The 57,671-nt window shown below is 37.2% G+C and carries 57 protein-coding genes, 11 tRNA genes and 3 rRNA genes (2 of these 71 running past the window's edge); 10 read left to right on the top strand and 61 right to left on the bottom strand.

Annotated elements, in window-relative coordinates; translation table 11 throughout:
- Positions 1-258: the 3' end of an amino acid permease gene (locus MKY81_RS06600; protein ID WP_108072258.1), read on the top strand. Its footprint begins 1,185 nt before the window's first position; only the last 258 of its 1,443 coding nucleotides appear in the window; the start codon falls outside the window, past its left edge; its stop codon occupies positions 256-258.
- A gap of 409 nt (positions 259-667) precedes the next feature.
- Here the strand turns inward: MKY81_RS06600 and MKY81_RS06595 are convergent, their stop codons facing one another.
- The 10 genes from MKY81_RS06595 to MKY81_RS06550 all read right to left on the bottom strand — a co-directional run bounded on the left by MKY81_RS06595 (position 668) and on the right by MKY81_RS06550 (position 6,388).
- Entirely contained in the window at positions 668-1,000 is a 333-nt protein-coding gene (locus tag MKY81_RS06595) for a helix-turn-helix domain-containing protein (RefSeq protein ID WP_066235703.1), read from the bottom strand.
- Between the two features lie 47 nt (positions 1,001-1,047).
- Positions 1,048-1,773 (bottom strand): IS21-like element helper ATPase IstB, encoded by a 726-nt coding sequence (gene istB, locus MKY81_RS06590; RefSeq protein ID WP_107958189.1) that lies wholly within the window; start codon positions 1,771-1,773, stop codon positions 1,048-1,050.
- Entirely contained in the window at positions 1,770-3,218 is a 1,449-nt protein-coding gene (gene istA, locus MKY81_RS06585; RefSeq protein ID WP_108073412.1) for an IS21 family transposase, read from the bottom strand. Before istA (MKY81_RS06585) ends, istB (MKY81_RS06590) begins: the two co-directional genes overlap by 4 nt.
- Before the next feature lie 181 nt (positions 3,219-3,399).
- Positions 3,400-3,627 (bottom strand): hypothetical protein, encoded by a 228-nt coding sequence (locus MKY81_RS06580; RefSeq protein WP_341117188.1) that lies wholly within the window; start codon positions 3,625-3,627, stop codon positions 3,400-3,402.
- Positions 3,628-3,667: 40 nt separating this feature from the next.
- Positions 3,668-4,006: a hypothetical protein gene (locus MKY81_RS06575; protein ID WP_341117186.1), complete on the bottom strand. Its 339-nt coding sequence runs from the start codon at positions 4,004-4,006 to the stop codon at positions 3,668-3,670.
- A 77-nt stretch (positions 4,007-4,083) separates the two neighbouring features.
- Positions 4,084-4,731, bottom strand: coding sequence for a hypothetical protein (locus MKY81_RS06570; protein ID WP_341117184.1), 648 nt, complete (start codon positions 4,729-4,731; stop codon positions 4,084-4,086).
- A gap of 62 nt (positions 4,732-4,793) precedes the next feature.
- Complete coding sequence (locus MKY81_RS06565) at positions 4,794-5,045, bottom strand: hypothetical protein (RefSeq protein WP_341117182.1); 252 nt, start codon at positions 5,043-5,045, stop codon at positions 4,794-4,796.
- 65 nt (positions 5,046-5,110) lie between these two features.
- Positions 5,111-5,353 (bottom strand): Imm59 family immunity protein, encoded by a 243-nt coding sequence (locus tag MKY81_RS06560; protein WP_341117179.1) that lies wholly within the window; start codon positions 5,351-5,353, stop codon positions 5,111-5,113.
- 199 nt (positions 5,354-5,552) lie between these two features.
- Entirely contained in the window at positions 5,553-6,044 is a 492-nt protein-coding gene (locus tag MKY81_RS06555; protein WP_341117177.1) for an SMI1/KNR4 family protein, read from the bottom strand.
- Between the two features lie 131 nt (positions 6,045-6,175).
- Positions 6,176-6,388 (bottom strand): HNH endonuclease, encoded by a 213-nt coding sequence (locus MKY81_RS06550; RefSeq protein WP_235598408.1) that lies wholly within the window; start codon positions 6,386-6,388, stop codon positions 6,176-6,178.
- Between the two features lie 374 nt (positions 6,389-6,762).
- Between MKY81_RS06550 and istA (MKY81_RS06545) the strand changes: the two genes are divergently transcribed.
- Both istA (MKY81_RS06545) and istB (MKY81_RS06540) read left to right on the top strand, forming a co-directional pair.
- The gene (gene istA, locus MKY81_RS06545; protein ID WP_235993179.1) at positions 6,763-8,283 is read left to right on the top strand and encodes an IS21 family transposase; all 1,521 of its coding nucleotides are present in this window, start codon (positions 6,763-6,765) and stop codon (positions 8,281-8,283) included.
- The gene (gene istB / locus MKY81_RS06540; protein WP_341117174.1) at positions 8,280-9,035 is read left to right on the top strand and encodes an IS21-like element helper ATPase IstB; all 756 of its coding nucleotides are present in this window, start codon (positions 8,280-8,282) and stop codon (positions 9,033-9,035) included. Before istA (MKY81_RS06545) ends, istB (MKY81_RS06540) begins: the two co-directional genes overlap by 4 nt.
- A 256-nt stretch (positions 9,036-9,291) precedes the next feature.
- Here istB (MKY81_RS06540) and MKY81_RS06535 read toward each other — a convergent pair whose 3' ends face one another.
- The 4 genes from MKY81_RS06535 to MKY81_RS06520 form a co-directional block, all read right to left on the bottom strand.
- Complete coding sequence (locus tag MKY81_RS06535) at positions 9,292-9,654, bottom strand: hypothetical protein (RefSeq protein WP_107958739.1); 363 nt, start codon at positions 9,652-9,654, stop codon at positions 9,292-9,294.
- A 226-nt stretch (positions 9,655-9,880) separates the two neighbouring features.
- The gene (locus tag MKY81_RS06530; RefSeq protein ID WP_107958488.1) at positions 9,881-10,576 is read right to left on the bottom strand and encodes an endonuclease V; all 696 of its coding nucleotides are present in this window, start codon (positions 10,574-10,576) and stop codon (positions 9,881-9,883) included.
- A gap of 13 nt (positions 10,577-10,589) precedes the next feature.
- Positions 10,590-11,033 carry a toxin-antitoxin system YwqK family antitoxin gene (locus MKY81_RS06525; protein ID WP_107958490.1) on the bottom strand — a complete coding sequence of 148 codons (444 nt, stop codon included), beginning with the start codon at positions 11,031-11,033 and terminating at the stop codon, positions 10,590-10,592.
- Positions 11,034-11,713: 680 nt separating this feature from the next.
- Positions 11,714-12,169, bottom strand: coding sequence for an immunity protein YezG family protein (locus MKY81_RS06520; RefSeq protein ID WP_107958492.1), 456 nt, complete (start codon positions 12,167-12,169; stop codon positions 11,714-11,716).
- 156 nt (positions 12,170-12,325) lie between these two features.
- On the opposite strand from MKY81_RS06520, the gene tnpA reads away from it, so the two are divergent.
- The 3 genes from tnpA to tnpC are packed head-to-tail and all read left to right on the top strand — an operon-like array spanning position 12,326 to position 14,669.
- The gene (gene tnpA / locus MKY81_RS06515) at positions 12,326-12,649 is read left to right on the top strand and encodes an IS66 family insertion sequence element accessory protein TnpA (protein ID WP_107920685.1); all 324 of its coding nucleotides are present in this window, start codon (positions 12,326-12,328) and stop codon (positions 12,647-12,649) included.
- Positions 12,643-12,999, top strand: a complete 357-nt coding sequence (tnpB, locus tag MKY81_RS06510; RefSeq protein WP_107920684.1) for an IS66 family insertion sequence element accessory protein TnpB — start codon at positions 12,643-12,645, stop codon at positions 12,997-12,999. Before tnpA ends, tnpB begins: the two co-directional genes overlap by 7 nt.
- Positions 13,000-13,046: 47 nt before the next feature.
- Entirely contained in the window at positions 13,047-14,669 is a 1,623-nt protein-coding gene (gene tnpC / locus MKY81_RS06505; RefSeq protein ID WP_373454639.1) for an IS66 family transposase, read from the top strand.
- A 47-nt stretch (positions 14,670-14,716) separates the two neighbouring features.
- Here tnpC and MKY81_RS06500 read toward each other — a convergent pair whose 3' ends face one another.
- The 17 genes from MKY81_RS06500 to groES form a co-directional block, all read right to left on the bottom strand.
- Positions 14,717-15,553, bottom strand: a complete 837-nt coding sequence (locus MKY81_RS06500; RefSeq protein WP_341117170.1) for a DNA/RNA non-specific endonuclease — start codon at positions 15,551-15,553, stop codon at positions 14,717-14,719.
- A gap of 307 nt (positions 15,554-15,860) precedes the next feature.
- Complete coding sequence (locus MKY81_RS06495) at positions 15,861-16,109, bottom strand: hypothetical protein (protein WP_108072864.1); 249 nt, start codon at positions 16,107-16,109, stop codon at positions 15,861-15,863.
- A gap of 4 nt (positions 16,110-16,113) precedes the next feature.
- On the bottom strand, positions 16,114-18,207 hold the full coding sequence (locus tag MKY81_RS06490; protein ID WP_341117168.1) for a hypothetical protein: 2,094 nt from the start codon (positions 18,205-18,207) through the stop codon (positions 16,114-16,116).
- A 359-nt stretch (positions 18,208-18,566) separates the two neighbouring features.
- On the bottom strand, positions 18,567-18,818 hold the full coding sequence (locus MKY81_RS06485; protein ID WP_107920819.1) for a hypothetical protein: 252 nt from the start codon (positions 18,816-18,818) through the stop codon (positions 18,567-18,569).
- 10 nt (positions 18,819-18,828) lie between these two features.
- On the bottom strand, positions 18,829-20,811 hold the full coding sequence (locus tag MKY81_RS06480; RefSeq protein ID WP_341117166.1) for a hypothetical protein: 1,983 nt from the start codon (positions 20,809-20,811) through the stop codon (positions 18,829-18,831).
- Positions 20,812-20,815: 4 nt separating this feature from the next.
- Positions 20,816-21,148 carry a hypothetical protein gene (locus MKY81_RS06475; protein WP_108072776.1) on the bottom strand — a complete coding sequence of 111 codons (333 nt, stop codon included), beginning with the start codon at positions 21,146-21,148 and terminating at the stop codon, positions 20,816-20,818.
- Positions 21,141-21,851 carry a DUF5081 family protein gene (locus MKY81_RS06470; RefSeq protein WP_108072777.1) on the bottom strand — a complete coding sequence of 237 codons (711 nt, stop codon included), beginning with the start codon at positions 21,849-21,851 and terminating at the stop codon, positions 21,141-21,143. Before MKY81_RS06470 ends, MKY81_RS06475 begins: the two co-directional genes overlap by 8 nt.
- Positions 21,848-22,147 carry a WXG100 family type VII secretion target gene (locus MKY81_RS06465; RefSeq protein WP_108072779.1) on the bottom strand — a complete coding sequence of 100 codons (300 nt, stop codon included), beginning with the start codon at positions 22,145-22,147 and terminating at the stop codon, positions 21,848-21,850. Before MKY81_RS06465 ends, MKY81_RS06470 begins: the two co-directional genes overlap by 4 nt.
- Positions 22,134-22,538 carry a chorismate synthase gene (locus MKY81_RS06460; RefSeq protein ID WP_108072781.1) on the bottom strand — a complete coding sequence of 135 codons (405 nt, stop codon included), beginning with the start codon at positions 22,536-22,538 and terminating at the stop codon, positions 22,134-22,136. Before MKY81_RS06460 ends, MKY81_RS06465 begins: the two co-directional genes overlap by 14 nt.
- Positions 22,531-27,072, bottom strand: coding sequence for a type VII secretion protein EssC (gene essC / locus MKY81_RS06455; protein ID WP_341117160.1), 4,542 nt, complete (start codon positions 27,070-27,072; stop codon positions 22,531-22,533). Before essC ends, MKY81_RS06460 begins: the two co-directional genes overlap by 8 nt.
- A 62-nt stretch (positions 27,073-27,134) precedes the next feature.
- The gene (essB, locus tag MKY81_RS06450; protein ID WP_108072785.1) at positions 27,135-28,529 is read right to left on the bottom strand and encodes a type VII secretion protein EssB; all 1,395 of its coding nucleotides are present in this window, start codon (positions 28,527-28,529) and stop codon (positions 27,135-27,137) included.
- 37 nt (positions 28,530-28,566) lie between these two features.
- Positions 28,567-28,818: an EsaB/YukD family protein gene (locus MKY81_RS06445; protein WP_108072787.1), complete on the bottom strand. Its 252-nt coding sequence runs from the start codon at positions 28,816-28,818 to the stop codon at positions 28,567-28,569.
- A 13-nt stretch (positions 28,819-28,831) separates the two neighbouring features.
- Positions 28,832-29,350, bottom strand: coding sequence for a type VII secretion protein EssA (essA, locus tag MKY81_RS06440; RefSeq protein ID WP_108072788.1), 519 nt, complete (start codon positions 29,348-29,350; stop codon positions 28,832-28,834).
- Positions 29,325-32,777 (bottom strand): type VII secretion protein EsaA, encoded by a 3,453-nt coding sequence (esaA, locus tag MKY81_RS06435; protein ID WP_181294690.1) that lies wholly within the window; start codon positions 32,775-32,777, stop codon positions 29,325-29,327. Before esaA ends, essA begins: the two co-directional genes overlap by 26 nt.
- Positions 32,778-32,985: 208 nt before the next feature.
- Positions 32,986-33,282: a WXG100 family type VII secretion target gene (locus MKY81_RS06430; RefSeq protein WP_107921215.1), complete on the bottom strand. Its 297-nt coding sequence runs from the start codon at positions 33,280-33,282 to the stop codon at positions 32,986-32,988.
- A 467-nt stretch (positions 33,283-33,749) separates the two neighbouring features.
- Positions 33,750-35,378 carry a chaperonin GroEL gene (groL, locus tag MKY81_RS06425; protein WP_066236206.1) on the bottom strand — a complete coding sequence of 543 codons (1,629 nt, stop codon included), beginning with the start codon at positions 35,376-35,378 and terminating at the stop codon, positions 33,750-33,752.
- 59 nt (positions 35,379-35,437) lie between these two features.
- Positions 35,438-35,722 carry a co-chaperone GroES gene (groES, locus tag MKY81_RS06420; RefSeq protein WP_066236210.1) on the bottom strand — a complete coding sequence of 95 codons (285 nt, stop codon included), beginning with the start codon at positions 35,720-35,722 and terminating at the stop codon, positions 35,438-35,440.
- A 340-nt stretch (positions 35,723-36,062) separates the two neighbouring features.
- On the opposite strand from groES, the gene MKY81_RS06415 reads away from it, so the two are divergent.
- Both MKY81_RS06415 and MKY81_RS06410 read left to right on the top strand, forming a co-directional pair.
- The gene (locus MKY81_RS06415; protein WP_066236213.1) at positions 36,063-36,794 is read left to right on the top strand and encodes a CPBP family intramembrane glutamic endopeptidase; all 732 of its coding nucleotides are present in this window, start codon (positions 36,063-36,065) and stop codon (positions 36,792-36,794) included.
- Complete coding sequence (locus MKY81_RS06410) at positions 36,791-36,985, top strand: YdiK family protein (RefSeq protein WP_107921209.1); 195 nt, start codon at positions 36,791-36,793, stop codon at positions 36,983-36,985. The genes MKY81_RS06415 and MKY81_RS06410 overlap by 4 nt, the downstream gene beginning before the upstream one ends.
- Before the next feature lie 20 nt (positions 36,986-37,005).
- Here the strand turns inward: MKY81_RS06410 and tatC are convergent, their stop codons facing one another.
- The 4 genes from tatC to moaC all read right to left on the bottom strand — a co-directional run bounded on the left by tatC (position 37,006) and on the right by moaC (position 39,241).
- A complete protein-coding gene (gene tatC, locus MKY81_RS06405) occupies positions 37,006-37,767 on the bottom strand; it encodes a twin-arginine translocase subunit TatC (protein WP_341117157.1) in 762 nt (253 codons plus the stop codon).
- A 19-nt stretch (positions 37,768-37,786) separates the two neighbouring features.
- Positions 37,787-37,972 (bottom strand): twin-arginine translocase TatA/TatE family subunit, encoded by a 186-nt coding sequence (locus tag MKY81_RS06400; protein ID WP_107921211.1) that lies wholly within the window; start codon positions 37,970-37,972, stop codon positions 37,787-37,789.
- A gap of 64 nt (positions 37,973-38,036) precedes the next feature.
- Positions 38,037-38,696: a redox-sensing transcriptional repressor Rex gene (locus MKY81_RS06395; RefSeq protein ID WP_066236221.1), complete on the bottom strand. Its 660-nt coding sequence runs from the start codon at positions 38,694-38,696 to the stop codon at positions 38,037-38,039.
- Positions 38,697-38,752: 56 nt separating this feature from the next.
- On the bottom strand, positions 38,753-39,241 hold the full coding sequence (gene moaC / locus MKY81_RS06390) for a cyclic pyranopterin monophosphate synthase MoaC (RefSeq protein ID WP_066236223.1): 489 nt from the start codon (positions 39,239-39,241) through the stop codon (positions 38,753-38,755).
- 123 nt (positions 39,242-39,364) lie between these two features.
- On the opposite strand from moaC, the gene MKY81_RS06385 reads away from it, so the two are divergent.
- Positions 39,365-41,290: an ABC-F family ATP-binding cassette domain-containing protein gene (locus tag MKY81_RS06385; RefSeq protein ID WP_066236225.1), complete on the top strand. Its 1,926-nt coding sequence runs from the start codon at positions 39,365-39,367 to the stop codon at positions 41,288-41,290.
- A gap of 309 nt (positions 41,291-41,599) precedes the next feature.
- On the opposite strand, the gene tsaD is transcribed toward MKY81_RS06385, so the two are convergent.
- The 19 genes from tsaD to MKY81_RS06290 form a co-directional block, all read right to left on the bottom strand.
- Positions 41,600-42,619, bottom strand: a complete 1,020-nt coding sequence (gene tsaD / locus MKY81_RS06380; RefSeq protein ID WP_066236233.1) for a tRNA (adenosine(37)-N6)-threonylcarbamoyltransferase complex transferase subunit TsaD — start codon at positions 42,617-42,619, stop codon at positions 41,600-41,602.
- On the bottom strand, positions 42,619-43,062 hold the full coding sequence (gene rimI / locus MKY81_RS06375) for a ribosomal protein S18-alanine N-acetyltransferase (protein WP_066236226.1): 444 nt from the start codon (positions 43,060-43,062) through the stop codon (positions 42,619-42,621). The genes tsaD and rimI overlap by 1 nt, the downstream gene beginning before the upstream one ends.
- Positions 43,062-43,766, bottom strand: a complete 705-nt coding sequence (tsaB, locus tag MKY81_RS06370; RefSeq protein ID WP_066236228.1) for a tRNA (adenosine(37)-N6)-threonylcarbamoyltransferase complex dimerization subunit type 1 TsaB — start codon at positions 43,764-43,766, stop codon at positions 43,062-43,064. Before tsaB ends, rimI begins: the two co-directional genes overlap by 1 nt.
- Positions 43,763-44,218, bottom strand: a complete 456-nt coding sequence (gene tsaE, locus MKY81_RS06365; protein WP_066236230.1) for a tRNA (adenosine(37)-N6)-threonylcarbamoyltransferase complex ATPase subunit type 1 TsaE — start codon at positions 44,216-44,218, stop codon at positions 43,763-43,765. Before tsaE ends, tsaB begins: the two co-directional genes overlap by 4 nt.
- Positions 44,219-44,397: 179 nt before the next feature.
- Positions 44,398-44,471: transfer RNA gene (locus MKY81_RS06360), tRNA-Met, on the bottom strand.
- 159 nt (positions 44,472-44,630) lie between these two features.
- Positions 44,631-44,747 (bottom strand): 5S ribosomal RNA (gene rrf, locus MKY81_RS06355).
- Between the two features lie 73 nt (positions 44,748-44,820).
- Positions 44,821-47,777: ribosomal RNA gene (locus MKY81_RS06350) — 23S ribosomal RNA — on the bottom strand.
- Positions 47,778-48,137: 360 nt separating this feature from the next.
- A 16S ribosomal RNA gene (locus MKY81_RS06345) occupies positions 48,138-49,690 on the bottom strand.
- The 16S, 23S and 5S rRNA genes sit together here with 11 tRNA genes alongside, the layout of an rRNA operon.
- Positions 49,691-49,898: 208 nt before the next feature.
- Positions 49,899-49,972, bottom strand: a tRNA-Gly gene (locus MKY81_RS06340).
- Between the two features lie 18 nt (positions 49,973-49,990).
- Positions 49,991-50,067 (bottom strand) — tRNA-Arg (locus MKY81_RS06335).
- 38 nt (positions 50,068-50,105) lie between these two features.
- Positions 50,106-50,191: transfer RNA gene (locus tag MKY81_RS06330), tRNA-Leu, on the bottom strand.
- Positions 50,192-50,251: 60 nt separating this feature from the next.
- Positions 50,252-50,336 (bottom strand) — tRNA-Leu (locus tag MKY81_RS06325).
- A gap of 10 nt (positions 50,337-50,346) precedes the next feature.
- Positions 50,347-50,422, bottom strand: a tRNA-Lys gene (locus tag MKY81_RS06320).
- 179 nt (positions 50,423-50,601) lie between these two features.
- Positions 50,602-50,676: transfer RNA gene (locus MKY81_RS06315), tRNA-Gln, on the bottom strand.
- A 16-nt stretch (positions 50,677-50,692) separates the two neighbouring features.
- Positions 50,693-50,769: transfer RNA gene (locus MKY81_RS06310), tRNA-Asp, on the bottom strand.
- 20 nt (positions 50,770-50,789) lie between these two features.
- A tRNA-Glu gene (locus MKY81_RS06305) sits at positions 50,790-50,861 on the bottom strand.
- 15 nt (positions 50,862-50,876) lie between these two features.
- Positions 50,877-50,967, bottom strand: a tRNA-Ser gene (locus tag MKY81_RS06300).
- Between the two features lie 4 nt (positions 50,968-50,971).
- Positions 50,972-51,046: transfer RNA gene (locus MKY81_RS06295), tRNA-Asn, on the bottom strand.
- 95 nt (positions 51,047-51,141) lie between these two features.
- Positions 51,142-51,594, bottom strand: coding sequence for a SprT family protein (locus tag MKY81_RS06290; protein WP_066236203.1), 453 nt, complete (start codon positions 51,592-51,594; stop codon positions 51,142-51,144).
- A gap of 85 nt (positions 51,595-51,679) precedes the next feature.
- Between MKY81_RS06290 and cmpA the strand changes: the two genes are divergently transcribed.
- Positions 51,680-51,790: a cortex morphogenetic protein CmpA gene (gene cmpA / locus MKY81_RS06285; RefSeq protein ID WP_107920420.1), complete on the top strand. Its 111-nt coding sequence runs from the start codon at positions 51,680-51,682 to the stop codon at positions 51,788-51,790.
- Between the two features lie 66 nt (positions 51,791-51,856).
- Here cmpA and MKY81_RS06280 read toward each other — a convergent pair whose 3' ends face one another.
- From MKY81_RS06280 to MKY81_RS06250, 7 genes are all read right to left on the bottom strand, one after another.
- Positions 51,857-54,028: a Tex family protein gene (locus MKY81_RS06280; RefSeq protein ID WP_108072228.1), complete on the bottom strand. Its 2,172-nt coding sequence runs from the start codon at positions 54,026-54,028 to the stop codon at positions 51,857-51,859.
- An 85-nt stretch (positions 54,029-54,113) separates the two neighbouring features.
- Positions 54,114-54,710, bottom strand: coding sequence for a PP2C family serine/threonine-protein phosphatase (locus MKY81_RS06275; protein WP_341117148.1), 597 nt, complete (start codon positions 54,708-54,710; stop codon positions 54,114-54,116).
- A complete protein-coding gene (gene sigB / locus MKY81_RS06270; RefSeq protein ID WP_066236198.1) occupies positions 54,707-55,504 on the bottom strand; it encodes an RNA polymerase sigma factor SigB in 798 nt (265 codons plus the stop codon). Before sigB ends, MKY81_RS06275 begins: the two co-directional genes overlap by 4 nt.
- Positions 55,482-55,955 carry an anti-sigma B factor RsbW gene (gene rsbW, locus MKY81_RS06265; RefSeq protein WP_108072226.1) on the bottom strand — a complete coding sequence of 158 codons (474 nt, stop codon included), beginning with the start codon at positions 55,953-55,955 and terminating at the stop codon, positions 55,482-55,484. The genes sigB and rsbW overlap by 23 nt, the downstream gene beginning before the upstream one ends.
- Entirely contained in the window at positions 55,955-56,284 is a 330-nt protein-coding gene (locus tag MKY81_RS06260) for an anti-sigma factor antagonist (protein ID WP_066236193.1), read from the bottom strand. Before MKY81_RS06260 ends, rsbW begins: the two co-directional genes overlap by 1 nt.
- A 67-nt stretch (positions 56,285-56,351) precedes the next feature.
- Positions 56,352-57,359, bottom strand: a complete 1,008-nt coding sequence (locus tag MKY81_RS06255) for a PP2C family protein-serine/threonine phosphatase (RefSeq protein WP_341117143.1) — start codon at positions 57,357-57,359, stop codon at positions 56,352-56,354.
- Positions 57,360-57,372: 13 nt separating this feature from the next.
- Positions 57,373-57,671: the 3' portion of an anti-sigma regulatory factor gene (locus MKY81_RS06250; RefSeq protein ID WP_327990227.1), read on the bottom strand. Its footprint extends 103 nt past the window's final position; the window shows 299 of its 402 coding nt (coding positions 104-402); the start codon falls outside the window, past its right edge — the gene reads right to left on this strand; it ends in the stop codon at positions 57,373-57,375.

The raw sequence follows: 57,671 nt of genomic DNA, 5'->3' as shown, positions 1-57,671 counted from the left end.
CATGCACTTGAAAAGCTTCCATACCGTGCAAAACTATATCCGTTCGGTCCAATTCTCGCTTTTGTCGTTGGATTAGTTGTCATACTAGCCCAAGACTATCAAGCATTTCTTGGTGATAAAATAAATTGGATGGATCTGATCGCCGCTTATCTCGGTATCCCATTATTTATCGTTATGTGGTTAGGATTTAAATTTATTAAGAAAACAAAAGTGGTTCCTTTGAAGGAATGTAAGATTGATATGGATGAGTTTAAGTGAACTACTGTATAGGCATTTTTGTATAAAAATGCCGTGGTAAACATAACCTTTGTAAAAAACAGGTTATTCAATGTTGGTAATTAGCCTGTCCTAACGCCCTAGACTTTGAGAGGCAAGAAGCCGATCAAGGTCTAGGGCGTTTTGAATAAAGTTTATTGTTGTTATGCATTGCATCGACTATATGATAATTCTTTTATTAGTTGTTCGGCTCTGTTATCTTAACAATCGATATGATAGGATTTCGGTATCGAATAATAAACCATCCATATCAAATATAATAAGCTGGATTTGCTTCATATAGGCTATCTCCTTTTCTATCCATTTTCAATAAATTTTGTCCATAATACTATATCTTCAAGAATTATGTTGTTAAATTATGAACTTCATTTTCCGACTAAATATTTTCGTATCATTTTTTACTTTTTCTATATTGATTCGGTGTTATCCCCACTTGTTTTTTAAAAAGTCTACAATAATAGGAAAGTTGCGAAATTCCACATTGTTCCGCAATTCGTTCTATTGACCAATCAGTATAGATTAAAAAGGCTTTTGATTGTTCAATACGGATGCGATTTAAATACTCAATTGGTCCATATCCAAACACTTGAACCATGCAACGTGCAATAAATTTTAAAACTTCAATTTCATCCTGATTTACGGTTTTCTCATAGTAGTATTTATCGGTTCGTTCAAATCCATTTTGCTTTGCAAGTTCCGTGTGTTTTGCAAGTAAAAAGTACATAAAAGTGCAATAAAAAATACATAAGCTTGCCAGCCTAATTTTAGTAATTATTTTTGTCGTGAAAGTGCGTGTGTAACTCTGTAACTATCTCCTGTAAAACTTAAAATATGTGCGTGATGAATAACTCGATCGACTAATGCTGCCGTTAGCCTGGAATCGACAAAAATACGATTCCATTGGCTAAATTCAAGGTTCGATGTGATGATTAAACTTTTTTGTTCATACCAGTCGGATATTAATTGAAATAATAACTCAGCCCCATCTTTGCTGAACGGGATATATCCCATTTCATCGAGTATTATGAGATCTACTTTTTTGAACTTATTTCGAAATTGCTGTAACTTTCCTTCTTTCCATACTCTTTCTAGTGTATCGACTAAATCAGACACACGATAGAAACGAACTTCGTAGCCATTTTGACAGGCCTTACGCCCTAACCCTGTAGCTAATAAGGTTTTCCCAGTGCCAGGAGAACCAGTTAAAATGACATTCTCATGTTGATTTATAAAATGTAGTTCACATAGCTCTTTCGCATCTATGTGGGGAGGGAAACGAACCTGTTCACTCCATTGAAATGCCTCTAAAGTTTTCTTGCTAAGAAACCGTGCTTTTTTAATTAAACGTTCAGCCTTTGCTTCCTCACGTAGTTGTAGCTCTCTATGTAATAGACTTTCTAGATACTGCTCGGGGTTCTCAAATGGGATAGTATCAACTATGTCTGCTACATAGGCGAGGCGAAGAGTTTTACAAATCCTTTTTAGTTCAGAATTCAAACCTTATCACTCCCTTCGCGAGAAGGGGATTGAAGTTCGTCATACATTGCCCAATTGACATCATAGGGATGAGAATCGGGTTCATACATTTCTTCCGTTTGATCATTCAATAACTCGTAAAATCGATCATTGATTTCTCCCATTTCATGATTAGCTAGTAGGCTAATTAACCATTTCAGTCTTTTTTTTCTTATCGACAAATTACTGATATTAATATATTCATAGATTCGACCTGGTAGATAAGGTGAATAACGTGAATAGGTTACAACCCGCGGCTTATGTAACCAAGATTTAAGAATAGACGACCAAGGAATTTTGCGACTTTTATTCATGTAAGGTCGATATTCTGCATGCAGGATTTCTCCATAAGGTGAAATAACTTTAAATTTGTCCCAATACTTTATAACGTGCAATTGACCATAGTTATATCCCTTGGGGATATGTACTTTAGTTTTATCAATTACTATTTCCCCATACTTATTTGCTTGCATCAGTTCCTCTTTAAATACAGGATAATCTTCATCGGGTAAGGCTAAAAGATATTGATGTTCCTCCTCTAGTAATTTTCGAATGGGGACATGCTTTTCATAATGAACACGCTCACGGTCCTTGGTTAAATGTTCTTCTAGGATTTGAGACAAATGCTCAAGGTTATTTATTACAGGTGATGGTGTTACAAAGTTGTACCGAATATAACCTACTTTATTTTCCACATTTCCTTTCTCATGCCCACTTCTTGGATTACAAACCTGCGGTTCAAAACCGTAGTGACTTGCAAATTGGAGGAATTCGTCTGTGAACGTTGCCTCTTGATTTCTTCCCCTCGGCTGAATAACTGCTGCCTTTAAATTATCAATCCGAACTTTCTTAGGTACTCCACCAAGTTGATTAAACATCGCTTTGAGCCCATGTAAAAAGCATTCTTGATTTTCGCCTGGCAATGGTATACAGTAAGCTGCATTACTATAAGGAAGTGTCATCAGAAGACAATGAACATCAATATACTTCCCATCCTTCACGGCCTCAGTTATTCCAAAATCAACTTGTGCCTCAGCTGGCGGATGATCCAAACGTTCCGAATTCTTATCCCTTTCTTCTATGCGATCTTTACCTTCACGCCAGTCAGCGATGAAATAACAGAGGGTTCGATAGGACCCCGTGAACCCCATTTTTACAAGATCATTAAAAATCTTTTTATTAGTCCTTCTTAATTTTTTCTTTAACTTTTCATCTTCTCCTAGCCAGTCGGAAACTATCTCCCCCCAATTTTCCTCATACATCATTCCACTTTTCTTTTTAACCATTTCTTTGGGGACTTGATCGTCATCTGCATATTTCTTTGCAGTTCTCCAATTAATCCCCAACGTTTTTGAAATTTCATTTATAGATAGTGATTTTCGATTTCGTAATAATTTGATACAATTAACTTCAGACATTGCTAGCATTCCTTTCAACCTCCACTGTATTGCTTCGACACAATTACAGTAGAGAAATATTGGATGGCTGGCAAGTCTTTTTTTGTATAAAAAATAAAGTGCAACGTTATGTACTTTTACTTTTCATAACTCTGCACTTTTATTTTGCCATACACAAGTATTTTAACCGAACGATTAAATTACTATTCTATTAATTTAGTAGGTCTTGAATTTCTTTATAAAAATATTCACAAGCATTATCTTCTGATCCAAATTTTTTTATTTGTGATTTTATACCACGTTCACAATAGTATACTTCCCACTGACCATTTTCTTCGTTTAAGCACAATGCTTCATTAGGTAATCCACCTTTTAAGCTATATAAATCTTGTGGTACATTAGAATTAATTAGTAATTGTAATAATTCATTTTTATTCATAATTTACAATCCTTCTGAGTACTATATGTACAATCAATTTTTAATTTTTTTCTTGCTGTAGTATTTTCCATAACTCATCACTAATTTCTTCAAAGAGTTCATTGGCCTTCACACGTTCATCAAAATCACTTCTCCATATAAAGAAATCAGACAAACCGCCTCTTGGAGGATAAAGTTTTTTATGAATAGATTTAATTTCATTTATTACATTATCGGAATCAATATAGCCATCTTTAATGGTTTTATTCAAAAGTTGAATGATGTATTTAACATTTGATATTTGATAATCAATCTCACCAGTGTTATTTGATTCTAATATTTCTATGAGTTTACAAAATAATCTTTTTAAATTATCAATTTTAAACTGCACTGGCAACATTATAATGCCTCCTTATCTAATACATCTCCACATGATTTTTATTTCCACCTTAAACTTGATTTTTAATATTATTTTTATTAATCTACTTGTTCTTTATGAAAAAAAACATTGTAATCCTGATCAGTAAACTCACAATTAATCCCTTTTTCTTTTTGTAATAGATTGGATTTTTTATCAAGCAGATATAAATAATAGACAAATTTATACATTGAATAGAAGGTTAACCAATTGTCCATAACGGGTGTTTCAAATATTTCTTTATTATTCTCTCCTATAAATTTCACATTACTTTCTTTGTTATTTATTATATTCAAAAAAATACTATGTTCCTTTTTAACACCATCGAAACTAAAATAATTATCATCAATGTTTAATCTATTAAAAGCTTCTTTTAGATTCCCTATTTCACAATCGATTTCTCCAATATTAATATCTTTATTTTTCGATTCAAAAGGAAAAATATATTTATTAAAATAGTGCTTTGAAAGTTCAAATAAGTAATAATATTTGCTTGCACTTGCTTCATAACTAAAGACTTTTAATACTTTTTTATTTCCATCACTATTTTTTTCACAAGCAACAAACATAAATTCCCATAGATGTCCATTAAACTCTAATTTGTAGTAATTTTCATCCTGATTCCTAAATTCCTCAAGTGAATTTTTAGTATTAATAGTAACGATACCATCTTCATTTAATAAATTTGATACTTGCTCTATATTCATAATTTATCATCCTTGTGTATTCTCTCAAATTCTAGGAGTACATCTTTTATGCTTGGCATTTTTTATCTTTTAAGGTACTTTCTTATTGCTTTGTCACCTCGTAACCTTTCAATAAAATCCATTAAAGCCTCACATTCTTCTTTGTAACTTTTCTTCCCTGTTTTTGCTACTCTCTCATCATTAGTATATACTCTCCATTCACGATCTCCTTTTTCTATAACTACCACTCCAACATTAGAAGTCTCATTACAAAAAAGACAATAATTTTCTAATTCTTCATTTTGAATTATTTTCTTAGCATCTTCTATGTTCATACTAAACCTCCTAGCTTAGAATAAAACTTCTATCATGCCCAAATAGAAACCAAAACCACTTTAAACTAAAATAGTATTTTATCTGTTTGTAATCTTTTTATGAAATTGTCTAAAGCATCACTTTCATTGCTAAATTTTGTAATAGATCCCCTAACGATACTAGCTCTTTCATCAGTTACATATACTACCCAATAATCATCATCAACTCTAATGCCTACTTCATTTTCTCTTAATGGATGTTCATCAAACCAATTGTAACGTTTTAACATCTCTTTCCTGATTATTTCCTTTGCTTCCTGTTTTGTCATTTGTTTTTTCTCCTTACTGAAAGGATATCGACCTTTAAATATTCGAAGGTCAAACAAAGTTCTCAAGACCCAAAATCAGATCAATGTCAGATTTTCATAGTAATTCTTGGACTTCTTTAATTAATTCATTTAAGCCTTGCCATTTCCTTTTAAAGATGTAATTTCGCATCTGCTTACTCTCTTTTCATCAGGAGATTTATTAGTCATGTAACTTATCAAGAAATTCCGTAAATGTTGCCGCAACGTAAAATACATTTTCTCTAGCACGTTCTTCAGCCTGGTCTTCTGTTAATCCCTCTTCACGCATCAACATTTCTTTTTCTACTGCATTTTCATGCTCCCAAAAAACTACTATTGGGTTTTCTTTATTATTTTTATAATCGAAGCAAATTAAATTTCCAGCTGGATCGTTTGCAATAGGGAAGACCTTTTGCGGAAGGGTAGGTTTGTATATTTCATACTTTTTAACAATATACTCACTACTTTCCTCATCAAAGCTAAATAAACTACCAAAGCATCGCTCTGCATTGCCTACATTAAATTCCTCAGGAAAAACACTCGCACCTCCATTCTTTTTTACACAATTAATATAATCTTGAGGTAAATTGAAGCCTAATTGTAATCCAACTTCTTTAATCTTATTTTCTGATACTTCTAAATCAGCATATTCCCACTCTAAATCTTTTCTCATCTAATACCCTCTCCCCATAATTTATTTCCACCTAGCTGATTTGCTTCATGGACTTTTGAAATAAGAAACTTGATTTTTTTAACCGCCTTCAAAAACTTCATCATTTATTGCCATTTTCAATTCTCCTCGTACTATTTATTTGCAAATCCCCCAGGTTCAAAGGCGCCTGCGTTTATCTTTTCAACACCACCAAGATGTCCAAATTTGGCGTTTATTTCTGTTGGCACAAGTTGCATAGTTACTCCATCATTTAACTCATGCCATGTTAAATTGTTTTTTACTCGGTATTTTTCTATGTCTTTTGCTCTAATTCCACCAGACTCCATTCCAAATTGATGTGCCAATTCTGGGGAATTATTAAGTTGATCTGCTAATTTTTCATTTGCTTAGCCAAAATTATAACTTCTAGCAGCATTTCCTTTAGAACCTTTTCCTCCAAGCATATAGTTTTAATTGGTCCGGTGGGGGCTTAAGTATGACTTAGATTCACCACTTTATTCCCCCAAATTCAACTTTTGGATTCTCTAATGCGGAATGCAGGTGTCTGATTAAGTCTAGCTTTAAAGAATTAGTGTATTTGATAAATTAAAATTGAGCCACATTTCAATGGTTCGATCACAAAAAAAATAAGCCACTTGATTTCCAATTAACAAATCCTCTCTTAAGATTGAAAGTGACCAAACTTTTAATATAGAGAGAGGAAAAAAGGATGATCAACATGGCTCAATTTTATAATATCAAATTCTTACATGAGGTAGAAGGGCTGTCACAGCGACAGATTGCCCAAAAATTGGGGATTTCGAGAAATACCGTTAGTAAATATCTTAAACAGAATGAAGCTCCCACAACTATAAATCGGCAAAATAGCTATATCGGAAGAGAATACTCTGATGAAACAAGGAGAGTCTTGCCAATAATAGATCAGTGGCTTGAAGATGATCTCAAACGTTGGGGAAAACAAAAACATACTGCAGCTCGAATATTTCGTAGATTGCAAGATGAATATAATTTTAAAGGCTCCGAATCAAATATCCGTAAGGTTGTTGCCAAACGCAGGAAAAAACTACAGGATGTCTTTATCCCTCTTGATTTTCAACTCGGCCACCAATTCCAATTCGACTGGGGAGAGGCGGATATTATTCTACAGGGTCGAACACAACGAATTTACCTCTTTTGTATGCAGCTTTCGGCAAGTCGAGTACGATTTGCACGCGCATACCTTCATGAGAAACAAGAGGCTTTCTTAGATGGCTTTGTCCATGCGTTTGAGTTCTTTGGTGGTGTACCAACAGAAGGGCTTTTTGATAACTTAAAAACAGCTGTAGTAAAAATACTCCAAGGTAGAGATCGCTTGGAACAGGAGGCATTCCTAGCTTTACAAGCTCACTACTTGTTCAAGGCAGAATTTTGTAATGTCCGGTCTGGAAATGAAAAAGGCCGCATAGAAGGAACAGTTGGGTATGTAAGAAGAAATGCCCTTGTCCCGTTACCCGAAGTCCAATCATTGGATGAATTAAATGACCACCTTTTGAAATGGTGCTTAAAGGATGCCGAACAGAAAACGGTCCCCCACACCAATGAAAAAGTGGCGCAAATGTGGGAAAAGGAAAAAGAATATCTGCACCCACTTCCGGAAAAGAAATTTGAAGCTTGCAGGCTGGTTTCCTGCCAGGTTAACAAGACATCTTTAATTACTGTAGAGACAAATCAGTATTCTATCCCTTGTAGCTATGTTGGCCAAGGTGTATGGGTCAAAATTTTTGTCGATCGTGTGAGCGTTGTGGCTCAAAATCAAGTGATCGCAGAACATCCTCGTTCTTATGAACGAAACCAAATGATCACAAACCTGGATCATTACCTTGAGGCATTATTGAAAAAGCCTCGAGCAATTCGGGATGCCCATGCATTCCAATCGTCTGATATTCCGGATGTGTTCAGGCGTTTTCATCGAAAGATGAGAGAACATGAAGGAGCCTCGGGTGATCGCAAATTTATCCGACTTCTCCTCCTTCATCGGGAGATAGGAATGGAAAAGTTGACTCAAGCCTTACTTGAAGCTGAACAAGCACAGATCTATCGGTACGAAGTCGTACATGAAATCATTCAAAGGCTCTCAAATAACTGCTTAAAAATCCAGGATCTATCTAAGGAGAAAACGCCGGTAAATCTACTGGACTATAAGATTCAAAAGGCAAATATTGCCCAGTATGGACAATTAACGGGAGGTCAGATGAAATGACAACAGAGATACTTTTAGATCATTTAACAAAACAACTAAGAATGCCTACCATCGCCAAGCAATATCGTTCTCTTGCAAGAGAAGCAGAAGAAAGAAATCTGCAATACGAAGAATATTTACTGGCATTACTTGAAATAGAAGTCCAGGCACGAGAGGAAAATCAAAGGCAAAGAAGGCTGAAACAAGCTGCATTTCCAGTCCATAAAACATTAGATACCTATGACTTTTCTTTAATGCCAAGTTTAAATCGAAACCGATTTCTTACTCTTGCAAAAGGTGAAATTGTCGAGAAAAAAGAGAATATAATTTTTTTAGGAAACAGTGGAACAGGAAAAACCCATTTGGCCACGGGCCTTGGAATCGCTATGATCCAAAATGGTTACAAAACAAAATTCATTACAGCTGCCGAGTTGGTAGAAGAGCTACTCATAGCTAAGGAAGAGCATAAACTTGGGGCGTTTGAGAAGAAGTGGCTCAAAAACGATGTGATCATCGTGGATGAGCTCGGTTACATCCCCTTCTCTAAAACGGGAGCAGAGCTATTATTTCAGTTCTTTTCAAGCTGTTATGAACGTGCAAGTGTTATCATTACGACGAATCTTGAATTTACAGAATGGACGAACATTTTTGGAGATGAAAAAATGACCGCAGCTTTACTTGACCGGCTTACTCACCGCTCACACATTCTTTTGCTTAATGGAGAATCATATCGATTCCGCCAAAGTTTAAAGCAAAAAGAAAATGAAGAGTAGGAGTAACGTGCGAGGTGTTTAGGTTTCTTGCCCCTCTCCCGGGGCAAGAAACCTAAACACCCATCTTCTCCCATATATAGGAGTGCTTATTCCAAGAGTGGCTCACTTTTGAAGTGATCGCTTTGGCTCAATTTATTATTGACAAAAACAACCTAGCAAAGTCAGTTTGTCTAAAAACATCATTTATCTATCAATAACAGATTTTCTCAACATTATAGTTTTTTAATAAATTTTAAAACTTCAATTTCATCCTGATTTACGGTTTTCTCATAGTAGTATTTATCGGTTCGTTCAAATCCATTTTGCTTTGCAAGTTCCGCATTATTTGTTCCAAGTCTGAATTGTGATCCATCTCTTTAAAACTCAAATTAAATATATTCCCTTTGTACTTTGCTTTGTAATCAACTTCATAAATTTCATCAATCTCTGCTTTCTTAATTTCCTTGATATATATCCTGGGTAAGTTAATGCTATCTTTATGGTTGCTAGGATAAACTTTTTCTTTAAACCCATTGTTCAAATCTGCTTGATCTTCACTGACTAATCTTATACAATCCCCATCAATATTACTAACCCTATAGATTTTATTTGTATATTTTGCAAAAGTTCCCTTTTCCATAAACTTCCCCCTTATTATTTTGGTATAACCCACTCATTTCTAATGTTTGGGCGTTTGTTGGGATTACAATTTGTTCAATAAAAGTATAAGAAAGACTTAGCAACTATATATTGCTAAGTCTTTCTTATACTTCACAACCATTTCAGTATCGTTTTTAAAAAACAAAAATAATTTGAATCAAATAATGAGATGTAATTATTTTACCTTAAGACTATTAGTACTTCTATTACTTGCATTTCTTTATTTTTAAATTTTTTCTTGCTTCATGTGTTGCAATATCAGCATATCTGGTCGGAGCTGGCAAGCGGCTATTTTTTTCTACAAAATGCATTGTTAATGCAGTTGCTGTGTCCAAATCAATCCAATTCCCACAAGAAACAAATATAGGCTTGACATCTTTTCTTGACCGAAGCACACGTCCGTAAACCTCATTGTCTATAACAATATCGTTATATGCACCCACTTGATTATCTGGCATGATAAAGTCCACATCTTTAATTTTTAAATAATTCTTTGCCACTCCGATTGTTGGTTTTTCCAAATAAAACGAAGCATGAGTTGCAATCCCCATATGTCGATAATGTAGGTAACCATTTCCATCAAACATATAAATATCTGGACTACTTTTCAACCTTTTTACCGTCTCCAAAATTAATGGTAGTTCGCGAAAAGCCAAAAATCCTGGTATATATGGAGTTTCAATTTCCCCCGTATATTTTACTTGTTCAACAACTTTTTTTGTTAAAAAATCAAATGCAACGATACAACAAACTCCATGATCAATATCATTTTCAGACCAATAAGCAATATCCACTCCTGCGATTAAATGAATCATTTCATATGAAAAAGTATTCTGTAAAGAAACTTGAGGTAAAAGCTGTTTCTGGATCGATATATATTTTTCTTCAAAATCTTTATTCATCTATTTTCTATCCCTATCCAAACTTTTTTGCATAAATTAAATCAGATTCAGTAGGTTCTATCTTTTCATCAATTAAAACCCCTTGTTCATCAAACCTTTTATAAGTCATTGCCCTTCCAGCAATTCGGTTCGTTATGGATTTTAATTGGCCATTTTCGTAATACTCAATTTGTTCACCCTCAGATGCGCTTTTATCCATGTTTCCAACTCTTTTGATATTACCATTTGGATAGAATTCAACATATGCTCCTTGTTTTACACCATTTTCAACAAAAAAATAACTTTCTAAATTTCCATTATCATATAAATCATAAGCTAGCCCAGTAAATAGATTTTCATTATCGTTTTGGTCATATTCTACGATGCCTTGTTCGTATGGTCCCCCAAAGTCTAAGTTTGTTTCAAATTCTACTCCATGTTGGATGATATATTCTTTTGTTAAAATATCATTTGGCATTCCTTGGAACCTCCGAAATAAATTCAAACCCATCTGTAATATGTTTTCCTGTAACTATTATAAGCATCTACAATAAACTCATCATTACCTTTATCATATGACAATAGTGTACCAAATACTTTCTCTTTATTTCCTACATGAAATAGTTCAGGTTCTACATTTCCACCATTATTTATAGCAACACAACTTATATTTCTTTTGGAAATTTAAAACCTAAAACAATTACCAATTTTTTACACAACCTTCACTAACCGGTTCATCAGCAAATTACCATTCTATTATACTCATCTAATACCCTCTCTCCATAATTTATTTCCAGACTGACCTTTGTTAGCATATTATAACTTTTCCTGCTAAAAGGTATTTCTTTTAATTATCTTATTTTCAAACCGCTTTACTTGTATTAAAACATTGCCAATAATGGTACAACTTCATGAGTTACGAATTTTAAGTAAACAATTCGTGTAGTGTTATAGTTAAAATTCCCTATAAAAACAAAACACCTAACGCCTAAAAGGCAATCAAGTGCTCTAAATTCAACTTTTTAAGCTTTCATAATAAGAAACTTATAAACCTATGAATATTTTTTTCCTTTTCAGAACATGGTTTATAGCTTCATTTTGGTACAACCTTTATGAATTGTTAGATCAAATTAAAATATCTCTTTAACTGTAACTATTTTAGAGGTTATTATTTTTTATCTCCTCAAACCACTCGTCAGCAAAATCATCAGCCGTTTTTATATCATCATTTGTATGTACTAATTCATACTTGTATTCAGCTTTAAATCCGCCACTCTTAACATCATATATTAATTTCAACTCAGTCGGCATGTCTCTTTTATATTCTTTACATAATTCTTCAATTTTTTCGATATCATCATTTATAATACTTAATACCTTAAATTGTCTTTCTGTAGACACATCGTATCTTTCTTCCCCATTCTCCAATGCATCATTTACCTTATGGCACTCAACATACTTATTGTTAATTAAATAAAAGAAACTGCTCGATATCATATCTTCCTCACATGAAGCATAAACATATACTTTATCAGCTCTATCTTCAACATATTCCATACATATGGATATCATATCTGCTTGTAATTCACTAAATCTATCTTCAAATTCTTTCATACTAAATTTCACTCCTTTTAAAGGTTTTTAAATTTTGCACTACCCGGCTTACCATCAATAGTGTAATTAACGTAAGAGTCAAATAGAATACACCTATTAACATATATAGTACCTGTGAGATAATCTCTTCAAATCAAAGTTTGAGGAGGTTTTTTTATGTCCCAAAGAAATAATCCAGAATTGCGTAAGGAATGGGAGCGTAGGATCGCTCTTTTCAGAGCGAGTGGCCTCACCCAATCCAAATGGTGTGAAATCAATGAAATAAGTATTCATCAGTTAAAGTATTGGCTTTATAAAGCCGATAATTTCTATTCAACCCAAGATTCTAACAGCAAGTGGATTCCGGTTACATTAGAAGAATCTGAGCAACAGAATGAAACATTACATATAAATGTTGGTTCAGCATCCATCGTGGTTAAACCTGGCTTTAATCCAACACTACTGGCGGAAGTAGTTAAGGCATTGAAATCAGTATGCTAAAAGAAGTTACGGTTGATCGTGTCTACCTCGCACAAGGTGTCACAGATTTACGGAAATCTATCGATGGATTGGCTGCTCTTGTAAAAGAAGAATTCGAGTTAGATCTTTTTTCTTCGAGTTTATTTGTTTTTTGTAACCGGCAGCGAGACAAGTTGAAAATTCTTCAATGGGATCATAACGGTTTTTGGCTTTATTATCGCCGGCTGGAGAGAGGAAATTTTCATTGGCCATCAGATAATAATTCGGGTCCTCTGAAAATAAGTCCACGCCAATTAAGGTGGTTATTAGATGGATTATCATTGGAACAAAAACAGGCACACCCTGTTGTAACAGCAAGAACAGTAATTTAAATAATGAAAAATCAGGGAATTTACCTATTTTATCGTATAATATATTTATGAAAAAGACAGCGAATTCAACTACCCCAACCCCTACAATTGAAGAACTCCTGCAACGCTTGGAAATGCTGGAGAAACAAAATGCGGAATTAGAGGCGAAGCTAAAAAAGCAGAGCGCGTTAGAGGCCAAATTAAAATGGACTGAAGAACAGCTTCGCCTTCTGCAGAAAAATAGATTCGGCTTTTCCAGTGAAAAAACCAACCCCGATCAATTGGAACTTTTTAATGAAGTAGAAAATGAAGCTAATCCAGATTTGCCGGAACCTACTTTGGAATCTATTACTTATCAACGGCGCCGCAAAGTTCGCGGCCAACGTGAACTGATGTTAGAAAACTTGCCTGTGGAGACGATTGAATATCGTTTATCCCCTGAAGAGCAGGTTTGTTCGTGTTGCGGTGGAAATCTGCATGAAATGAGTACGCAAGTACGCCAGGAACTAAAATACATTCCTGCGGAATTGAAAGTTGTTAAACATGTTCAGTCCATTTACTCTTGCCGCCATTGTGAACGTGAAGAAATTGAAACTCCGGTTGTAACAGCACCAATGCCTAAACCGGTTCATTCAGGTAGTTTAGCATCTCCTTCTTTAATGGCACATATTATGAATCAAAAATATGTGGATGGGCTGCCATTATACCGGCAAGAAAAGCAATTTTCCAGATTGGGGGTACCGTTATCACGCCAAACCCTTGCCAATTGGATGATTCACGGGGCCAACCGGTGGTTGAGCCCACTTTATGATCGCATGCATCAACTTCTTTTGGAAAAGGATATTTTACATGCGGACGAATCGACCCTGCAGGTACTTCACGAACCCGGTCGGCCAGCCACCTCAAAATCATATCTCTGGCTCTACCGTACTGGAAAAGAAGGACCTTCAATCATCCTTTACGATTATCAGGAAACTAGGTCAGGCAAAAATGCCGAGAAATTCCTGTCAGGGTTTAAAGGATATTTACAGGTTGATGGATACGCCGGGTACCATAAGGTACCTAATGTAAAACTGGTCGGTTGCATGGCTCATGCTCGACGTAAATTTGATGAGGCTTTAAAAGTATTGCCTTCTTCAAAGCGTCTGACATCAGGAGTAGCAGCAATGGAAGGTCTCCAATACTGTAACCAACTATATCGCATTGAGCGCGACCTAAAGGAGTTATCCTCTATGGAACGATACGAAAAACGATTAGAACGCAGCAAGCCAGTCTTGGATGCTTTTTTGTCATGGCTAAAAATACAGAAGCAAAAAGTGTTACCAAAAAGCGCTTTAGGTCAGGCGATTACCTACTGTCTCAATCAATGGAAGAAATTAGTGGCATTCCTAGAGGATGGACGATTAGAAATTGATAATAATAGAAGCGAGCGCTCAATAAAGCCCTTTGTTATTGGGAGAAAAAACTTCCTTTTTTCAAATACACCGAAAGGTGCAAGGGCTAGCGCAATCATTTATAGCATTGTGGAAACAGCAAAGGAAAATGGCCTAAACCCATATTATTACCTTCGCTATTTATTTGAGAAGTTACCTAACATTGATCTGACAGATAAAAATGCCCTGGATAAAGTACTGCCTTGGTCAACAACACTTCCAATCGTTTGCATAGATTTTAAAAACTTACCTAAATAATAACTCGATCCCCATCTGGTTGACAGGTGGGGATTATTTTACGCTTACTAATTAACTATAAATTTATCCGGACGCACATTATCCCCCGAGTAAATAATTTCAACATCAACTGTTACTTTTTTGGGAGGTATTTCTTTTAAAGCGGCAGCCCATTTATCTTCAACTTTTTTATATTTCTTCAAATTAACATCGGACAATTGTGATACCAAATTGTCAATTTTAGGTGAGCCTCCAAACCTATCACCTGCCAAATGTCCTGCATGGTCTTGACCTTTTACTTTACCTGGTGTATTTTTGCTGTGAGACAGTCTGTCTTTTCTCTTTGTTAATTGTAAATTTTCTGTTTCAAATTTAGAAATCCTACCTACATTATCTGTTTCATAATAGTAATCATACTCTCCAGTTTTATATTTAATATTAGGCTTTAACTTATTTTTTCTACCATTTGTAAACTGTTGCCCTTTGTCGACAAATGTTTTGACTTCATTTACTCCAGAACTACCTTTAACCGTACCCTTACCAACATTAACTCCTTTAGCCTTACTCAACATAGCACTAACTTTATTCTCAACCGCATGCGTATTCTCCACAGGCTTTTGGGCATTCCCCATATTTCCAAATTCATCCATGGCAAAGTCCATGCGTTGTCGGGTTGAGATGATATTTTTCCCATGTGTAATAGCTGAATCTATGAATCTTCCTACTTCTATTGTATCGTCAATTAACTTATTTTTCAGCTTATTTGGTACATCTTTTATCGCTGAAGCTGCACTTTTTAATCGGGTGGTGGACATCTTTCCAGCCGTTTCGACCATATTTCTAATATGGGTCACTCCATCATTAATGCTGCTTTTTATCCCGGTTTTAATGGTGAATTGCCCCATATCTCCTACGTGAGCAAGTTTTACTGCACCGCTAAATTTCGTGACACTGCTTACTCCAGGGATAATGTCTAGTGGGCTTAATAGTCCACGGAATACATGTTCTCCTGTGCCCAGCTCTCGTCCTGAAATCCTGTCCTTCCCCGAAACGACGGAGCTTAACGAGAGGTATGTGTCAATAACTTGTTACAAGAGTCCTTCATCATATTGAACCATAAAAAAACACCCCAAAAGATAGATTTTATGGTCTAATTTTGGGGTGCTATCAAAACACTACAATCCTTCCCTTATTTATATCGATTGTTAAGAATTAATTATTACTGTGTTTAACTCTGCTTTTAGTGATACTATGCATGGTGTTAAATATTTCCTCTTCAGTTCCCTCTTTAACAATATCAAAGTCTTGACGTTCTCCTACCATATAGATTTTCCATACACCATCTTCTTTGAAACAACCGGTTACATAAGGAATTACCTTTTTTTCACCAATAACTAGATTTAATTTATTTATATCAATGTTTTGCATTACTAAAAAGTTTTCATACTCTACTCTAGTCAAAATGTTATTCCTCCCTTAATATCCTTAAATATTTCAATACATTTCCAGAAACAGGAGTGTTTAACTGACCAGCCCCGCCATTTGCAAGTAAATTATTTTTACCTTCATCGTACCAAGGGGCCGCCTTACCTAATAACCCATATGTTGAATCTAATCCTTTTTCCTCACACAATGCTTTTAATAGGGAATTATTTTGGAATTTATTATATTGCAAGTTCCAATCAATCATATCATTTTCATCAATACGTTCAATATGACTATCTTTATTTTTAAAATTCATTTCATCAATTATCTTATTCAACCCATCTACATCTTTATTTTTAATACAGTCAATACAATCGAAATAGTAAGTACTCTCAAAAGTATATTTATGATATGCTGCAGGGTTATCAATATAACAAATCGCACGTTCATCCATTGTATGTTTAATTCCACTCTCCGGAATCGTTGCAAAATTGTTACCATAAAGTGATCCTATTCTATCTAGTTTTTCAGGTATTGTATTCTCTTTTGATATAGAAATAATAGACTGAGTTTTATCTAACCCTGGAAATTCAGGCCAATTAACAGGTGGCCAATCTCCCCAATTTGTGTAATCACTATTATGTGTTAAAAACTTCTCATCGTTTAAAACATTAAAGTCGATTTTTTGTTCCGATGTTAACCTGTTGAAATTTTCCCTCATTATTTCAATTTTCTCTGAATTTGATAACGTTTCATCACACCAAACATTTTCTCTAAGATATTTATTGAAATTGTCTTGAACTTCCTTTCCTGTACCTTCAAATGAATCACAAACATACTTTTTCAATTTGGCATCTAAAGTACTTTCGACTTTACCCGTACCCTTACCACCACCAACAGAACCACCATCAATCCTACTAACAACATCCCCCTTCTCATTCCCAACCACTCTCGCCTCATCCACAGGAATATGAGCATGCCCAACGTCGCCCATCCCATCTGCAGCTAATCCAAGTTTTCGTGAGGGTATGATATTTGTCATATTGTTGATTTCGGTACCTACTAGTTTACCAATATCTTTGGTATCTTCTACTACTTTATTTTTGATTGCTGTTCCGCCATCTTTTATCGCTGAGGCTGCACTTTTTAGTCGTGTGGCAGACACCTTTCCAGCTGTTTCGACCATATTTCCAATATGAGTAACGCTGTCTTGGATGCTGCTCTTTATTCCCGTTTTAACGGCGAATTGCCCCATATCACCTAAGTGGGCAAGCTTTACTGCACCGCTGAATTTCGTGATACTACTTACACCAGGAATAATATCTAATGGGCTTAATAGTCCACGGAATACGCGTTCTCCGGTGCCTAGCTCTCGTCCTGAAATCCAGTCCTTCCCCGAAACGGCTGAGCTTAACTCGAATGTGCCATAAGCGGCTCCTAAGGCGATGCCTGCAGGTGGACAGACCAATGATACACCGACGATAACGACGAGAGCGGCAATTTGTCCCCAAAATTCTTTGCTTTCCTGCTGGTTTCGTATTGAATCATATTCAAATGCGTGTGTATTTACTGCGGCCAGTTGATACTCTTTTTGAGAGAAATCTTGATCGGGATTTAGCTCTTTCCAAGCATCGTATTCGAGTTTGATTTGTTCTGCATAATAATTATCACCATTGAATAGATCATCGATACTTACCTCAGTCTTTGGAACTTCAAAAGTCTGTTGTTGTCCGTATCCAGCGTAGGTGACCTTAACTTCTGTAGCTCCAATCCGATTCTTTGTTGTATAGTTTGAGATAGTTAAATCTCTCATCGCCTCGACAAATGCATCAATATCTTCATAGAATGGTTGATCAATCGTCCGGTCAACGATGTCCCCGACTTTTCCAGTAAATCGATGTAATACTTCAAAGTCTTCGTATAAGTGTTGAAATTTGTCCTTCTGGCTGGTGTGATGAAAGGAGATGACCCCATCGCTATCGAGACTTGCAATATCTGATTCTGCATCTTCTAGATTGTCCGTGATGTCTTTGAGATCATCAATCATTCCTTTGCCCCAGCGCCCTAAACCAATTAAATCGCCAATACCTTCTTTCATCTTTTCCCAATCCGATGGGATATATTTTACGTCCATGAAAAAACTCCTGTTCATATAAACTGGACTTCCGATATTTTATATAACGTTTTTGTTCTTATTTCTTCATTTATCCTTAATTCATTTCTTTTTTATAATTTAATAAACATTTTAATTTCTAATAGCTGTACATCCTCTTTTTGTTCCCATTTTTCATAATAATATTTATTAGTTCAATTCATTCCTTTTTTTGCTATGTTAGTATCATCTGGCATCCCTATATATAAAGAATCTATGCAAATGACCAATTTTTGACCTTTTGTTTAACCTTCTTTTAATTTTCATTGGATTGCAAGTAATTGCCGTAAGGAAGTTTAGGTTTTTACGCATTCTCTATCTACTAAAGTCATAATGTAATTTTAATTGTTAAGTCTGTTTTGTTGACTTAGCACTACTTTATAAAAATAATCAAACGCCTCATCTTCATTATCTATTTCTTTAATTATGAAGTGACCTCCTCGTTCTCTTGTTTCATAAACTTTCCATACTCCTTGATCGTATGCACATCCCAATACAAGCGGCGCATCTGATATCTTGTCGAGTATCATTTTATATTCACCGATATTTATTTTTTCAGATTTAAATCTCTTTAAAAACTCTTGCTTTGTCATTTTTACCCTCCTAGTATTTTGGTATAACCCCTATCATTTCCAATGCTTGGGCGTTTAGTGGGGTTACAATCTGTTCAGCTCCACCATTCATTAATTTCTCTCCTGTAGAACTACTGATCCATGGAGCAGCTTTACCCTTCACTCCATAAGTGGTATCTAAATTTCCAACAACTTTCTTTATTCTATCTTGGTAGTCGTTATAGTTTGCTCTAAATCTATCAAAATCAATTTCTGAGATTGGATCTTTTCCATTAGCAACTACAACTTGATTCAACTCTTCAAGACTATCACTTTTGATTGCATCAATAGCGCTAAAATAGGATTCATTATTAAAGATTCCTACGTGCCTTGCTGAAGGGTTTTCTATATATGGTATTGCACGTTGATCATACGTGTAAGGAACACCATTATCAGGTAAAGTAGTGAAATTTTCTCCACCCTTTCCACCGACTCTATCCCATCTTCCAGGTAATGGGTTATTTCTATTAATCGCCAGAATTGTGCCTTCTTCAAATCCCATTTTATCAGGCCAATCTATATTCATTCTGCCATCAACAAACCCCTCAGGCTTTAAGAACTGCATGTCAGAGACAATAGTAATATCACCTTTTACTACTAATGCATCATATGCTTCATGAATCTTTTCAAATTTTTCTTCATTCGTTAAGTCATCTCGTTTTCCAATGTCATTAATGTGATTAAAATATTCTCCTATATGCTTAAATTTTAGGTTGTCAGTACCCTTACCACCACTAGCACCAAACCCATCAATCCTACTAACAACATCCCCCTTCTCATTCCCAACCACTCTCGCCTCATCCACAGGAATATGAGCATGCCCAACGTCGCCCATCCCATCTGCAGCTAATCCAAGTTTTCGTGAGGGTATGATATTTGTCATATTGTTGATTTCGGTACCTACTAGTTTACCAATATCTTTGGTATCTTCTACTACTTTATTTTTGATTGCTGTTCCGCCATCTTTTATCGCTGAGGCTGCACTTTTTAGTCGTGTGGCAGACACCTTTCCAGCTGTTTCGACCATATTTCCAATATGAGTAACGCCGTCTTTGATGCTGCTCTTTATTCCCGTTTTAACGGCGAATTGCCCCATATCACCTAAGTGGGCAAGCTTTACTGCACCGCTGAATTTCGTGATACTACTTACACCAGGAATAATATCTAATGGGCTTAATAGTCCACGGAATACGCGTTCTCCGGTGCCTAGCTCTCGTCCTGAAATCCAGTCCTTCCCCGAAACGGCTGAGCTTAACTCGAATGTGCCATAAGCGGCTCCTAAGGCGATGCCTGCAGGTGGACAGACCAATGATACACCGACGATAACGACGAGAGCGGCAATTTGTCCCCAAAATTCTTTGCTTTCCTGCTGGTTTCGTATTGAATCATATTCAAATGCGTGTGTATTTACTGCGGCCAGTTGATACTCTTTTTGAGAGAAATCTTGATCGGGATTTAGCTCTTTCCAAGCATCGTATTCGAGTTTGATTTGTTCTGCATAATAATTATCACCATTGAATAGATCATCGATACTTACCTCAGTCTTTGGAACTTCAAAAGTCTGTTGTTGTCCGTATCCAGCGTAGGTGACCTTTACTTCTGTCGCTCCAACCCGATTCTTCGTGGTATAGTTTGAGATAGTTAAATCTCTCATCGCCTCGACAAATGCATCGATATCTTCATAGAATGGTTGATCAATTGTCCGGTCAACGATATCCCCGACTTTTCCGGTAAAGCGATGCAGTACTTCGAAATCTTCGTATAAATGTTGAAATTTATCTTTCTGGCTCGTGTGGTGGAAGGAGATGACCCCGTCACTGTCAAGGCTTGCAATATCTGATTTGGCATCTTCTAGATTGTCTGTAATAGCTTTGAGGTCATCGATCATTCCTTTGCCCCATCGGCCTAATCCGATTAAATCGCCAATGCCATCTTTCATTTTTTCCCAGTCTGATGGAATATATTTTACGTCCATAGCATCATACCCCTAGCTTAGCGATGATTTTCTTTGCTATCTCTTCGTCTACTTGGATCATCGTATTAAGAATATCAATGACTAATGTAGAAGCACGGGTATAATTATCATACAAGTCCATTACTTTTTGATTGGCTTCCGCATATACTTCCATCGCTTTTTTCGCTTTTCCTTCTGTGTAATAGTGTAGGTTTCCTAGTTTTTCAATATTGGGAGAAGCATTTGTTTCTAATTCCGTAAGAATTTCTTCTAAAAATTTATAAATACTAGTAATCTCGTCAGGATTGACATCAATTCTTACACCCGATCCTCCTCCATCACCCATAGTTTCATGCATATGTCTTTGCCTCCTTATAAGGGAAATCCATTTCATCGAAGAGTACTTTTAAAAACCAATATTGACTTGCGTGATAATATTTTTTATGGACCGTGTCCACCATCATTAATTTTTCATCCTTCGTAAAAACAAGCCATTGTTGATAATAGTTCGAGTTAAACTTATCCTTCGGCTCCTCCGTCAAATGAATGGACTCAAAATTCATAAACATCGTTTCAGGTTCGAAGTTTTCTGTCTCTCGCCTTTCATGATTAGTGAGTTCTTTTCTTTGAAACGTTTTTTCTGATTCATGTGGTTCCCTTAAAACTAGCGGGAATGTGTCACCTAGCAATTTTAAAACGCTGATCTTAGAAATCACACGTAATTGATAATGGCCTTGTTCTTCTAATTCGACTAGGACAATTAACTCGTCATTTTCCGGTTCTCTAAATGCAAACATGAGATTGTTGATTCGAACATATTTCTTACTTTCGTGGTATAGCTCGACTGCCCGAATGACCATTGCACCTGCTCTTGTAATTTTACCTTCTTGAGTTAAGATCTCCTTATCTACCAATCTTTGATGAGCTTCTTTAAAAACGTCCTCACCTTTAAACTGATAGATTTGTTTCTCTGGAAGTCCATAAAGCACTTCACCGCCAAATGCGGCGGCTAAAAGATATAATTCGGGAACAGTAAATAGATCCTTTGAATCGATCTTCATAAGTTTCTCACTTCTTTCACGGATGGGTCTTGAAGGAAATCATTGTAGTAGCCATCAAGATTATTTAAAGCTTTTGTTTGTTTCGCAACGGCAGCCGATAAATCTTTATGATATTTCTGGATGATTTCGATATAGCTCAAAAAGGCATCTCTGGATTTCCCACTCCATTTCGCGGAATGAAGATAAGAAATTAATTGTTCACATTTCTCATAGGTTGTTTTTACCGATTGTTCCAATGCCTTCGCTGCCGCATTTGCTTCATTTACTTTATCATCATGAATTCTAACGCTTCCCACTAAAGAATCCCTCCACTCTCTCTATCAGTTCTCTTAACTCTTTTTCCCTTCTTGCTCGCTCTGCCTCTGCTTCCTTAATGGCTAAGTTTTTGTAGTGAATATATCGTTCATTTGCTTTGTTAATTGCCGTTACAAGTGAACCCCTCATATCTTTCTCATTATCAAAATACTTATTTAGTTTTCTGTTTAATTCTTCTCGCTTCGGGTCAAAGTCATTAGAGGGAATTTTCGTATTCGAAAGGTTCGGAACCGCACTAATGTAGCTGCTATAGGACGCATTTGCTTCACTAACTTTTTTATCATGTTCCTGTAGCGCATCTTTCAGTTTTTCATATAACTTATGATACTGATCTCTTTTTCTTTCTGTATCCGTTTTAAACATTTCAAACATTGACTTTCACTTCCTCTCTTTTTTGAAACGGAGCAGCGATTTTGATTTTTTCAGCTTTGCCTTGCTTCACATAATAAGCTTCATATGGAAGTAAATTCTTTTCTTTATATGGTCTATTCATAACATCTAGTATGTTCTGATCAGAGATTCTGCCAATTATGACACCGACTTTTTGCTTTTTCAAAATGGATGCAATGTCATCATATGACCGGTCAATCGCACCATACATTATGCCGACAACAAAATGGATACCAACTCTTGCTCCAGTTTCGATTAGCTTTGCAAGTGTTGTTTGTGCATTATCTGACATCGTATTAATAACGAACGAAACATCTGTTATTAACACAATCATTGGGCGTATGTCCTTCATAAATTCGTTCATCGTCGCGCGTCCGTTTGTTTCCAATTGGACCTGTCGGAAAGCATCTTCTCTAGCTTCGAATAATTCCAGTAGCCTTTCTACAAAAACATCCATTGTCGCTCTATTTTCAGCATAAATATCAACATTTTCTTTATAAATGCTAAATCTTGAGGATGCATTGTCTATCATTCCAACATCGATATATTCATTAACAGAGATAGAAGCGATTAGAGTTAGATAGGTTTGTTCTATTGAATCCATCATGTCACTTAAAATTAGCGTATTTTGATCTTTAACAACACTTAACTCCATTGGTTCTACATTTTCAAAATCAACAGCGAAAGGAATGCCGCCTTTATTAATGATTGTTTTCGTTTCTGGTTTATTTATAAAATGTGAGAATTCCATAATCTCTGGAACCATTGGGATTGGCGATGGAAGATCTCCTGACCAGATTGATCGCATTTCCTTACTTTCCGCTTGAATACCCTTTATCATTTCGAGAGTATCCTTTCCTTCTACAGGAAGCGCTGTTTGAAAAGAGGTTGGTTTTTCTAATTTCACCAGTCCTCGCCCAGGGATTTCTTCAATTCGTAAATCTGTTCTTCCAACAATATTTCTTGATTCCATTTCATCAATAATATATAGGGAAATTTGATGTTTTATATTGGCTAGTAATGGAGCTCTCATTGCATTTTGGCGTCCTGCACTGATAACCATGTGAATTCCAACACTTACACCTTCCCTTGCAATTTGTGCAGCCACTTGCTCAAAATCGTCTTTATATGGTGCATCATTTATTGAATCGATCATATCAATAATGAAAAGAATATTAGGGACTTCTTCTCCACTTGCTCTTTCATACATTTCGATATTGGCAACACCGTACTTACTTAATTTATTCTTCCTTTCCTTTAATTCATTTTTTATTCTACGGAACAGCTTTCCGAGCTTAATTTCCTCATCGACCATGATTGTATCAGCCACATGAGGTAAGTCTTTTAGCGGTAATAAGCCATTTGTGCCTAAATCGATTAGATAGATGTGCACTCTTTCCGGATTATGTTGTCTCGCTATATCCATAACTACCGTTTGTAAAAATGTTGATTTTCCAAATCCCGGACTTGAGAAAACAGCCATGTGACCATCTTTTGTAAGATTTATCGTAATCGGTTCCTGTGCTTGCATTTCCGGAATGTCCAGGAATCCAAAAGTTACTTTTATTGGTTTCTTCTCTTGATACCAAGCATTTCTGTAATCTACTGCATGAAGATCCGGAAGAAAAATAGCTTCTTCTAATGGAGGTAACCACGGTCTTGGAAGTTCAGCAATATTATTTTCATTTGCATAAGAATGAATATAATCGATAACCGCATCCAGTTCTGTAGGGACCTTCGAAATATTCTCCTTGTTACCAAGACCACTTAAATCATTGGAGAGAATATCATATTGACCTAGTTCATTAATGGAATAAATCGTTGTATCCATTGAGTTATCGTCACTTTTATCCGGAATGTAATCCGCCCCACTCCATGCACTTTGGAATAGCTCATATATTTCGTTATTTCCTACCTGTAAATAGGCACGACCTGGTAAAGTAATCTCGGCCGCGTCCGGTGTTTTTAATATTTCAGTAGAATCACTAGTGTTTTGTACTTTAAGTGCTAGTTTGAATTTCGAGTTTGACCATATTTGGTCATCAACGACACCACTTGGTTTTTGTGTTGCCAAAATCAAGTGAATTCCAAGTGAACGGCCTATACGAGCAGTGGAAACAAGTTCCTTCATAAAGTCCGGCTGTTCAGATTTTAATTCCGCAAATTCATCCGATATTAGGAATAAATGGGGCATTGGCTCACTAGCCTCACCCGATTTATATAACTTTTGATATTGATTGATGTGATTAACGTCATGCTCCCCGAATAAACGTTGACGCTTTTGCAATTCTGCTTTAATGGAAGCTAATGCACGCATAGACTGGGCGCCATCTAAGTTTGTAATCGTACCTAAAAGATGTGGCAAGTGCTTAAACAAATTGGCCATCCCACCACCTTTATAGTCAATAAGCAGAAAAGCTACTTCGTAAGGATGGAAATTTACCGCTAATGAGATAATGTAAGACTGTATAATTTCCGATTTACCAGAACCCGTTGTACCAGCGACTAATCCATGTGGGCCATGTGCTTTTTCATGTAAATTCAATTGGACAATATCTTCTTTTCCTCTTAGTCCTAATGGAACGGCAAGGCTTTTATACGTTTCATTTTGTGCCCAGCGTTCCGGAATTCGGAGCTCCTCTACTTTCTCCACCCCGTACATTTCAAGAAATGTAACACTTTCCGGGATAGAATTTTTTAAGTTTTGTAAATGATTGAGAGATGCTAATGCACGTGAAATATCTTCTTTGTTAAAGCCCTTTGGAAAATGGTCTAAAGTAAATTTTCGATTGACTAATTCTCCCTCTTCAAGAATAATATTTCCATTTGCTGCATCCCGAATATCAATGACCGTCTTAACATGTTCCGGAAGAGATTGCATAACATCTTGAACAAAAATAAGTGAGACCCCAAGTTCACTTGGATCTTCATTAAAATATTCCATTATGGAATGATCCAAGATCATTTTTTCATCTGTAATAAGAATGACAAAGTGTGGTGCGAAATATATTTTTTCATTTTTATTTCCTTTTTCATCGATGGCAAGTTTACGTTCCTTTAATATTTGATACAGAGAATTTAACACTTGGTCACGAGATCGTTCATGAAAAACAAATCCACGGACATTTATGTCTCGTAAGCTAGCATGTGGAAGCCAGCGCATCCATTCCCATTTCTCCTTCTCTTCTTCAGGAAAAATGATGACAAACTGAAGATCATAATAACTTTGAAAAACAGCCGTTTGCATGACTAGCAGTTGTAGTTGTTCCAATACGAAATGACGTTGCCCAATATAACCAACAGGTCCCTTTATCAATGAGGTTACTACTGGTACATCCTCTAGCTTGAGATATTGAGATCGAAGTTTCTTCGCTTCTTCCATTAGTTCATCCTTTTTTAAAGTAAACTCTTCCATATTCAATTCAATCTCAAAGCTCGAATCAATATCTCCTCTTCCGACTCTGTACATAAGAAAGTCGTGATGAAACATCGTTTTTTCATAGATTCTCGAATGGACTTTCATAGTCATATCACGCAATTTTTCTATACTTGGGTAATGGTAATTTAACGCGTGTCTCTGTTCTTGACTAACTTTATATAGTTCCTGTGTTTTCTGTTTCAAGTATTCACGATAACTCTTATCCCTCTCTTTTATATCTGAGCGATACTGCCTCACATTTTTCACATAAGTAGTAATCGAAAAAATGACCGTCACAATGGTCATGGAAAACATAACGATCAAATAGATTCCACTCCGCTGGAAAAAGGAAACAACAACCATTGCGGCTATCATAACAAGTGGTGGAACGATCACACGTGCTAGTTGTTCACTTGGTTTTCCCGGCATACTGGAAGGATTGGCTATTTTCCGTTTTTCCTCTGGCTCACGGTAAATAATTCGTGGAGATCGATGATAATCGGGATATTCATCATCCAAGCTTTGACTTTCTCCATACAAACGGACTAGTTTTGTCGTATCTAAAGATTCATTAGCAAGAATATCAATGTCATCATTGCCAATTTTAATCATCAGACCATCTAGGAATAATTGATCACCTGGTTCAATTACCGTATTTCCTGTTACACGAAGAAAATTATGATAAACCTCCCCGCTATACACTTCCAATTTAAATGATGATTCTAATTGATCACGGATTAGCAATGCATCGACTGTTGTATTTTTTATTTTCACATCATCATATTCGTTCGCACCGAGCGTAATACTCTCACATCTTGTTGTATCGTATTTATCCCACTCGGTTGCATCCGTCAGAAAAAAACGCATTTGATGGGCTTCGTTTTTCCATACTAGTTGTTCATTTATTCGGAGCTGCTGTTCACCAATTTGGCATACTTCCCCGTCCCATTCCATTGTGAGTGGTTGTCTCCAACCTTCAAATGTGATGGTATTCGACCAATCACTGCCTATCGTTATTTTTTGGGGTTTATTCTTTTTTAAATGGCATTTATGCAATTGGTTTCCATCGTTCAGCAGTAATAATCGTTGTGCCATCATTCTCTCCCTCTCTACACACGAATAAGTAAAGCGCCCTACTCATTCTTCGTTCCTACGTACAGTTACTTTTTATTCTCATTCTCTTTGTTTTCTTTTACATTTTTATTTGACTTTCCGTTCTCTTTGTTTTCTTTAGCCTTTTCATTCGTCTTCTCATTATTTTTTTGTGCATTAACATCTTTATTTTCAGTTGTTTCTTCTTGTTTAATCACGTCTTGAGTATTAGGTTCTTGTGCTTGACCTTGATTCGTTTCCTCTGAATTATTTGTTGTGTCTGAGTTTTGTAATTTCAGCAATGTTTCAAGACCATACTTATCTGTATACGTTTTTAGTTGTTCTTGGTTTTTTTGAACTTCCTCTTCACGTTCAGTTCCACTTAAATTAGGATCATTTTTTGCCTTTTCAATTTTTTTAACAAATCCATACATAATTAGCACCGGATCATCAATATACCTAGCAAGGTCAACCGATTGATCAAAATCACCGCGTCCATTATAAATCCAATAAAGCAAATAATTAGCATCGCTTTTTAAGCTAACATTTTTTAAAATTGCCTCTTTTGGCGCTTCATCTAACGATTCTGTCTTTACATACGAATAAGCTAGTATATACTTTCCCGAGTCCGGTAATTTTTCCGGATTTTCTCCGTCGAGTTCACTAATTACTCTTCCATAATCTTGCGCTAGAAAATGATGATGGGCTTCAATTAAATGCTTTTGAAAAGGAGATTTCACAAAACTAAAATAGACTGTTGGGACCGCTAATATGACAGAAAGAGCGATCATAATGAATGTAAGTTGTTTAAATAAGCGAAATCTTTTTTTCGGGACATATTGCATATTTTTTTCTGTTTCTTTTTTCTCTTTAATATAATTTTCTTCTAACAGCTTAATTAAAGATGTGAAATTGTCTGCTTCACCTACTTGACGTTCAAATTCGGTATCTGTAGCATTTTTTATAGATCCGGAATAAAGTTCATCAAAACTATATTTTTTTGAAAACAATGCAATAATTAAGCATTTATATTGGAGAATAAATTTTTCTTCGTCAATTTCGTATGGAGGAACTACATCCCGGATGCCGCGATACACCAATGATGGTATAAGATTATCATCAAATATTAAGTTGTCCGGATGCAAGAAGAAAGTCATACGTGTGGTTAGCAATTTTCTGAAGCGAGCAAGATTACATAGCAAACGGAGCTTATCACTTCGTCCAAGTTTACTTACATCTGCCCATTTTTGAGCTCGGTGATCGATGGTGAACGAAAAAGTAATTATATCGTCTTCATCAGCAACTTCCGCTGGCACAAAATAATCAGTTTCCTCACATATTAGTGCCAATTGACGTATATCCTTTACGCGCGTTTGTGACTTTGCCAATTTTAACTGCCTTTTGTCATCCTTTATAAAAAACTGGAAAGTCATGGACTCTATGTTTATTGTGATTTCGTTCATGTTCTCTGACTCCTTTTTCTTAGTTACGCATGCTTACTTATAAAACGAGTAAAATATCGCCGTTTGTTACTGGATGGTCGATAAGACGATCATCATCTGTTAAGAGAAGTCTTTTAGCGGGGACCTTTATAGCAAAAAGAGAGGCTTTCTTAATGTCTATATTCAATGATTCAACTACATTAGCAAGCAATTGTTTAATCGGTTGATGGACTGGAATTCTAATATCATACCGTCCTTTATTCCATTTACTAAAGTCAACGGTTACGTTAATATGTGTCTCACTAGGCATATTCTCATCTCCTTTAATCCAGCATTTTCCTCATCATCACAAATAATCCCCCACAAATCATCAAAACGAAACCAAAAAGAGTGACTACTATTTTTTTGCTAACCCCTTCCGTTTCTTCTTGCTGATTATTTTTTTGGTTAGAATTTGTTGCATACTGAACAGAATATTCATTGGAGAAAAGCACCTTTTTTATATCATTAGTGTTTGTAACTTCCTTAATAGGTACATCAAATAGATTTTTCTCTATTTGTTCCATTGTTTCTTCCATTTCTTTTTGTTTTGTTTTTATCGCATCCCGAGTTTGTTTTTTAAACAAATCGGGAGCGATTTTTTCTAATTCTGTTTCTTTATCATCTTGTGATTCTAGTTTCTGCCTTTGGGCATCATCTTGACCGATACGATCGGTTTTCAATCGTATTTTCCCACTATGATCAAGATGATCGCTATCCGCAAAGGAAGGGAGGGTAGACAATGAAAACCCTCCTACAAAAAAGATTGCTAGAATACTAAAGTGCTTCACTAATTGTTTCATCTTCCTTCTCCTCGCTTTTGCCAAAACGATTTAAGACAAATAAGTGACCAACAAGACTAATGACGATAATCGCAAATAAGCAAATTATAATACTTTGATTGTTTGCTGCTCTATCCGCAAATCCCATTACTAGCTTTTCAATATATTGTAGCGGGGAGAATTCTTTAATTTTGGCTGCAATGGACATTTTATCGAAATGAAGTCCAAGAGCTTCCGTTAAGAATAGATATAGGCTTAAGCTTGCCAATAATAAAAACATTCCAAGCATTTTCAACTGTCTTAATAAATAGGTTGCGACAAGAAGCATCGTTACCATAATGATCGTTATTAAGCCGATCCACAGCATAAATTTCCCCTCAACAATTTCTAATAGGTAGCCGGATAGTAAACCAGTAAGAATTCCTTCGACAATTCCAATGCTTGAGGTAATAATGGTGATCGGTAAATTTCCTCTAACTAATGTCATTTCCGACTTAAATGTATCGGTTTGAAGATGTTTACGTTCGTGATTTGAAATGACATACGCCGTAAATAAAGCAACAATAAAGCAAATTAAAACAATAAAATACGGTGTAAAAATATCTCCTGCTACGATGATTCCATCGGTTTTCGTTTCTACAGGATTGGAAAGAAAATCAAGCAGATTTTCATTTTGTCGTTCACCAATCCGGCTGTTTGCAAGAACTTTAGCAAAATTATTAGCAAATTTCTGGTCTTCTGATAGTTTATTAGTCAAATTATTTGATAGATTGCTTGCCTGTTTTACTAAATGACTACCGCTATTTTTTATTTCATTTGCTTGGTTATCAATCGCATCAAATGTTTTATAAACATTATTAACGGTATTTAAATTACCCTTTGATTGGTTTGCCAATGATTGACTTACAGTTAGTAATGAATTCAATTCACCATCTAATGATAAAATTGCCGTTTGTTCTTGGTCATTGTTTGTAAGTATTTTCGTTTGTTCATTTTGCAATTTCAGGCTTGCTTTTCGCCAAGTTGACAAATTAAGTAAGGTTTTTGTTAAATTTGTATTTAGTATTTTTGCTTGTTCTGTTGTTTGTTTAATCAATTCTGACATTTTTTGTGAATTTTGTTCTGCATTAGTGACAAGGTTAATATATGCCTTAATCTTGCTTTGCAACTCTTCTGTATCTTTACGAACTTCTTCTGTTATTTGATCAGCTACAAAATTGGCGATAACATCTACAATGTCTTGTTTATTAAATAGATAGAAAAGTGAGTCCGTTGTAGCCATATCAGATAAATTCATTTGATTTAATTGATCCGCTAATTTCGATATATCTAACCCAAAATAATTATTATACAACGTTGACATTTTTTGATAGCTACTCATAACATCATTTACATCCATCATTATTTCACCTATCGAATAATCGGTAAGTGATGACATGACAGAATGAGTAATATAATTATTTTCTACTTCGACTTTTTCTATCGGTTTGTCATTTGGATCCTCAGGTTCTTCTTTATCGTTGTTTTCATTTTTATTATCTTCATTATCCTTATTATCTTTCTCATCAATCCCAGACTCAGATTCTTTACCTTTATTTTCTTCCATTGATTCTTGTTTGTTAGAAGACTCAGAAGTTACATTTTCATCCTTTTGATCCGGTTCTACCGAATCTTGTTTACTTTCATTTTCTTTATTAATGTTATCATTATTACTAGTTTCTACCGACTGGACACTGCTTTTAGGCCGTACTACCTTATCAGTTCTTGATTCCTTCGAACTCTGACCCGGTGGGGGTGCAGATTCTTTAGGCGGTTCTGGTATATCTGCGTCCTTCACATTCTTTTGATGCATTTTCCATTTCCACTTAATAGGTTGGAAGAAATCAATCGACTTATCGGTGTCATTTGGTTGTACTTTCAGTTTTACAGTGAATATTCCTTCATCTGTTGCTGGAAGCATGATCGTATTATTTTTAGGATCCATCTCAATTACTTGCATATTTGGTAATGTTAATGATACTTCATTCACCTTATACTCTTTAGGTACAAATAATGAAAACTCCTGCGCTTCTTTCGGATTCTTTGGTAGTATCACAGAATCACTAATTGTAGCCTCATTTGTTAGTAAAAAGTTATTCAAATTATCCGGCAATGGAGCTGAACCATCGGGATAATCATTAAATTCACGTTTATATTTTTCGTTCACAGCTATGACATTATTAAATAACTTATTAATTTCTGTACGTTTCGGTTCTGTTATTCCTAATTTAAGCAAGTCATCTGTAGTTAAAGGAGGAGGTAACTGTTTCATTTGATCCCGAAGATTTTTTCTAGACATTTTATCTGGCATCATAAAAAACTTATTTAAATTGATTTCCTGTTCTTTTCCAGCATTCGTCTTCATTTCTTTTTTTAACTTTTCTGCAATACTTTTCTGCATATCAGAAGCTAATGTCGTTGTTAATTCTGTATCTAATTTGTCAACTTTTTCTTTCGTAGTAGTAAGATATTTTTGCAAGGCTGATGCCTCTGTCATAATATTGGCAGTCTGCGTATCCTTCAGCTGAAACTGTTTATTTATCTCATTATTTGCGGCAACTAATTGATCTAATTGCTGCAATACATCGCCATTATTCATATCACGATCCAAATAACCCAATTGATCGGAAAAGCCTTTTTGTAATAATGTATTAGCAGCGGTCATCTTCGCATAATCCAACATGCTGTTTTGATAGGTTTTGCTTATTTTTGCTCCTTCACCTAAGTTGTTTTCAAATTCCTTTAAAATATCCTGTATTCCTTTAAAACCATCCTTCGATACTTGCGTGCTCGCTTGAACTGCTCCAAATTGAGTCGCATAACCTGCTAATGGGCGATGAATCGCGTTATTATATACATTTGTATATACCTGTTCTTTGTTTACAATCGAAGAGATATTGTCTTGTGCTTCCTGCAAGTTTCCAATGACACTGGCAAAATACACATCAATAATTCGACGATTAAATTCTCCAAGAATAGAGCTTGCCGTTTTCTCGGCCTTTACTTTCATATTATTGTTACCCGAGACATTAACTTTGTAGTTCAATGCTACTCTCTCTGGTGCTTTAGAATTGATTGACAATGCCTTTTTGGTGAAGTCATTAGGAATGACAATCATCATATTATAGGCATTACGCTGTAAGCCACTTTCAGCTACTCCGCGGCTAACAACGTACCAATTATGCTTATCATCCTTTTCGATGTTTTTGATAAATTCGGTACCGAAGTCATATGTTTCCCCATTAAATTTTGCACCTTGGTCCTCATTAACCAATGCAACTGTCATTTTCTGGTCTTCTTTATGTTTTTGATTTTTTGATGCGTGATACAGCGCTAAATAGGAGGCGCCTGAAGACAACGCCAGCACTAAAACCAAAAACAGCAAGATGCCCCTCTCATACTTTTTCATTTCCATCAACCCCTGAAAAGTTGTTTATATGTATAAATATTTTTAAATGATTACTATTTCATGATTGTACCTAAGGAGACGTTAGCTCATTTTTCATTCGTGATCCATATTATGACCAAAAGCCACACAACCATTGTTGCGTGGCTTTTGGCTAAAGGAATAAAGTCCTAACTCAACACACTGATTAATCTCGTGTTTACCTGATTAATTATTGTAAACCAAAATTCTTTGATAATTCTTCATCGTGTCGAGCCACAGCTTCAGCCGTTTTATCTAATTGATCATTAATTTCATGCAATAGTCTTGCAAAGTTTTGCACTTTTGGTGATAGCTGTTCGAACTGCTCATCAAATTTATCGAATGCACGACCTTCCCATTCTCCTCGAAGTTCTCTTTGTAAGCTTGTTAAATTTTTCAAAATCTCTTCGATTTGATGTCCACCTTGCCCGTAGCGTTTCGCTTTTGCCTTTAATTCCTCTGGGGTCATACGAATTTGTGCCATTATATCCATCTCCTTTTAATTATTAGCCATAGGCTTTTTATCATATAAATTAAAATGATAAACACATGTTAAATGACTACTTCAAAATATTTAATCTAAGCCATCAATGTACTTCCTTATTATTAATACATCAATTTTATGGAAGTATATTACTATATATGTATTTACCACCTATTTAATAATCGGTCAAATGGCCTTATGACAATTGTCGAATTTTGTCTGGTACTTTCTTCTGCAATACTTTGAAACTAGTATTTTTTTGTAGGAAATAAGGAGGAATTCACTTCTATTTTATTAAGGATTTGGGGCGTTTTTTTGATATATCTGGATAAAATATTACGAATATTACAATTTATAGGTCTTATTTACTGTTTTCCTATTTTAATCAGGAAATTTAATTCTACTCTTTTCGACAAAAAAAACCCGTAAGACAAATAAATTGTCTTACGGGTTTTTGGCTAGCGATTAAATTACATCATACCGCCCATGCCCATGCCGCCCATATCAGGCATAGATGAACCTTTGTTTTCTTCAGGTTTATCAGCAACAACTGCTTCAGTAGTTAATAACATAGCCGCTACAGAAGCTGCATTTTGAAGTGCATAACGTGTTACTTTAGTTGGATCAACAATGCCTGCTTCGAACATGTTTACCCATTCACTGTTAGCTGCATTGAATCCAATACCTACTTGTTCTTTTTTCAAGCGATCAACAATTACAGATCCTTCAAGACCAGCATTGTGAGCGATTTGACGAACTGGTTCTTCCAATGCACGTAGAACGATGTTGATACCTGTAGCAACATCACCTTCAGCTTCAACAGAAGAAACTTTATTGTATACATTAACTAGTGCTGTACCACCACCGGATACAATACCTTCTTCAACAGCTGCACGAGTAGAGTTAAGAGCATCTTCAATGCGAAGTTTGCGTTCTTTTAATTCAGTTTCAGTTGCAGCACCAACTTTAATTACTGCTACCCCACCTGCAAGCTTAGCAAGGCGTTCTTGTAATTTTTCACGGTCAAATTCAGAAGTTGTTTCTTCTAATTGAGCACGAATTTGATTTACACGAGCAGAAATGCTTGCAGAATCGCCAGATCCTTCAACGATTGTTGTGTTTTCTTTTGTAACGACAACTTTAGCAGCGCGTCCAAGAGAATCAAGTGTTGCTGATTTAAGATCAAGACCTAAATCTTCAGTGATCACTTGACCACCAGTTAGAACAGCGATATCTTCTAACATTGCTTTACGACGGTCACCAAATCCAGGTGCTTTAACAGCAACTGCATTAAATGTTCCACGAAGTTTGTTCACAATAAGTGTTGCTTGTGCTTCGCCTTCAACATCCTCAGCAATGATAAGAATTGGTTTACCTTGTTGTACCACTTGTTCAAGAACTGGCAATACTTCTTGAATATTTGTGATCTTTTTATCGGTAATTAAGATATATGGATTTTCAAGAACTGCTTCTAATTTGTCAGTATCTGTAACCATGTATGGAGAAACATAGCCACGATCAAATTGCATACCTTCAACAACATCTAATTCAGTTGTGAAGCCTTTAGATTCTTCGATTGTGATAACACCATCGTTACCAACACGTTCCATTGCTTCAGCAATAAGTGTTCCAACTTCTTCATCGGCAGCAGAGATGGCAGCAACTTGTGCAATGGACTCTTTGCCTTCGATTGGTTTAGAAATTGCTTTAAGTTCTTCAACAGCTGTTTGAACAGCCTTTTCGATTCCTTTACGGATTCCAACAGGGTTTGCACCGGCTGTTACGTTTTTCAAGCCTTCACGAATCATTGCTTGAGCAAGTACAGTTGCAGTTGTTGTACCGTCCCCGGCAACATCATTTGTTTTGCTTGCAACTTCAGATACAAGTTTAGCACCCATGTTTTCGAATGCATCTTCAAGTTCAATTTCTTTAGCAATCGTTACACCGTCATTAGTAATAAGTGGTGAACCAAATTTTTTCTCAAGAACCACGTTACGTCCTTTAGGTCCAAGTGTTACTTTTACAGCATCTGCTAATTTATCAACTCCGCGAAGCATTGCACGGCGTGCATCTTCACTGAATTTAATTTCTTTTGCCATTTGAAATTACCTCCTCGATCTTCTTTAATGATGTATTTATTTTCGAAAATGGTAAATAACTATTGTACAATAGCTAAAATGTCTGAATCACGAAGAATTAAATATTCGTTACCTTGGTATTTCACTTCTGTACCAGCATATTTAGAGAAGATGATGCGATCGCCTTCAGATACTTCCAGAGCAACACGCTCACCGCTATCTAAAACACGACCAGTACCTACAGCTACTACCTTACCTTCTTGCGGTTTTTCCTTTGCAGAATCAGGAAGAACGATACCGCTTGCAGTTTTTTCCTCTGCTTCTACTAGTTCAATTACGACGCGATCTCCAAGTGGTTTTAACAAGTGAAACAACCTCCTCAATAATTTTATGTAATTTTAAATTATTAGCACTCACTACTCTTGAGTGCTAACACAATTATTATAATAAATAATTCAATTCCATTTTGCAAGTCTTTACAGTTAACTTTTTTGAAAAAACTCCTTCAATCAGTTTGAATATCCTAAAATTAAGACTTCGCGCAATATTCAAGTCTATGTCCAATTATTATTTCTATTCATAACTGGAGGTTATTTTTACATATAATAGATTGAAGGATAAAAAATGTACTGCACACTTAATATTTGAACCTCTATTTATTCAATAGTAGAATGGATTATGAGCTAACAAGAAAGGAAAAATATTGTGAAAAAAGAATATGTATATATTTTAATTACTTATATTGCGATGCAACTATCCGCTTATGTTGGTCAACCCATTGTTTATATTATTGGTGTGAAAGGATTTCATACTTCGGAAAGTTATATGAAAATGATGACGCCCGTTTATTGGATTGTAATCAGTTTCATTTCCGCGTTAATTATTGTTTTGTTGATTTTGCGAAAATCTGAACGAAAATATCAATTAGAAAGAAGTACACCGCTTTCAGTCGGAAAGTCGATCACCTGGGCAATCGGAGGGATTTTTCTAGCATTTATTGCTCAAGCGCTTGCATCAATCATTGAGCAAATGATTGGCATTAAACCTGGATCAGAAAACACTCAGCGAATCGTAAGCCTAATCGAAACTTTTCCGATTGTCGTTGTTGTAAGTTCAATTATTGGCCCAATTTTAGAGGAAATTGTATTTAGAAAGATTATTTTCGGAACACTTCATAAATATTTATCCTTTTTTTCTTCGGCACTTATCAGTTCCATCATTTTTGGACTTGCACATATGGAGTTTGTCCATCTATTACTGTATTCTGCCATGGGATTCACATTTGCCTTTTTATATAAAAAGACAAATCGCATTTTAGTGCCAATAAGCGCACACGTAATAATGAACACAATCGTTGTTATTGCTCAGCTATTGAACCGCGAAGAAATTCAAAAAATTATCGAGAAACAAAGCTTTATTGGAGGACTTTTCTCATGAGACCACTACAATCCGGCATAATCTATTGCCTTCTTGGCACCCTGTTTACTTATTTTGCCGTTAAACAAGTTAATCTTCACGGTTGGTCTTTTTTAGCTTACATGCTCGTCTTTTTAGCAACGATTGATTATGGGTCAGGCTTTCGATTAATCACTTTGCATTTTCGCCTAAAAAGCCATCAAAAAAAATAAAACCTCCCAATTGGAAGGTTTTATTTTTTTTTACTTTCGCTTTGCAGCGCATATTTTAATTCCGCTGCTTTCGCTTTTCGATAACCGACTTTCGAAACCAATATACTAATTTCGTATAAAATCATTAGCGGTACACCGACGACAATTTGTGACATTACGTCAGGCGGTGTGATAAAAGCAGCAAGGACGAGTAGAAAGAAATATGCGTACTTTCTAATCTTCGCCAAAAACATTGGTGTAATGATTCCTAATCGCGTTAAGAACATGATAACGATTGGTAATTCAAACAGTATCCCAAATGGGAAGGTAATTTGAAACAAAAACGAAAAATATTCATTAATACCGATGACCGGATTAATATCCATTTGTGATGATAGCTTCATCATGAACCGTAAGATTAACGGAAACAATATAAAATAAGCGAATGCTAGTCCAGCTAAAAAGAGAACAAGAGCTATGGGAATATAACTTAATGTTATTTTCCGTTCTTTTTCATATAAACCGGGACTAATAAATGCCCAAAGTTGATAAAGAATTACAGGTAAAATAATCACTATGGCCAAATACAAAGTAACTTCCATAAAAACTTTAAAAGGATCTGTTAGCCGAAACGCATTCATTGTCACCTCTTTTGCATAATCGGAATGCTGGAGATAACGAATGATTGGTTGTGAAAGAAAAAAACTTACAATTACAGCCAAGATAAAGAAAACGACTATCACAAACAGTCGCTTCCTTAGCTCGGATATATGTTCAAAAATCGTCATGTCTTTTTGACTCATATGAATTCATCCTAACATTTTACTTAACGTTGTCTTTATCCGTTTTTGGCTTATCGTCTTCTTCATCCGCCAAGCCCTTAGTCGCATTTTTAAATTCTTTTAATGTATCCCCGGCAGCTCTGCCCAATTGGGGTAATTTCTTTGGTCCGAAAACTAGTAAGGCAACAATCACAATGAGAATAATACTTCCAATTCCTGGTCCCATCTGTGCCCACCTCCTCATATTTACATGATAATACAAATTAGATGTTTAATCCATTATCTATTTATTAGTCTTGTGAAATTTCCGTGTCATTTGGATAGTGCTTTAAAAAATAAACTAATGATTGCAACTCTACTGCTAAGTCAATATGATGCACACGTATAGATGAAGGTACATTTAGTCTAGCCGGTGTAAAGTTTAATATACCTTTTACGTTTGTTTTCGCCAGCTGATCAGTAACCCGTTGTGCAACTTCTGCGGGAATCGTAAGAATAATAACACTGATATCTTCACTGATTAATCGTGCCTCCAGCTCATCCAAACTATAAATAGGTACATCTCCAATTTTTTTACCGACTTTATTTGGATCAACATCAAAAGCGATTTCGATTTTTGTATTATTGTTTTTCATGAAATTATAATTTAAAAATGCTGTTCCTAAATTTCCCACACCGATTAGAGCTACTTTTGTTAATTCATCTTGATCTAATGTTTTACGAAAAAATGATAACAAATAATTAACATTGTATCCGTAACCCTTTTTCCCCAATGCCCCGAAGTATGAAAAATCTCTGCGAATCGTGGCGGAGTCGACTTTTACAGCTTCACTTAACTCAGCTGAAGATACACGCTGTTTACCGGAGTTATGTAAATTCCTCAAAAATCGATAATAGAGTGGTAATCGCTTTGCTGTCGCTTGAGGTATTTTAATTAATTCTTCATTCATACTATAGGTCCCCCATATAAATCTAACTAAAAAAACGTTGGCCTCAAGGGAAATATCTATTCCCTCAGATAATCAGTACTTGAAACACCGCCTGTTTTTTCTATCAAAAACGTTGGTCCAATAACCATTCCTTTATCAATGGCTTTACACATATCATAAACGGTTAAAGCGGTTACAGATGCAGCAGTTAATGCTTCCATTTCAACACCGGTGTTTCCCTTTGTTTTTACACTTGAAATAATGTTTAGCATATACATATTTGGATCTTTTTGTTCCCAACTAAATTCAATATTTACTCCATTAATTGGAATAGGATGACACATCGGAATAAGATCCCATGCTTTTTTTGCAGCCATAACACCTGCAACTTGTGCAACTGCAAGAACATCCCCTTTTTTCATTTTATTATTACGGATTAAATGATAAATTTCATTGCTTAATTGTACACTCGATTGTGCAATCGCCGTGCGGACAGTGTCAGGTTTAGTACTCACATCAACCATCTTCGCTCTTCCCTGCTCATTAAAATGAGTAAGCTTTGACATCGAAAACACCCCTCAATTTATCATACACTATTTTTCTTTCCGTGTCCTATTTAGAAATAGTGAATCATTGCCCAAACCCTCATGAATACGGTACACTACCAATATAGATGAGGTGAAATAAATATGATTTTATTACAAGTTCAACAACTAACAAAACATTTTGGTGCTGAACTTATTTTATCAAATATAAAATTAGAAATTCAGACGAGAGATCGTATTGCATTAGTTGGGAGAAACGGTGCCGGAAAGTCCACGTTATTAAAAATTATTTCTGGACAAATGTCATTAGACTCCGGGGATATTGTCAAACCAAAGGATGTTTCCATCGGTTATCTTGCACAAAATACTGGATTGAAATCTAGTTTATCCATTTGGGATGAAATGTTAACTGTATTTCAAGATTTGCGGCAAATGGAGAATCAAATAAGAGATGTAGAACAAAAAATTGCAGACCCGTATTACTATGAAAAACCGGATCTTTACAACAAAATCTTAGCTGAATATGATCAATTACAGATTCGTTTTAAAGATTTAGGTGGTTATCAGTATGAATCCGATATCCGTTCAGTCCTTCACGGCCTGCGATTCAGTGATTTTGATTATGGAACAATGATTGAAACATTAAGCGGCGGCCAAAAAACCCGCTTAGCATTAGCTAAATTACTTTTAACTAAACCAGACATTTTAATTTTGGACGAACCTACGAACCATTTGGATATTGACACCCTTTCATGGCTGGAACAGTATTTACAAGGCTATAACGGTGCCATACTTATCGTCTCGCATGATCGATATTTCTTAGACAAAGTCGTTACCCAAGTGTATGAATTATCAAGACACGCTATTCAGAAATATTATGGGAATTACAGCCAATATTTGACGCAAAAGGCTGAACAATATGAACGTGATTTCAAACAATATGAGAAACAACAAGAAGAAATTGCCAAACTACAAGATTTTATTCAACGAAATTTAGCAAGAGCTTCCACAACAAAACGTGCACAAAGTCGAAGAAAACAGCTTGAAAAATTGACAATAATGGACAGGCCGTTAGGTGACGAAAAATCAGCTACTTTCGCATTTCAAATTGAGAAGCAAAGCGGTAATGAAGTGTTAAATATTGTGGACGGTTCTATTGGATATAATCACCATATTATCGCAAAAAATATCTTTTTATCAATAAAAAAAGGTGACAGTATTGCACTTGTAGGACCAAATGGAGTCGGTAAATCAACCTTACTTAAAACAATTATTAAAAAGTTGGACCTTCATAACGGAAACATCAATTACGGTTCAAATGTGACGATTGGTTATTATGATCAAGAACAAGCCGACCTCTCATCGAACAAAACGGTTTTAAATGAACTATGGGATGATTATCCTTTGAAAGATGAAAAAGAAATACGTACAGTATTAGGAAATTTTCTATTTTCGGGTGATGATGTTCTTAAAATTGTCTCAAGTTTAAGTGGCGGAGAAAAAGCAAGACTTGCTTTATCCAAGCTTTTACTGCAAAAAGCAAATTTTCTTATTTTAGATGAACCGACAAACCATTTGGACCTCGATAGTAAAGAAGTATTGGAAAATGCTTTAATTGATTACCCCGGTACGATTCTATTCGTCTCCCATGATCGTTACTTTATCAACAGGCTGGCAACAAAGGTGATAGAGCTAGGGAAAGATGGAACAAAGGAATATCTCGGAGATTACGATTATTATGTTGAAAAACAGCAAGAAATGCAGGAATTAAAAAAACTGGAACATTCAAAACTTGAAACTACTACGGATACACAGAATCCTGCAAAACAATCGTATCAACAAGACAAAGAGGCAAAAAAACTGGAACGGCAACGTAAACGTCGAATTGAGGAAATCGAGGGATACATTGACGAATTAGAGAGTAAATTAGAAAATAACGAAGCATTACTATGTAAGCCTGAAATCTACCAAGACCATGAAAAAGTTCTTGAATTAAATAAGGAAATCACTGATTTCAAACAACAACTTGAAAAATTGATGGAAGAGTGGACAGAACTTGCAGAAGGTTAATTGATGCCGCATACTTTAAGACAAAAATACCAGATACTCTGGTATTTTTTTAGTCCACAAAACTATCCACAGATTTTTTTCTCCCCATATAGTATAAAAGTATTATTATTTGTGCATTTCTAGCCTTATCAACAGATTTATACACATTATCCACAGAAATCATAATTTTTCAACAATATTTTATACACACCAACATAGTTTCATTAACATTTTATCCACAAGCTGTGCACAACAACAGTTGTTCGTATTTTTTATTCACATGTGGATAGTTTTATGACAATAAAAAAGAAGCATGTCACCCACATGCTTCTAAAAATGCTCTATATCTAAACTAGGATTTGCGTTTAAGGAATATTCACTTCGCTTCCCTTTTTCAAACAAAATACTTCCTGCTGCTGCAATCATCGCTGCATTGTCAGTACATAAATGTAATGGCGGAATAAGTAACTCAATTCCATCAATCTTGGCAAATTCCTTCTCAAGTCTTTCTCTAAGCCCTTTATTAGCCGCAACTCCGCCTGATAATAATACTTGTTTTACATTAAACTCTTTAGCAGCCTTAATCGTCTTAGTTACTAATACATCAATGACACTCTCTTGAAAACTCGCGGCCATATTTTTCGGGTCAATGGACATACCTTTTTGTTCTGCGTTATGCAATGTGTTAATTACGGCCGACTTTAAACCGCTAAAACTAAAATCATAAGAATCTTCTTCCAACCATGCCCTTGGTAAATCGATCGTTGGTGTTCCCTCGTTTGCAAGTCGGTCGATATGTGGACCTCCAGGATAAGGAAGATTAAGTGTTCTAGCTACTTTATCATATGCTTCTCCAGCTGCATCATCTCTTGTTTCACCGATTACTTCAAATTCCCCGTGCTTCTTCATCAATACTAATTCCGTATGTCCTCCAGAGACGACCAATGATAACAGTGGAAATGCCATTTCTTTCATTAATCGGTTAGCATATATATGACCAGCTATATGATGCACACCTACTAAGGGAATATTTCTCGCAAAGGAAATTGCTTTTGCCGCATTCACCCCAACCAATAAAGCCCCGACTAAACCAGGACCCTCTGTTACTGCAATGGCATCAATATCATCAAATGTAACATCTGCCTTAATCAAAGCCTCTTCGATAACGACAGTTATTTGTTCCACATGGTGTCTTGATGCTAACTCAGGCACAACTCCTCCAAATCTTTTATGGCTTTCGATTTGTGAAGCAACGATATTAGAAAGTATTTCCGTCCCATTTCTAATAACAGCTGCAGCTGTTTCATCACAGCTTGTTTCAATTCCTAAAACAATTAAATCCTTATTCATTATAAATTCACCCACATGACTAAGGCATCCTCTTGGTTATCAGTGTAGTAATTTTTCCTGATTCCACCCTCAAAGAAACCTAATTTCTTATATAACGATTGAGCAATTATATTGCTTACTCTAACTTCTAGAGTCATTGATTTTGCTCCTTGTTGAATTGAATAATCCATGATACTGCTTAATAATAACTCACCTAGTTTTTGGCCACGATATTCAGGTAATATAGCAATATTTGTAATATGTGCCTCATCCACTACAAGCCATACCCCACAATAACCGATAATTTTTTCTTGATCTACAATAACGAAATACCTTGCAAAGTGATTTTTTACAAATTCATTATAGAATGCTTCCCGTGACCAAGGTAATGAAAATGATTGAATTTCTACATTCATGATTCCATCTAAATCAGCTATCGTTGCTTCTCTTAATTGATAATTCATCATTCTTTACTTCTACCCTTTTGAGATTCTAACCATTTTGCTTCCGCTTCAACCAATCGAATATAATTGGGCACAAATGTATGGATATCTTCGCCAGGTAAACCCTTTCCTAAAAATGCCAGTTCACTAGGTCGTGGATTATTTTCTGATGGACTTGCAAAAACTGCTTTATCACCTAAAGTATTAATGATAGCTTCTTTATGTAAATCAATATCATTTCCTACAAAAATAATTGATTTTTCCAGTTGCTTTAACTTTTCTACCCATTCAACCGTTAAAATATTGCAATCATTTAATTCTGTTATTAATGTTTCATTTTCAAAACGATATAATCCTGTATAAATCTGCCCCCTTCTTGCATCAAAAAGAGGACAAATAAACCCAGGAAAATGTCTCCCTATTCCGGCCATTATGGCCAAACTAGAAATTCCTACTAGTGGAATGTTTAAACTCCACGCCATTGTTTTTGCTATACTTACCCCAATTCGAACTCCAGTGTAGGAACCGGGACCTTTAGCCACAACAATTTTTTCAAGATCCATAGGGGCGATGTCACAATCCTTCATCAATTGCTGAATGGCAGGCATTACCCGAATACTATGGTTTTTCTTTAAATTAGTAATATATTCACCGATCACTTTTTCATTATCTAATAGTGCTATTCCTAATGCATAATTAGATGTATCTATAGCAAGCACTTTCATGAAAATAACTCCTCACACAATAATTCGTACCGTTTTCCTACAGGTTTCAATTCAAATTTCCGTTCTACATCACCTAATCGATATATCGAAATCGATAAGTATTCGGTTGGTAACTGATCCTCAATTACGTGAGCCCACTCAACAATCGTTACACCATCACCTTCAAAATATTCATCAAATCCTAAATCCTCATTGGAATCTTGTAAACGGTAGACATCCATATGATATAATGGTAAATTCCCTTGATATTCTTTAATAATTGTAAAGGTGGGACTACTTACATTTCGTCGAATTCCTAATCCTAATGCAATCCCTTTAGTAAATGTTGTTTTCCCTGCTCCCAAATCGCCTTCTAATAATAAGACATCTTTCGCTTTTAATTTTATGGCTAATTTTTGGGCAAATGAGGAAGTGTCGTCCGGCCCTTTAGAAAGCCACTCATATACTTTCATAATAATCTCCTCTGATAATACTTTTGTTAAAAAGCTTATATAAAAAATCCTTAGGATAATGCATTCCTAAGGGAAAACTTGTCTATTGGTAGTGTACATCATTTCCACTAAATGAGCAAAACAACTATTAATTTAAATGAAAAAAAACGAAACTAAGTTTCGTTTTTCATTGGCACTTATTGCGGAGGCAGGATTTGAACCTGCGACCTTCGGGTTATGAGCCCGACGAGCTACCAGACTGCTCCACCCCGCGACGGTAATATTTTAGTTTATATTATGCACTAAGTGCATCCTTTGACTGTCCCGATTTCAGAAAGCTTATTCAAGATGCTGCTCAATCGGTACAACTCGCAGTTTTTTCAATGAAGCAATGCTCGTTGCTCCACCCCGCGACGATAATTATTTATATATAGCCTGGCAACGTCCTACTCTTGCAGGGGGAGAGCCCCCAACTACCATCGGCGCTGAGAAGCTTAACTTCCGTGTTCGGGATGGGAACGGGTGTGACCTTCTCGCCATAATTACCAGACTATTTATTTAAGGGTTTGTTCCCTCAAAACTAGATAGATGAGAAATACTTCGTAATAACCTTGAATCTATTGTTGGTTAAGTCTTCGACCGATTAGTATTCGTCAGCTCCATGTGTCGCCACACTTCCACCTCGAACCTATCAACCTGATCATCTTTCAGGGGTCTTATTTAGATAAACTAAGGGAAATCTCATCTTGAGGGGGGCTTCATGCTTAGATGCTTTCAGCACTTATCCCTTCCGCACATAGCTACCCAGCGATGCCTTTGGCAAGACAACTGGTACACCAGCGGTGCGTCCATCCCGGTCCTCTCGTACTAAGGACAGCTCCTCTCAAATTTCCTACGCCCACGACGGATAGGGACCGAACTGTCTCACGACGTTCTGAACCCAGCTCGCGTACCGCTTTAATGGGCGAACAGCCCAACCCTTGGGACCGACTACAGCCCCAGGATGCGATGAGCCGACATCGAGGTGCCAAACCTCCCCGTCGATGTGGACTCTTGGGGGAGATAAGCCTGTTATCCCCGGGGTAGCTTTTATCCGTTGAGCGATGGCCCTTCCATGCGGAACCACCGGATCACTAAGCCCGACTTTCGTCCCTGCTCGACTTGTAGGTCTCGCAGTCAAGCTCCCTTGTGCCTTTACACTCTGCGAATGATTTCCAACCATTCTGAGGGAACCTTTGGGCGCCTCCGTTACCTTTTAGGAGGCGACCGCCCCAGTCAAACTGCCTGCCTGACACTGTCTCCCACCCCGATTCAGGGGTGCGGGTTAGAATTTCAATACAGCCAGGGTAGTATCCCACCGACGCCTCCACCGAAGCTGGCGCTCCGGCTTCAAAGGCTCCTACCTATCCTGTACAAGCTGTACCAAAATTCAATATCAGGCTGCAGTAAAGCTCCACGGGGTCTTTCCGTCCTGTCGCGGGTAACCTGCATCTTCACAGGTACTATAATTTCACCGAGTCTCTCGTTGAGACAGTGCCCAGATCGTTGCGCCTTTCGTGCGGGTCAGAACTTACCTGACAAGGAATTTCGCTACCTTAGGACCGTTATAGTTACGGCCGCCGTTTACTGGGGCTTCAATTCAAAGCTTCGCTTGCGCTAACCTCTCCTCTTAACCTTCCAGCACCGGGCAGGCGTCAGCCCCTATACTTCGCCTTACGGCTTCGCAGAGACCTGTGTTTTTGCTAAACAGTCGCCTGGGCCTATTCACTGCGGCTCTCTCGGGCTTGCACCCTAACAGAGCACCCCTTCTCCCGAAGTTACGGGGTCATTTTGCCGAGTTCCTTAACGAGAGTTCTCTCGCTCACCTTAGGATTCTCTCCTCGCCTACCTGTGTCGGTTTGCGGTACGGGCACCTTTCACCTCACTAGAGGATTTTCTAGGCAGTGTGGAATCAGGAACTTCGGTACTATATTTCCCTCGCCATCACAGCTCAAGGTACATGGTGACGGGATTTGCCTCGTCACCCCTCTAACTGCTTGGACGCGCTATTCCAGCAGCGCGCTTACCCTATCCTCCTGCGTCCCCCCATCGTTCAAACGGTGAAGAGGTGGTACAGGAATATCAACCTGTTGTCCATCGCCTACGCCTTTCGGCCTCGGCTTAGGTCCCGACTAACCCTGAGCGGACGAGCCTTCCTCAGGAAACCTTAGGCATTCGGTGGAAGGGATTCTCACCCTTCTTTCGCTACTCATACCGGCATTCTCACTTCTAAGCGCTCCACCAGTCCTTACGGTCTAGCTTCTCAGCCCTTAGAACGCTCTCCTACCACGGAACACCGTTAGGTGTTCCATCCACAGCTTCGGTGATACGTTTAGCCCCGGTACATTTTCGGCGCAGAGTCACTCGACCAGTGAGCTATTACGCACTCTTTAAATGGTGGCTGCTTCTAAGCCAACATCCTGGTTGTCTAAGCAACTCCACATCCTTTTCCACTTAACGTATACTTTGGGACCTTAGCTGGTGGTCTGGGCTGTTTCCCTTTTGACTACGGATCTTATCACTCGCAGTCTGACTCCTAAGGATAAGTCATTGGCATTCGGAGTTTGTCTGAATTCGGTAACCCGATGAGGGCCCCTAGTCCAAACAGTGCTCTACCTCCAAGACTCTTACCTTAAGGCTAGCCCTAAAGCTATTTCGGAGAGAACCAGCTATCTCCAAGTTCGATTGGAATTTCTCCGCTACCCACACCTCATCCCCGCACTTTTCAACGTGCGTGGGTTCGGGCCTCCAGTAAGTGTTACCTTACCTTCACCCTGGACATGGGTAGATCACCTGGTTTCGGGTCTACGACCTCAAACTCATTCGCCCTATTAAGACTCGCTTTCGCTGCGGCTCCGCCTCTTCAGCTTAACCTTGCTTGAAATCGTAACTCGCCGGTTCATTCTACAAAAGGCACGCTATCACTCGGCGTCTTTCCGAAGGAAAGACGCACAGAGCTCTAACTACTTGTAGGCACACGGTTTCAGGTTCTCTTTCACTCCCCTCCCGGGGTGCTTTTCACCTTTCCCTCACGGTACTGGTTCACTATCGGTCACTAGGGAGTATTTAGCCTTGGGAGATGGTCCTCCCTGCTTCCGACGGGATTTCACGTGTCCCGCCGTACTCAGGATCCACTCTGGAGGGAACGAAGTTTCAACTACAGGGTTGTTACCTTCTTTGACGGGCCTTTCCAGACCTCTTCATTTACTCCGTTCCTTTGTAACTCCGTATAGAGTGTCCTACAACCCCAAGAGGCAAGCCTCTTGGTTTGGGCTTCTTCCGTTTCGCTCGCCGCTACTCAGGAAATCGCGTTTGCTTTCTCTTCCTCCGGGTACTTAGATGTTTCAGTTCCCCGGGTCTGCCTTCCTTACTCTATGTATTCAAGTAAGGATACTACCCCATTACGGGCAGTGGGTTCCCCCATTCGGAAATCTCCGGATCAAAGCTTGCTTACAGCTCCCCGAAGCATATCGGTGTTAGTCCCGTCCTTCATCGGCTCCTAGTGCCAAGGCATTCACCGTGCGCCCTTATTAACTTAACCTAAAATAAGGTTTGTTTTTAAAACTACTTAAATGGATTGTAATCCATAAAGTGGCGATTCTCGGTTATTACTTGGTTATTTCTCATATTATCTAGTTTTCAAAGAACAAGGCTACTGATTTCAATCACATCATGATTAATCATCGTAGCATTTGCTTCATGCTGCCTTGCTCCGAGGTGAACCTAATCTTCCTCGAATAAGCATTGCCGCAGGAGCAATTCTATTTAGGTAACATTAGAGTCACTGTATAAGTAATCTCTAATTCCCTAAGATATACTGAAAGGAATTAACCTCTCAAAACTGAACAAAACGAGAACGTCTTTTTTTGTAACCACGATAGTGGTCTTCCATATTCCTTAGAAAGGAGGTGATCCAGCCGCACCTTCCGATACGGCTACCTTGTTACGACTTCACCCCAATCATCTGTCCCACCTTCGGCGGCTGGCTCCAAAAGGTTACCTCACCGACTTCGGGTGTTACAAACTCTCGTGGTGTGACGGGCGGTGTGTACAAGGCCCGGGAACGTATTCACCGCGGCATGCTGATCCGCGATTACTAGCGATTCCGGCTTCATGTAGGCGAGTTGCAGCCTACAATCCGAACTGAGAATGGTTTTATGGGATTGGCGTAACCTCGCGGTCTAGCAACCCTTTGTACCATCCATTGTAGCACGTGTGTAGCCCAGGTCATAAGGGGCATGATGATTTGACGTCATCCCCACCTTCCTCCGGTTTGTCACCGGCAGTCACCTTAGAGTGCCCAACTGAATGCTGGCAACTAAGGTCAAGGGTTGCGCTCGTTGCGGGACTTAACCCAACATCTCACGACACGAGCTGACGACAACCATGCACCACCTGTCACTCTTGTCCCCGAAGGGAAATCCCTATCTCTAGGGAGGGCAAGAGGATGTCAAGACCTGGTAAGGTTCTTCGCGTTGCTTCGAATTAAACCACATGCTCCACCGCTTGTGCGGGCCCCCGTCAATTCCTTTGAGTTTCAGCCTTGCGGCCGTACTCCCCAGGCGGAGTGCTTAATGCGTTAGCTGCAGCACTAAAGGGCGGAAACCCTCTAACACTTAGCACTCATCGTTTACGGCGTGGACTACCAGGGTATCTAATCCTGTTCGCTCCCCACGCTTTCGCGCCTCAGCGTCAGTTACAGACCAAAGAGCCGCCTTCGCCACTGGTGTTCCTCCACATCTCTACGCATTTCACCGCTACACGTGGAATTCCGCTCTTCTCTTCTGCACTCAAGTCTCCCAGTTTCCAATGACCCTCCACGGTTGAGCCGTGGGCTTTCACATCAGACTTAAGAAACCGCCTGCGCGCGCTTTACGCCCAATAATTCCGGACAACGCTTGCCACCTACGTATTACCGCGGCTGCTGGCACGTAGTTAGCCGTGGCTTTCTGGTTAGGTACCGTCAAGGTACCGCCCTATTCGAACGATACTTGTTCTTCCCTAACAACAGAGTTTTACGATCCGAAAACCTTCATCACTCACGCGGCGTTGCTCCGTCAGACTTTCGTCCATTGCGGAAGATTCCCTACTGCTGCCTCCCGTAGGAGTCTGGGCCGTGTCTCAGTCCCAGTGTGGCCGATCACCCTCTCAAGTCGGCTACGCATCGTCGCCTTGGTGAGCCGTTACCTCACCAACTAGCTAATGCGCCGCGGGTCCATCTGTAAGTGATAGCCGGAGCCATCTTTCAATTCCCCTTCATGCGAAGAAAAAAGTTATCCGGTATTAGCCCCGGTTTCCCGGAGTTATCCCAGTCTTACAGGCAGGTTACCCACGTGTTACTCACCCGTCCGCCGCTAACTATCAGGGAGCAAGCTCCCATCAAGTTCGCTCGACTTGCATGTATTAGGCACGCCGCCAGCGTTCGTCCTGAGCCAGGATCAAACTCTCCAAAAAGATGTTTGAAATAGCTCTAGTTAAAAATTAATTGACGTTTCGTTTTGTTCAGTTTTCAAAGATCAATCATTACTCCCTTTTAAGAAGCAACTTTTTAACTATATCATTTTAAAAGTTTAATGTCAACAACTTTTCGAGTTTGTTTCAACTTTCATAGAAGCGACTTTTAAATCTTATCATCTTTATAAAATGATGTCAATACTTTTTTTGGAGCGGGTGATGGGAATCGAACCCACGACAACAGCTTGGAAGGCTGTAGTTTTACCACTAAACTACACCCGCATATTATAATTGTTTTAATGGCGCGCCCGATAGGAGTCGAACCCATAACCTTCTGATCCGTAGTCAGACACTCTATCCAATTGAGCTACGGGCGCATTTTTTAAAAAAAGCAATTTACTTTTCTGAAAGACTTTGGTGCGGCCGAGAGGACTTGAACCTCCACGGTGTTGCCACCACTAGGCCCTCAACCTAGCGCGTCTGCCATTCCGCCACGACCGCATCTTAAAAAGTGACATACAATATAATAACAAACTACTAGATAAAAATCAATAAGTTTTTTGGTGCGGGTGAAGGGAGTCGAACCCCCACGCCCTGCGGCGCCAGATCCTAAGTCTGGTGCGTCTGCCAATTCCGCCACACCCGCGCAAATTTAATGGTGAGCCATGAAGGACTCGAACCTTCGACCCTCTGATTAAAAGTCAGATGCTCTACCGACTGAGCTAATGGCTCTACATGAATATAAATATGAAGTTTTATTTAATCTGAACTAGGTTAAGCATCTACGACGTCCCAATCTCAGAAAGATCATTCAAGTTGCAGCTCGATTGGTACGCTGAAGCTTCCCTTCGAAGTTTAGTCGTTCGTGCTCTACCGACTGAGCTAATGGCTCGAATAAAAAAATAAAAAAATGGCTGGGCTAGCTGGATTCGAACCAACGAATGACGGAGTCAAAGTCCGTTGCCTTACCACTTGGCTATAGCCCAATATCATTTTTTAAAATGGCGGTCCGGACGGGACTCGAACCCGCGACCTCCTGCGTGACAGGCAGGCATTCTAACCAGCTGAACTACCGGACCAAAACTATTATTTATAACAATGACCCGTACGGGATTCGAACCCGTGTTACCGCCGTGAAAGGGCGGTGTCTTAACCGCTTGACCAACGGGCCACAAAATTAATTAACTGGCGGAGAAGGAGGGATTTGAACCCTCGCGCCGCTTACGCGACCTACACCCTTAGCAGGGGCGCCTCTTCAGCCACTTGAGTACTTCCCCTATATGGCTCCGCAGGTAGGATTCGAACCTACGACCGATCGGTTAACAGCCGATAGCTCTACCACTGAGCTACTGCGGAATAACATGTCATCTTATCGACTCTTAAAATTATAATTACGATTACACATTAAGTCAACCCATTTTAAAAAGTTTTTTCAAAAACTTATCATACACTTATTTCATCTCCAATTTCCCCCTGCATTTGCCACAAACAAAACGATCAACATCCACTTTCCTTCTACGTGTAAAAATAGTCTTACACCCTTTACAGACATATTTATATATTACTTTGGACTTTTTCCTTTGTACACTCTGCAATGGTGAACAGAATCTTGGGGCTTGTACTTCTTTAAGTAATTTTTTGAAATCATTGTCGCGATGTTGGTAGCCTTTTCCTTCAAGATGAAGATGATAATGACATAACTCATGTTTGATGATTCCAATCAATTCTTTTTCACCAAATTCAACATAATATTTATAGTTTATCTCAATATTATGGTTTTTTAGCAAATATCGCCCACCAGTCGTACGCAGCCTTGAATTAAATAAAGCAACATGTTTAAAAGGTTTTCCAAAGAACCTTAAAGATATTCGTTCAACTAGTTCTTGAAGCTCTTGATCATTCATCTTTCGTTCCCCTTTTTCCATTTTGCGTGAACATGACAAACTATTATAGCATATTGTAGATAATACTAAAGGAGGACTTTTGCCTATGCCAACTTGGTTTCAAAATCAAATGCGAAAAGCTTTTTCAGAAAAAAATCGATATCAAATTAAGCTTCTCAATCAATGTTGGTTTTTTTATCAACAAAAAATTTTATAACCCAATTATATGACAACTGTATAAATAATTGGCGTGTATGTATACACGCCAACGTTTACAACGCTACTAGCTTTGTAGCATTGTTAATGATAATCTTCCCTTTTGAGTATCCACTTTTTCTACCCAAACAGTGACAATATCCCCTAATGAAACTACATCCAAGGGATGTTTCACAAATTTATTACTAAGTTTAGAAATATGAACAAGTCCATCCTCTTTTACTCCGACATCGACAAATGCACCAAAATCTACTACATTTCTTACGGTTCCTTGCATTTCCATTCCTACTTTTAAATCTTCTAATTTTAAAATTTCCTTTTTCAGTAGTGGTTTTGGTAATTCATCGCGAAGGTCGCGCCCCGGACGATTTAATGCATCTATAATATCCTTTAATGTTAACTCACCAATATTTAATTGCTCTGATAATTCACTTAAAGAATAAGAACTTATCGCTTCTTTTAATTTTTCCGTTCCAATATCGCTAGGTGAACAATTTATTTTTTCCAGCAATGTTTTGACGGCTTGATAATTCTCAGGATGTATAGGAGTTTTGTCTAACGGATCATCTCCATCAATGATTCTCAAAAAACCAATACTTTGCTCATATGTTTTCGAGCCCAAACGTGGAATTCCTTTTAACTCTTTTCTGTTGTTAATCTTTCCAGTCTCATTTCTATACTTCACTATATTATTTGCAACTGCTTTACTTAATCCGGAAACATATTGCAATAGTGAGGGGGAGGCAGTATTTACATTTACGCCTACTTGGTTTACAGCTGTTTCCACAACAAATGTAAGTGATTCATTTAGTTTCTTTTGGGAGACATCATGTTGATATTGACCCACACCAACAGATTTTGGATCAATTTTCACTAACTCTGCTAATGGGTCTTGTAGTCTTCTAGCAATTGATACTGCGCTTCTTTCTTCTACTTGAAGGTCAGGGAACTCTTCACGTGCCAAATCAGATGCGGAATATACACTTGCCCCGGCTTCGTTAACAATAATATAAGAAATATCATCATTTATTTCTTTTAGAATTTCAGCGACAAATTGTTCTGTTTCTTGGGAAGCTGTTCCATTCCCTATTGCAATTACTTCTATTTTAAATTCTTTAATAATATCAATTATTTTCTTTCTTGCTTCTTCCGGTTTTGCTTTTGGTGGGTGTGGATAGATAACACCGATAAATAAAACTTTACCCGTTTCATCTACTACTGCGAGCTTGCATCCTGTTCGATATGCCGGATCAACACCGAGTACCTTTCTCCCTTTTAATGGGGGCTGTAATAATAGATTTCTAAGATTTTCGGAAAAAATATGAATCGATTGATCTTCAGCTTTTTCCGTCAATTCGTTACGAATCTCCCGTTCAATGGAAGGTTGAATTAGTCGTTTATAGCCGTCTTCAATTGCTTCTTTTACATATGGTGTGACACTAGACTGTTCATTCTTGATCACTTTTCGGAATAGTTGACTAATTATCTTTTCCTGATCCGGTTGAATGTTGACCCGCAGAACATCTTCTTTTTCCCCTCTGTTTAATGCAAGCACACGATGTGGGACAATCTTTCGTACTGGTTCTTCGTACTGGTAATACATTTCAAACACTTTTTTATCGTCTTTATCTTCTTTTTTTAATGTTGATGTAACGATCCCCGTTTTAAATGTCTCTTTCCGTATCCAATCACGAGTAGTTGCATCATCGGAGATCCACTCCGCAATAATATCCTTTGCCCCCATGATTGCATCTTCAATTGTATGTATTTCTTTTTCCTCGGATACATAATGTGCTGCTTCTTCATTAATATTTTTATCTGATGGATATGTCATCATCCATGTTGCCAACGGTTCCAACCCTTTTTCCTTAGCAATCGTCGCTTTTGTCCTTCTTTTTTGTTTATAAGGTCGATATAGATCTTCCACCATTTGAAGCTTATCGGCATTTAAAATCTTATTTTTTAATTCATCACTTAACTTTCCTTGTTCATCAATTAAACGAATAACTTCTTCTTTGCGTTGTTCTAGATTTTGGATATAGTTCCATCGGTCCATAATTGCTCGAATCTGAACCTCGTCTAATGCGCCTGTCATTTCTTTTCGGTAACGAGCGATAAACGGAACGGTATTACCTTCTTCTAGTAATGCAATGACATTTGAAATTTGTTTGTTCGAAAAAGATAGCTCTTTTGATAAACGTTGCTGCAGTTGGATCTTTTTTTCAACCGTTTGTTCCAAATCAAACACCTACTTCTTTAAAATTCACTAACAATCCTGCTAAACATATATTATCATTTCTTTATAAAAAGGAAAAAGCTTGCGATTAACGCAAGCTTCCAATAATGAACGTAGAATCATCCTCTTTGGAGAACTGTTTATTTTTTATTTCATTGGCGATTATTTTAACAGATTGGCGACTTTTTATTAACGTTTTTGTGTTATTAACTGCGAAACCATCCGTGTGAAAAAGAAATTTTGAATTTGGTTCATATAAAAAACGTTGTGTACGAATGTTTTGCGGACGCCCGGATAAGAAACCTCTTATTGGTAAAGGATATATCGTTTTGCCAGTTGGGGTATATAAATAAAAGCGGATATTTCCCACACAACTATATTCGAATTCACGAGTTGAAAAGTTCACCTTTAAAACAGCAACTGCCGCACCACGTTTTTGTGCGAGCACTTCATTGCAACGTTTCATTAATGTTTCTACATCATCAGTCATATTGTCTTTAACTACTTCTACAACAGCTGATGACGCTTCATAAGCATAACGACCACTGCCCAATCCATCCGCTAAGACACATAAAAAGTATTCCTCGGTAGCGGTAAAATAGTAACTATCTCCACAATAAGGTTTTCCTTCTTTAGCTGATTGGTAAGCATAAATTTCTACCAGCTCTTGCTGCAAATGTTTCATACCGATGAACTCTTCCTATCTCGTGATTCTTCGTTAATCGCATCACGTAATTTCTTAATCGCCTTCCTCTGAATCCGGGAAACATGCATTTGAGAAATTCCTAGTTTGTCTCCCGTCTCCTTTTGACTTAAATTATCTAGATAAGTTAATTGAATAATTTTTCGTTCTCGTTCATTTAAAACATGTAATACTTTATCAAGAACCATACGTTGATTTACTTTTTCAAAACCTGTATCTTCTTGACCTACTATATCTAAAAGCGTAACAGTACTTCCATCTGAATCAGCTTCAATGGAATGATCGACAGATAGGGCGTGGTAACTTTTCCCCATTTCCATCGCTTCCAAAACTTCTTCTTCGGATACATCCAACTTTGCAGCAATTTCATCAATTCGGGGAGAGCGCTGCAATAAGACCGTTAGTTCTTCTGAAGTTGTTTTTATTTTCGGACCTAGTTCCTTAATACGGCGCGGGACGTGCACACTCCAAGTTTTGTCACGTAAGAATCGCTTAATTTCTCCGATAATTGTTGGAATAGCAAAGGCTTCGAAGCTTTTCCCATATGAAGCATCATAACGCCTTATAGCCCCAAGTAATCCAAGTATACCAACCTGGAGAATGTCTTCTTGATATGATTTACCTTTAGAATATTTCCATGAAATGGACTCCACTAATTTTTTGTAATGCATCACAAGTTCATTCTGTGCGTCCATATCCCCGCTTTCTTGAAATGTCTTTATTAGTCTATTGATTTTTTCTTTTCCATATTGACTAGGTTGAGACAATTCGGGCATCGGTCTCCACCTGCTCTCCTTCAAGGTATTTGGTCATTAAGACCGTTACCCCTTTCTTATAATGAAACCTAACTTCATCCATAAGACTTTCGATTAGGTAAAGCCCCAGGCCTCCTTCACGCATAAACTCAACTTTTTCATTCTCATCGTACGGACCAGTTTCTGATTTTGTCTTTTCAACATCGAAGCTTCTGCCTTGATCAGCAACCATTACATCTAAACGATTAGGAAAGACGGTGAACCCGACAAATATTTCTCCCGCTGCATCTTCCTTATACGCGTGTTGAATTGCATTTGTAATAGCCTCGCTAGTTGCTATTTTTAAATCTTCTATCATTTCATATCCAAAACCCATACGGCTTGCAATTCCAGAAAGGGTTAATCTTATGACACCAATATATTCCGGCTTTGCGGGAATCTTCATCTCGATGTTATCGAATGCCTCCACCATTAAACTCCACCTTCTACCTCGGTATAAATTTCCATAATATTAGTTAAACCTGTAATATCGAATAACCTTTTTAACCTTTCAGATAAACCACTTAAATATAGTTTTCCGTTATTTGCGCGGATGCTTTTGAACAGACCAACAAAAACACCTAAGCCTGTACTATCCATATAAGAAACATCCGATAAATCAATCGACATCCATATTTCTTCCTTTTCACCATAAGGAACAAGTGATTCCCTTAACTTTGGTGCGGTGTATGCATCAATTTCTCCATTAATTTTTACTAGAACATGATTTTCACTTTCTTGTATATCAATTGATATGTTCATAACGTTCACCTCATTAAACGTTTATTCTTTTTCTTCTTTACCCGGATTATAATAAGGCTAAACTTATTTAAATTATTCTTTTTAAAATAATTAAAGTGAAATCATCTCGAAGTTGAAAAGCCTGAAGTCTTTCTAACTCTTTATACACATTCGTCACAATTTCTTGTGCCGGGAGATGGAGATATTTTTCAATTAAATGTGTCAAAGTGTTTCGTTCGATAAATCCCTCATTCGTGCGACACTCGGTGACCCCATCTGAAAGTAAAATAATAAGATCGTTTTTTTGAATAAATTTTTCATATTGTCGGTATTTGGTATTCTTTTCTATTCCAAGCAATAATCCTTTTGCATATAAGTCCGTGAATTCACGTCTGTTTGAGTCATAATAAAATCCCGGTTCATGCCCCGCGGATGAATAGGACAAATAATGATTTAATGGATTATACAATCCATAAAACATTGTAATGAACATATTCGGGTCCACATTTTGTTCAACAACTCGATTTAAGCTTTCCAGAATAATATTGGGTTCGCCATTCCCTTGTAAACTGTCCATTGCATACTTAATCATGGACATACATAATGCAGCAGGGATTCCTTTCCCTATCACATCTGCAATAGCAACACCAATGCATCCATTTTCATCCTTTACAAAATGAAAATAGTCCCCACTCATATGTTTAGCAGGTACACTAATAGCCCCTATATCCAAGAAATCCGTTTGTGGAATTTTTGTTCCTAATAAGGTCTTTTGCATGCTTGCAGCTATTTCTATCTCCGTTTTCAACTCTTGTTGTTGACTTCTTAAGCTTTGATGCTCTCTGTAAGCTAATCCATATCCCATCATTAATTCAAGAAGAACATCAAAGGACCTAAGAATACTGCTCGGTACATTCGGTTCAATTTCATGTATTATTGTACGATGCCAATTAATAATTTCTTCGGGATATATACAGTATTCAATCGATTTCCGGCTAAGCTTTTGAGCATGGTATAACACTTGTTCATTTTGATTTTCTAAATAACTTTTTATAATCTCTTTATATTTTTGTTCAAGTACTGTTTTAGAGTCCATAAATTACTCCTTTCTAGCGGAGCCATTTGATCGCTATAATCGTCGTACCCTTGTTTGGTGTTGAGTCTATATCAAATTCGTCCATAAGGCGTTTGACCCCGGGCAAACCAGCACCTAATCCACCTGACGTAGAGAAACCATCCTCCATTACTTTCCGAATATCATTGATTCCAGGCCCATCATCTTTTGCAATGATTTTCAAACCGATTTTTCCATCTTTAATTTCCTTTTCAATACAAATTTGTCCTTGACCGGCATAAAGAAATATATTTCTTGCCAATTCACTAATAGCTGTTGTAATTCTTGCTTGAT

The organism is Heyndrickxia sp. FSL W8-0423 (assembly GCF_038009395.1).
Classification (GTDB): Bacteria; Bacillota; Bacilli; order Bacillales; family Bacillaceae_C; genus Heyndrickxia; species Heyndrickxia sporothermodurans.
Note: the sequence above shows the minus strand (reverse complement) of the source record. Positions and strands in the feature narration are given on the sequence as shown.

What these genes read in the sequence shown, in the direction of transcription:
- MKY81_RS06520 (WP_107958492.1), bottom strand. Translation starts at nt 12,169, where the DNA reads ATGAAAGAATTTGAAGATAGATTTAGTGAATTACAAGCAGATATGATA.
- MKY81_RS06485 (WP_107920819.1), bottom strand. Translation starts at nt 18,818, where the DNA reads ATGACAAAGCAAGAGTTTTTAAAGAGATTTAAATCTGAAAAAATAAAT.
- istA (WP_235993179.1), top strand. Translation starts at nt 6,763, where the DNA reads ATGGCTCAATTTTATAATATCAAATTCTTACATGAGGTAGAAGGGCTG.
- MKY81_RS06480 (WP_341117166.1), bottom strand. Translation starts at nt 20,811, where the DNA reads ATGGACGTAAAATATATTCCATCAGACTGGGAAAAAATGAAAGATGGC.
- MKY81_RS06565 (WP_341117182.1), bottom strand. Translation starts at nt 5,045, where the DNA reads ATGAACATAGAAGATGCTAAGAAAATAATTCAAAATGAAGAATTAGAA.
- MKY81_RS06525 (WP_107958490.1), bottom strand. Translation starts at nt 11,033, where the DNA reads ATGCCAAATGATATTTTAACAAAAGAATATATCATCCAACATGGAGTA.
- MKY81_RS06570 (WP_341117184.1), bottom strand. Translation starts at nt 4,731, where the DNA reads ATGAATATAGAGCAAGTATCAAATTTATTAAATGAAGATGGTATCGTT.
- essC (WP_341117160.1), bottom strand. Translation starts at nt 27,072, where the DNA reads ATGATGGCACAACGATTATTACTGCTGAACGATGGAAACCAATTGCAT.
- MKY81_RS06575 (WP_341117186.1), bottom strand. Translation starts at nt 4,006, where the DNA reads ATGTTGCCAGTGCAGTTTAAAATTGATAATTTAAAAAGATTATTTTGT.
- MKY81_RS06535 (WP_107958739.1), bottom strand. Translation starts at nt 9,654, where the DNA reads ATGGAAAAGGGAACTTTTGCAAAATATACAAATAAAATCTATAGGGTT.
- MKY81_RS06290 (WP_066236203.1), bottom strand. Translation starts at nt 51,594, where the DNA reads ATGAATGATCAAGAGCTTCAAGAACTAGTTGAACGAATATCTTTAAGG.
- istB (WP_341117174.1), top strand. Translation starts at nt 8,280, where the DNA reads ATGACAACAGAGATACTTTTAGATCATTTAACAAAACAACTAAGAATG.
- groL (WP_066236206.1), bottom strand. Translation starts at nt 35,378, where the DNA reads ATGGCAAAAGAAATTAAATTCAGTGAAGATGCACGCCGTGCAATGCTT.
- MKY81_RS06395 (WP_066236221.1), bottom strand. Translation starts at nt 38,696, where the DNA reads ATGAATGAAGAATTAATTAAAATACCTCAAGCGACAGCAAAGCGATTA.
- tnpB (WP_107920684.1), top strand. Translation starts at nt 12,643, where the DNA reads ATGCTAAAAGAAGTTACGGTTGATCGTGTCTACCTCGCACAAGGTGTC.
- tsaB (WP_066236228.1), bottom strand. Translation starts at nt 43,766, where the DNA reads ATGAAAGTGCTTGCTATAGATACATCTAATTATGCATTAGGAATAGCA.
- MKY81_RS06595 (WP_066235703.1), bottom strand. Translation starts at nt 1,000, where the DNA reads ATGTACTTTTTACTTGCAAAACACACGGAACTTGCAAAGCAAAATGGA.
- MKY81_RS06470 (WP_108072777.1), bottom strand. Translation starts at nt 21,851, where the DNA reads ATGAAGATCGATTCAAAGGATCTATTTACTGTTCCCGAATTATATCTT.
- cmpA (WP_107920420.1), top strand. Translation starts at nt 51,680, where the DNA reads ATGCCAACTTGGTTTCAAAATCAAATGCGAAAAGCTTTTTCAGAAAAA.
- tsaD (WP_066236233.1), bottom strand. Translation starts at nt 42,619, where the DNA reads ATGAATAAGGATTTAATTGTTTTAGGAATTGAAACAAGCTGTGATGAA.
- MKY81_RS06275 (WP_341117148.1), bottom strand. Translation starts at nt 54,710, where the DNA reads ATGAAACATTTGCAGCAAGAGCTGGTAGAAATTTATGCTTACCAATCA.
- tsaE (WP_066236230.1), bottom strand. Translation starts at nt 44,218, where the DNA reads ATGAAAGTATATGAGTGGCTTTCTAAAGGGCCGGACGACACTTCCTCA.
- tatC (WP_341117157.1), bottom strand. Translation starts at nt 37,767, where the DNA reads ATGAGTCAAAAAGACATGACGATTTTTGAACATATATCCGAGCTAAGG.
- MKY81_RS06560 (WP_341117179.1), bottom strand. Translation starts at nt 5,353, where the DNA reads ATGACAAAACAGGAAGCAAAGGAAATAATCAGGAAAGAGATGTTAAAA.
- istA (WP_108073412.1), bottom strand. Translation starts at nt 3,218, where the DNA reads ATGCTAGCAATGTCTGAAGTTAATTGTATCAAATTATTACGAAATCGA.
- MKY81_RS06260 (WP_066236193.1), bottom strand. Translation starts at nt 56,284, where the DNA reads ATGAACATATCAATTGATATACAAGAAAGTGAAAATCATGTTCTAGTA.
- MKY81_RS06400 (WP_107921211.1), bottom strand. Translation starts at nt 37,972, where the DNA reads ATGGGACCAGGAATTGGAAGTATTATTCTCATTGTGATTGTTGCCTTA.
- MKY81_RS06475 (WP_108072776.1), bottom strand. Translation starts at nt 21,148, where the DNA reads ATGCATGAAACTATGGGTGATGGAGGAGGATCGGGTGTAAGAATTGAT.
- rsbW (WP_108072226.1), bottom strand. Translation starts at nt 55,955, where the DNA reads ATGGTGGAGGCATTCGATAACATCGAGATGAAGATTCCCGCAAAGCCG.
- tnpA (WP_107920685.1), top strand. Translation starts at nt 12,326, where the DNA reads ATGTCCCAAAGAAATAATCCAGAATTGCGTAAGGAATGGGAGCGTAGG.
- MKY81_RS06410 (WP_107921209.1), top strand. Translation starts at nt 36,791, where the DNA reads ATGAGACCACTACAATCCGGCATAATCTATTGCCTTCTTGGCACCCTG.
- rimI (WP_066236226.1), bottom strand. Translation starts at nt 43,062, where the DNA reads ATGAATTATCAATTAAGAGAAGCAACGATAGCTGATTTAGATGGAATC.
- essA (WP_108072788.1), bottom strand. Translation starts at nt 29,350, where the DNA reads ATGAAACAATTAGTGAAGCACTTTAGTATTCTAGCAATCTTTTTTGTA.
- essB (WP_108072785.1), bottom strand. Translation starts at nt 28,529, where the DNA reads ATGAACGAAATCACAATAAACATAGAGTCCATGACTTTCCAGTTTTTT.
- MKY81_RS06255 (WP_341117143.1), bottom strand. Translation starts at nt 57,359, where the DNA reads ATGGACTCTAAAACAGTACTTGAACAAAAATATAAAGAGATTATAAAA.
- tnpC (WP_373454639.1), top strand. Translation starts at nt 13,047, where the DNA reads ATGAAAAAGACAGCGAATTCAACTACCCCAACCCCTACAATTGAAGAA.
- esaA (WP_181294690.1), bottom strand. Translation starts at nt 32,777, where the DNA reads ATGAAAAAGTATGAGAGGGGCATCTTGCTGTTTTTGGTTTTAGTGCTG.
- moaC (WP_066236223.1), bottom strand. Translation starts at nt 39,241, where the DNA reads ATGTCAAAGCTTACTCATTTTAATGAGCAGGGAAGAGCGAAGATGGTT.
- MKY81_RS06490 (WP_341117168.1), bottom strand. Translation starts at nt 18,207, where the DNA reads ATGGACGTAAAATATATCCCATCGGATTGGGAAAAGATGAAAGAAGGT.
- MKY81_RS06445 (WP_108072787.1), bottom strand. Translation starts at nt 28,818, where the DNA reads ATGCCTAGTGAGACACATATTAACGTAACCGTTGACTTTAGTAAATGG.
- sigB (WP_066236198.1), bottom strand. Translation starts at nt 55,504, where the DNA reads ATGCCCGAATTGTCTCAACCTAGTCAATATGGAAAAGAAAAAATCAAT.
- MKY81_RS06530 (WP_107958488.1), bottom strand. Translation starts at nt 10,576, where the DNA reads ATGAATAAAGATTTTGAAGAAAAATATATATCGATCCAGAAACAGCTT.
- MKY81_RS06460 (WP_108072781.1), bottom strand. Translation starts at nt 22,538, where the DNA reads ATGTTTGAAATGTTTAAAACGGATACAGAAAGAAAAAGAGATCAGTAT.
- MKY81_RS06500 (WP_341117170.1), bottom strand. Translation starts at nt 15,553, where the DNA reads ATGGGGCAATTCACCATTAAAACCGGGATAAAAAGCAGCATTAATGAT.
- MKY81_RS06580 (WP_341117188.1), bottom strand. Translation starts at nt 3,627, where the DNA reads ATGAATAAAAATGAATTATTACAATTACTAATTAATTCTAATGTACCA.
- MKY81_RS06385 (WP_066236225.1), top strand. Translation starts at nt 39,365, where the DNA reads ATGATTTTATTACAAGTTCAACAACTAACAAAACATTTTGGTGCTGAA.
- MKY81_RS06555 (WP_341117177.1), bottom strand. Translation starts at nt 6,044, where the DNA reads ATGAGAAAAGATTTAGAGTGGGAATATGCTGATTTAGAAGTATCAGAA.